Source organism: Vibrio qingdaonensis (genome assembly GCF_026191675.1).
Classification (GTDB): domain Bacteria; phylum Pseudomonadota; class Gammaproteobacteria; order Enterobacterales; family Vibrionaceae; genus Vibrio; species Vibrio qingdaonensis.
On record NZ_JAKRRY010000024.1, the window covers coordinates 1 to 57671 of the forward strand.

General features: G+C 46.2%; 53 protein-coding genes (1 of these 53 running past the window's edge). 6 read left to right on the plus strand and 47 right to left on the minus strand.

What is annotated here, in order from left to right:
- Window positions 1-83 precede the first annotated feature (83 nt).
- From fusA to prmB, 3 genes are all read right to left on the minus strand, one after another.
- Window positions 84-2099: an elongation factor G gene (gene fusA, locus MD535_RS16530; protein WP_265676135.1), complete on the minus strand. Its 2016-nt coding sequence runs from the start codon at window positions 2097-2099 to the stop codon at window positions 84-86.
- 285 nt (window positions 2100-2384) lie between these two features.
- Window positions 2385-3470 (minus strand): chorismate synthase, encoded by a 1086-nt coding sequence (gene aroC / locus MD535_RS16535; RefSeq protein WP_265676136.1) that lies wholly within the window; start codon window positions 3468-3470, stop codon window positions 2385-2387.
- Window positions 3471-3649: 179 nt separating this feature from the next.
- Window positions 3650-4582, minus strand: coding sequence for a 50S ribosomal protein L3 N(5)-glutamine methyltransferase (prmB, locus tag MD535_RS16540; protein WP_265676137.1), 933 nt, complete (start codon window positions 4580-4582; stop codon window positions 3650-3652).
- A 63-nt stretch (window positions 4583-4645) separates the two neighbouring features.
- On the opposite strand from prmB, the gene smrB reads away from it, so the two are divergent.
- Window positions 4646-5176, plus strand: coding sequence for an endonuclease SmrB (smrB, locus tag MD535_RS16545; RefSeq protein WP_265676138.1), 531 nt, complete (start codon window positions 4646-4648; stop codon window positions 5174-5176).
- Window positions 5177-5185: 9 nt separating this feature from the next.
- Here smrB and sixA read toward each other — a convergent pair whose 3' ends face one another.
- Window positions 5186-5650: a phosphohistidine phosphatase SixA gene (sixA, locus tag MD535_RS16550; RefSeq protein WP_265676139.1), complete on the minus strand. Its 465-nt coding sequence runs from the start codon at window positions 5648-5650 to the stop codon at window positions 5186-5188.
- Between the two features lie 379 nt (window positions 5651-6029).
- On the opposite strand from sixA, the gene MD535_RS16555 reads away from it, so the two are divergent.
- Entirely contained in the window at window positions 6030-8831 is a 2802-nt protein-coding gene (locus tag MD535_RS16555; RefSeq protein WP_265676140.1) for an insulinase family protein, read from the plus strand.
- Window positions 8832-8938: 107 nt separating this feature from the next.
- Here the strand turns inward: MD535_RS16555 and fadJ are convergent, their stop codons facing one another.
- A complete protein-coding gene (gene fadJ, locus MD535_RS16560) occupies window positions 8939-11053 on the minus strand; it encodes a fatty acid oxidation complex subunit alpha FadJ (protein WP_265676141.1) in 2115 nt (704 codons plus the stop codon).
- On the minus strand, window positions 11053-12375 hold the full coding sequence (fadI, locus tag MD535_RS16565) for an acetyl-CoA C-acyltransferase FadI (protein ID WP_265676142.1): 1323 nt from the start codon (window positions 12373-12375) through the stop codon (window positions 11053-11055). The genes fadJ and fadI overlap by 1 nt, the downstream gene beginning before the upstream one ends.
- Window positions 12376-12967: 592 nt before the next feature.
- Between fadI and MD535_RS16570 the strand changes: the two genes are divergently transcribed.
- The 4 genes from MD535_RS16570 to MD535_RS16585 all read left to right on the plus strand — a co-directional run bounded on the left by MD535_RS16570 (window position 12968) and on the right by MD535_RS16585 (window position 17427).
- Entirely contained in the window at window positions 12968-13474 is a 507-nt protein-coding gene (locus tag MD535_RS16570) for a sigma-70 family RNA polymerase sigma factor (RefSeq protein WP_265676143.1), read from the plus strand.
- Window positions 13467-14186, plus strand: a complete 720-nt coding sequence (locus tag MD535_RS16575; RefSeq protein ID WP_265676144.1) for a DUF3379 domain-containing protein — start codon at window positions 13467-13469, stop codon at window positions 14184-14186. The genes MD535_RS16570 and MD535_RS16575 overlap by 8 nt, the downstream gene beginning before the upstream one ends.
- Before the next feature lie 333 nt (window positions 14187-14519).
- Complete coding sequence (locus tag MD535_RS16580; protein WP_265676145.1) at window positions 14520-15797, plus strand: outer membrane protein transport protein; 1278 nt, start codon at window positions 14520-14522, stop codon at window positions 15795-15797.
- A 340-nt stretch (window positions 15798-16137) separates the two neighbouring features.
- Window positions 16138-17427, plus strand: coding sequence for an outer membrane protein transport protein (locus MD535_RS16585; RefSeq protein WP_265676146.1), 1290 nt, complete (start codon window positions 16138-16140; stop codon window positions 17425-17427).
- Window positions 17428-17515: 88 nt separating this feature from the next.
- Here MD535_RS16585 and MD535_RS16590 read toward each other — a convergent pair whose 3' ends face one another.
- The 41 genes from MD535_RS16590 to fliS all read right to left on the minus strand — a co-directional run.
- Window positions 17516-18433, minus strand: coding sequence for an MlaA family lipoprotein (locus MD535_RS16590; protein ID WP_265676147.1), 918 nt, complete (start codon window positions 18431-18433; stop codon window positions 17516-17518).
- 246 nt (window positions 18434-18679) lie between these two features.
- Window positions 18680-19909 carry a c-type cytochrome biogenesis protein CcmI gene (gene ccmI / locus MD535_RS16595; RefSeq protein ID WP_265676148.1) on the minus strand — a complete coding sequence of 410 codons (1230 nt, stop codon included), beginning with the start codon at window positions 19907-19909 and terminating at the stop codon, window positions 18680-18682.
- Window positions 19909-20391 (minus strand): cytochrome c-type biogenesis protein, encoded by a 483-nt coding sequence (locus MD535_RS16600; RefSeq protein ID WP_265676149.1) that lies wholly within the window; start codon window positions 20389-20391, stop codon window positions 19909-19911. The genes ccmI and MD535_RS16600 overlap by 1 nt, the downstream gene beginning before the upstream one ends.
- The gene (locus MD535_RS16605; RefSeq protein ID WP_265676150.1) at window positions 20388-20942 is read right to left on the minus strand and encodes a DsbE family thiol:disulfide interchange protein; all 555 of its coding nucleotides are present in this window, start codon (window positions 20940-20942) and stop codon (window positions 20388-20390) included. Before MD535_RS16605 ends, MD535_RS16600 begins: the two co-directional genes overlap by 4 nt.
- Window positions 20942-22903 carry a heme lyase CcmF/NrfE family subunit gene (locus tag MD535_RS16610; RefSeq protein ID WP_265676151.1) on the minus strand — a complete coding sequence of 654 codons (1962 nt, stop codon included), beginning with the start codon at window positions 22901-22903 and terminating at the stop codon, window positions 20942-20944. Before MD535_RS16610 ends, MD535_RS16605 begins: the two co-directional genes overlap by 1 nt.
- Window positions 22900-23385, minus strand: coding sequence for a cytochrome c maturation protein CcmE (gene ccmE / locus MD535_RS16615; protein ID WP_265676152.1), 486 nt, complete (start codon window positions 23383-23385; stop codon window positions 22900-22902). The genes MD535_RS16610 and ccmE overlap by 4 nt, the downstream gene beginning before the upstream one ends.
- The gene (ccmD, locus tag MD535_RS16620; RefSeq protein ID WP_250616872.1) at window positions 23382-23588 is read right to left on the minus strand and encodes a heme exporter protein CcmD; all 207 of its coding nucleotides are present in this window, start codon (window positions 23586-23588) and stop codon (window positions 23382-23384) included. Before ccmD ends, ccmE begins: the two co-directional genes overlap by 4 nt.
- Window positions 23589-23592: 4 nt before the next feature.
- Window positions 23593-24345, minus strand: a complete 753-nt coding sequence (locus MD535_RS16625; RefSeq protein ID WP_265676153.1) for a heme ABC transporter permease — start codon at window positions 24343-24345, stop codon at window positions 23593-23595.
- 87 nt (window positions 24346-24432) lie between these two features.
- On the minus strand, window positions 24433-25101 hold the full coding sequence (ccmB, locus tag MD535_RS16630; RefSeq protein WP_265676154.1) for a heme exporter protein CcmB: 669 nt from the start codon (window positions 25099-25101) through the stop codon (window positions 24433-24435).
- Window position 25102: 1 nt separating this feature from the next.
- Window positions 25103-25720 (minus strand): cytochrome c biogenesis heme-transporting ATPase CcmA, encoded by a 618-nt coding sequence (ccmA, locus tag MD535_RS16635; protein WP_265676155.1) that lies wholly within the window; start codon window positions 25718-25720, stop codon window positions 25103-25105.
- A gap of 287 nt (window positions 25721-26007) precedes the next feature.
- Window positions 26008-26511, minus strand: coding sequence for a DUF2802 domain-containing protein (locus tag MD535_RS16640; RefSeq protein ID WP_265676156.1), 504 nt, complete (start codon window positions 26509-26511; stop codon window positions 26008-26010).
- Entirely contained in the window at window positions 26511-27005 is a 495-nt protein-coding gene (locus MD535_RS16645) for a chemotaxis protein CheW (RefSeq protein WP_250616867.1), read from the minus strand. Before MD535_RS16645 ends, MD535_RS16640 begins: the two co-directional genes overlap by 1 nt.
- Before the next feature lie 55 nt (window positions 27006-27060).
- Window positions 27061-28266: a chemotaxis protein CheW gene (locus MD535_RS16650; protein ID WP_265676157.1), complete on the minus strand. Its 1206-nt coding sequence runs from the start codon at window positions 28264-28266 to the stop codon at window positions 27061-27063.
- Window positions 28253-29035 carry a ParA family protein gene (locus MD535_RS16655; RefSeq protein WP_265676158.1) on the minus strand — a complete coding sequence of 261 codons (783 nt, stop codon included), beginning with the start codon at window positions 29033-29035 and terminating at the stop codon, window positions 28253-28255. Before MD535_RS16655 ends, MD535_RS16650 begins: the two co-directional genes overlap by 14 nt.
- Before the next feature lies 1 nt (window position 29036).
- Entirely contained in the window at window positions 29037-30248 is a 1212-nt protein-coding gene (locus MD535_RS16660) for a protein-glutamate methylesterase/protein-glutamine glutaminase (RefSeq protein WP_265676159.1), read from the minus strand.
- Window positions 30249-30259: 11 nt separating this feature from the next.
- Complete coding sequence (locus MD535_RS16665) at window positions 30260-32536, minus strand: chemotaxis protein CheA (RefSeq protein WP_265676161.1); 2277 nt, start codon at window positions 32534-32536, stop codon at window positions 30260-30262.
- Between the two features lie 9 nt (window positions 32537-32545).
- Window positions 32546-33262, minus strand: coding sequence for a protein phosphatase CheZ (locus tag MD535_RS16670; protein WP_265676162.1), 717 nt, complete (start codon window positions 33260-33262; stop codon window positions 32546-32548).
- A 31-nt stretch (window positions 33263-33293) separates the two neighbouring features.
- Window positions 33294-33662 (minus strand): chemotaxis response regulator CheY, encoded by a 369-nt coding sequence (cheY, locus tag MD535_RS16675; protein WP_096995504.1) that lies wholly within the window; start codon window positions 33660-33662, stop codon window positions 33294-33296.
- A gap of 45 nt (window positions 33663-33707) precedes the next feature.
- A complete protein-coding gene (locus MD535_RS16680) occupies window positions 33708-34442 on the minus strand; it encodes an RNA polymerase sigma factor FliA (RefSeq protein WP_265676164.1) in 735 nt (244 codons plus the stop codon).
- Window positions 34435-35322, minus strand: coding sequence for a MinD/ParA family protein (locus MD535_RS16685; RefSeq protein ID WP_265676165.1), 888 nt, complete (start codon window positions 35320-35322; stop codon window positions 34435-34437). The genes MD535_RS16680 and MD535_RS16685 overlap by 8 nt, the downstream gene beginning before the upstream one ends.
- A 12-nt stretch (window positions 35323-35334) precedes the next feature.
- A complete protein-coding gene (gene flhF / locus MD535_RS16690; protein WP_265676166.1) occupies window positions 35335-36948 on the minus strand; it encodes a flagellar biosynthesis protein FlhF in 1614 nt (537 codons plus the stop codon).
- Window positions 36949-37074: 126 nt separating this feature from the next.
- Window positions 37075-39174, minus strand: a complete 2100-nt coding sequence (gene flhA / locus MD535_RS16695) for a flagellar biosynthesis protein FlhA (RefSeq protein WP_265676167.1) — start codon at window positions 39172-39174, stop codon at window positions 37075-37077.
- Window positions 39175-39312: 138 nt separating this feature from the next.
- Window positions 39313-40443 carry a flagellar biosynthesis protein FlhB gene (flhB, locus tag MD535_RS16700; RefSeq protein WP_265676168.1) on the minus strand — a complete coding sequence of 377 codons (1131 nt, stop codon included), beginning with the start codon at window positions 40441-40443 and terminating at the stop codon, window positions 39313-39315.
- A gap of 81 nt (window positions 40444-40524) precedes the next feature.
- Window positions 40525-41307, minus strand: a complete 783-nt coding sequence (gene fliR / locus MD535_RS16705) for a flagellar biosynthetic protein FliR (RefSeq protein WP_265676169.1) — start codon at window positions 41305-41307, stop codon at window positions 40525-40527.
- A gap of 8 nt (window positions 41308-41315) precedes the next feature.
- Window positions 41316-41585: a flagellar biosynthesis protein FliQ gene (gene fliQ, locus MD535_RS16710; protein ID WP_250616851.1), complete on the minus strand. Its 270-nt coding sequence runs from the start codon at window positions 41583-41585 to the stop codon at window positions 41316-41318.
- A 14-nt stretch (window positions 41586-41599) separates the two neighbouring features.
- A complete protein-coding gene (gene fliP, locus MD535_RS16715) occupies window positions 41600-42463 on the minus strand; it encodes a flagellar type III secretion system pore protein FliP (protein ID WP_265676170.1) in 864 nt (287 codons plus the stop codon).
- 1 nt (window position 42464) lies between these two features.
- On the minus strand, window positions 42465-42875 hold the full coding sequence (gene fliO, locus MD535_RS16720; RefSeq protein ID WP_265676171.1) for a flagellar biosynthetic protein FliO: 411 nt from the start codon (window positions 42873-42875) through the stop codon (window positions 42465-42467).
- A gap of 2 nt (window positions 42876-42877) precedes the next feature.
- Complete coding sequence (gene fliN / locus MD535_RS16725; RefSeq protein ID WP_265676172.1) at window positions 42878-43288, minus strand: flagellar motor switch protein FliN; 411 nt, start codon at window positions 43286-43288, stop codon at window positions 42878-42880.
- Window positions 43289-43304: 16 nt separating this feature from the next.
- Window positions 43305-44351: a flagellar motor switch protein FliM gene (fliM, locus tag MD535_RS16730; protein WP_265676173.1), complete on the minus strand. Its 1047-nt coding sequence runs from the start codon at window positions 44349-44351 to the stop codon at window positions 43305-43307.
- 7 nt (window positions 44352-44358) lie between these two features.
- Window positions 44359-44853: a flagellar basal body-associated protein FliL gene (gene fliL, locus MD535_RS16735; protein WP_265676174.1), complete on the minus strand. Its 495-nt coding sequence runs from the start codon at window positions 44851-44853 to the stop codon at window positions 44359-44361.
- Window positions 44854-44977: 124 nt separating this feature from the next.
- Complete coding sequence (locus MD535_RS16740; protein WP_265676175.1) at window positions 44978-46846, minus strand: flagellar hook-length control protein FliK; 1869 nt, start codon at window positions 46844-46846, stop codon at window positions 44978-44980.
- A gap of 261 nt (window positions 46847-47107) precedes the next feature.
- A complete protein-coding gene (gene fliJ, locus MD535_RS16745; protein ID WP_265676176.1) occupies window positions 47108-47551 on the minus strand; it encodes a flagellar export protein FliJ in 444 nt (147 codons plus the stop codon).
- Between the two features lie 9 nt (window positions 47552-47560).
- Complete coding sequence (gene fliI / locus MD535_RS16750) at window positions 47561-48883, minus strand: flagellar protein export ATPase FliI (protein ID WP_265676177.1); 1323 nt, start codon at window positions 48881-48883, stop codon at window positions 47561-47563.
- Entirely contained in the window at window positions 48883-49683 is an 801-nt protein-coding gene (gene fliH / locus MD535_RS16755) for a flagellar assembly protein FliH (protein WP_265676178.1), read from the minus strand. Before fliH ends, fliI begins: the two co-directional genes overlap by 1 nt.
- Window positions 49684-49702: 19 nt before the next feature.
- Window positions 49703-50755 (minus strand): flagellar motor switch protein FliG, encoded by a 1053-nt coding sequence (gene fliG / locus MD535_RS16760; RefSeq protein WP_265676179.1) that lies wholly within the window; start codon window positions 50753-50755, stop codon window positions 49703-49705.
- Complete coding sequence (gene fliF / locus MD535_RS16765) at window positions 50755-52464, minus strand: flagellar basal-body MS-ring/collar protein FliF (protein ID WP_279348310.1); 1710 nt, start codon at window positions 52462-52464, stop codon at window positions 50755-50757. The genes fliG and fliF overlap by 1 nt, the downstream gene beginning before the upstream one ends.
- 91 nt (window positions 52465-52555) lie before the next feature.
- The gene (gene fliE, locus MD535_RS16770; protein ID WP_265676181.1) at window positions 52556-52867 is read right to left on the minus strand and encodes a flagellar hook-basal body complex protein FliE; all 312 of its coding nucleotides are present in this window, start codon (window positions 52865-52867) and stop codon (window positions 52556-52558) included.
- A 137-nt stretch (window positions 52868-53004) separates the two neighbouring features.
- Window positions 53005-54459 carry a sigma-54-dependent transcriptional regulator gene (locus MD535_RS16775; RefSeq protein WP_265676182.1) on the minus strand — a complete coding sequence of 485 codons (1455 nt, stop codon included), beginning with the start codon at window positions 54457-54459 and terminating at the stop codon, window positions 53005-53007.
- The gene (locus tag MD535_RS16780; RefSeq protein ID WP_265676183.1) at window positions 54459-55538 is read right to left on the minus strand and encodes a sensor histidine kinase; all 1080 of its coding nucleotides are present in this window, start codon (window positions 55536-55538) and stop codon (window positions 54459-54461) included. Before MD535_RS16780 ends, MD535_RS16775 begins: the two co-directional genes overlap by 1 nt.
- Before the next feature lie 180 nt (window positions 55539-55718).
- Window positions 55719-57179 carry a sigma-54 dependent transcriptional regulator gene (locus tag MD535_RS16785; RefSeq protein ID WP_265676184.1) on the minus strand — a complete coding sequence of 487 codons (1461 nt, stop codon included), beginning with the start codon at window positions 57177-57179 and terminating at the stop codon, window positions 55719-55721.
- A gap of 228 nt (window positions 57180-57407) precedes the next feature.
- Window positions 57408-57671, minus strand: the 3' portion of a protein-coding gene (fliS, locus tag MD535_RS16790) for a flagellar export chaperone FliS (RefSeq protein ID WP_265676185.1). Its footprint extends 147 nt past the window's final position; the window shows 264 of its 411 coding nt (coding positions 148-411); its start codon lies off the right edge, out of view — the gene reads right to left on this strand; the stop codon is at window positions 57408-57410.

The following is a 57671-nucleotide window of genomic DNA, read 5'->3' on the forward strand; positions in this document are numbered from 1 at the left end:
ATTCGTGACTAGGGCTTTTTCGTTGTAAGCTTTACGTATTAATGATGATCAACGTGTTACGTTTATCATTTCTATACCAATAGCTAGTCAGCCTGAGAGCACACCTCATTTTGAACCGCACTCGGCGCCGGTTCATAGTGGCTCAATGTCATGCTAAATCGCCCTTCCCCCCCCGTCAGCGCTTTCAAACGACGCGAGTAATCCTGAAGTTCATTAATAGGAGACTTTGCTTGTAACCTTGTCGTGGTAAATCCTCCTTGTTCACTGCCTACGATGAGCCCTCGATTCCCAGAAAGATCCCCAGTCACATCCCCTACTGTAGACATCGGTATTTCAAGTGCTAAGTCAACAATCGGCTCTAAGACAATCGGCCCTGCCGCTCGCACCGCTTCCAAGAATGCTTTTTTTCCGGCAATAACAAAGGCTATTTCTTTTGAATCCACCGAATGGTGCTTACCTTCAAGTACGGTCACTTCAATATCTTTGATCGGATTACCAGAAATCGCGCCTTCCTCTAAAGCTTGGCGAACGCCTTTTTCAACAGCCGGAATTAACGAAGTCGGTATTGATCCACCCACCACTTTATTCACAAATGAGAACCCTGTGCCTCTCTCGAGTGGTCTCACCGATAAGTGCACTTCACCAAACTGCCCTGCGCCACCACTTTGTTTTTTATGTCGATATTGCGCCTGCGCCTCACGGGTAATGGTTTCAAAATACTCGACACTTGGTTGATGCGTATCGACTTTTAGCTTATAAACCGTCGCCATTTTTTCAAGGGCGATTGTCAAATGAAACTCACCTTGACCACTGAGTACTGTTTCGTTGGTTGCCGCTCGGTGCTCGAGCTTCAAAGATGGGTCTTCTGCCAAAATTTTGGTCAGTACGTCCGACAGTTTTTGTTCATCACCACGCTTTTTCGGAGTCAACGCTAAGCTATACATGGATTCTGGAAACTGTAGCGTTTTAAATGTGATGCCATCTTCGTCATGAGAGTCATGGATGAGTGAATCAAAAGCCAGCTCATCCACCTTCACCAACACACAAAGGTCCCCGGCTTTACAAGAAGCAATTTCATGGCGCTTTTTGCCTTGTAAATTATACAGGTGCCCGACTTTAAACGCTTTGCTGCTTTCCCCAACATACAATTGACTACCCGTGGTTATTTCACCTTGGAATACCCGGACGTAAGCAATTTTACCGAGGTAAGGGTCAACACTAATTTTATAAACATGCGCAACGGTATGATCGCGTTGGTCACAGTTAATGGCGACCTGCTTACCGTGTTTTTCAAGTAACGGAGGATTGCCTTCATCAGGCATAGGCATAATTTCTGCTAAAGTTTTTAACAATAATTCACAGCCAGCCCCCGTGTCGGATGACACAAAACACACCGGAATCACGTGCCCGGTTCGCAGCGCCTCTTCAAACGCATCATGTAATTGTTCAGCGCTTAATTCTGAGCCTTGCTCAAGGTACAGCTCCATCAATGACTCATCGACTTCAACTACCTGATCCACTAAAAGCTCATGGGATTCATCCACACTGCTAAACAAGGTTTTCTGCTCAATATTGGCGGCAAAGTAGCAGTCAACGACCTCGGCAGGCTTTTGTGAAGGAAGGTTTATCGGCAAGCATTGAGCACCAAAGCGTTGCTCTATTTCTTCGAGAAATGGCAACAAACGCTCTGGATGTGCGTCAATTTTATTAATCACTATCATTTGGCATTTCTTTTGCGCCTTGGCAAAAGCAAACAACTGTTCTGATACCTGATTAATAGAAGTACTGGCATCGAGCACCAATGCGGTCGCTTCTACTGCTGGAAAAACACTCAGTGTGCGTCCCAAGAGCTCGACTTGCCCCGGAGTATCGATAAGGTTGATGTGGTGACCATCCCAGTTTAATGAGATAGGAGTGGCTTCAACACTATGCTGATAGTGAATTGACTGATCGTCAAAATCGGTGATGGTATCACCGTCCTCAACATGACCAAGGTGATTGCTAGAGTGTGACTCAAAAAGTAAGCGTTCAATTAAGCTGGTTTTACCCGTTCCTGTTTGTCCAACAACGGCGATATTTCTGACTTCGTATTTTGACATTAGTGACTCCTTAAATGATTGAAAGCGTGGTCAAGCTCCGAGTCGGCGGTTTCCCGCCTGCTCGTCTTCCAAGTCATTTTTTGGATTCCTCTATTCAAAAAGTACCTCCTTGTCACCGGAGTAAACAGTGTGAACCTATAGCCTTACTTTTTATGTGACTAATTTCATGTCGACAGACATTGAGCCATTTTATTCACCGTTTCGTGATTAGGCACAAAAAAACGCCCTTAGATCATCTCCAAGGGCGTTCTGTACACAATTAAACGAATTTAAATTGAGATAACGTTAAATAATCGGTGTTTCCGTCGTCACTCCGTGGTTTTGTCCACGATGGCGCAATAGGTGATCCATTAACACAATAGCCAACATTGCTTCGGCGATAGGCACCGCTCGGATTCCCACACACGGATCATGGCGGCCTTTGGTAATCAACTGCGTCGCTTCGCCACTACGAGTAATCGTGTCGCCCGGCACAGTAATGCTCGACGTCGGTTTCAAGGCAATACTAGCAACAATATCTTGACCCGTTGAAATACCACCTAAAATACCACCAGCATGATTACTGCTAAAGCCTTGCGGCGTGAGTGGGTCACGGTGTTCACTGCCTTTTTGGCCGACAACATCAAAACCATCGCCAATCTCAACGCCTTTCACCGCATTAATACTCATGAGAGCGTGAGCAATATCGGCATCTAATCGGTCGAAAATAGGCTCACCTAAACCAACAGGAATGTTGGTTGCTACGACTTGCAGCTTCGCACCAATTGAGTCACCTTGCTTTAACAGCGCACGGATCAGTTGGTCAAAATCATCCACCTTATCGGCGTCTGGACAAAAGAACGCATTGTTCTCAATTTCGTTCCAGTCCACTTTATCAATGCTGATGTCGCCCATTTGTGACAAATACGCACGCACTTCAACACCAAATTCTTTCTTTAGATATTGCTTGGCAATCGCACCTGCGGCAACACGCATCGCCGTTTCACGTGCAGAAGAACGACCGCCACCACGATAATCACGTACGCCGTATTTCTGATGGTAAGTATAATCGGCATGACCTGGACGAAATTTATCTTTAATTTCTGAGTAATCTTTAGAGCGTTGGTCGGTATTTTCAATCAGTAACCCAATTGACGTCCCTGTAGTTTGGCCTTCAAACACACCAGACAGAATCTTAACTTCATCCGCTTCACGTCGTTGAGTGGTATAACGTGATGTGCCTGGACGACGGCGATCTAAATCAACCTGAAGGTCAGCTTCTGAAATTTCCAACCCTGGAGGGCATCCATCAACGATACAACCTAGCGCGATACCATGGCTCTCTCCGAATGTTGTCACTCGAAAGTGTTGTCCGATACTATTTCCTGCCATTACTTCCTCTGTTTTCTAGAACAAGCCCGCCTCAATACAATAGCTTGTTCTTCTGCCTGTCTGTTCTTCGTGATTTCATAGTGACGACAAAGCCAGACGTTGTAAACCCCCAAACAAAAAAACGCCGCAATATTCATCGCGGCGTTTTCTAATAAGGCTTGGTTACCATTCAGACTCGTTTAGTCTTTGTAAATAGCAAACTCATCAGCACAAGCAACTAATTGCTCACGAGTTATCATGAACACGCCATGACCACCGTTGGCAAACTCAATCCACGTAAACGGAATTTCAGGATACTGCTCCATCATGTGGACCATTGAGTTGCCCACTTCACACACCAAAATACCGTCATCTGTCAGATAATCTGGTGCATTACACAAGATGCGTCGCACAAGTTTTAGACCATCGCTGCCTGCCGCAAGCCCTAACTCAGGCTCATGCGTAAACTCTTCTGGTAAGGAGTTCATGTCTTCTTCGTCCACGTAAGGTGGATTGGTCACGATAAGGTTGTACTTATCTTTAGGCAAATCACGGAACAAATCCGAACGAATAGGGAAGACTTGTTGCTCAAGACCGTGGTCTTGAACGTTCTGCTCAGCCACTTCAAGTGCGTCAGATGAAATATCAATCGCATCCACTTCGGCATTTGGGAACGCATGCGCACAAGCAATAGCAATGCAGCCACTGCCCGTACACATATCCATAATACGCGCTGGCTCTTCTGTTAACCAAGGCTGGAACTGAGATTCAATTAACTCACCAATCGGTGAGCGTGGCACGAGTACGCGCTCATCCACAAAGAACTCGAGCCCACAGAACCAAGCTTTGTTAGTCAGGTAAGCCGTTGGCGTTCTATCGTTGATGCGTCGAATTACTCTTTCAACCACGCGCAAGCGCTCGCTACTAGTGAGCCTAGAGTTCAACACATGCGGCGGGACATCAATCGGCAAATAAAGCGTTGGTAAGATAAGCTGAACGGCTTCATCCCAAGCATTGTCTGTGCCGTGTCCGTAAAAAAGACCCGCGGCATTAAAACGGCTAACGGTCCAGCGTATCAAGTCTTGAAGTGAGTGAAGCTCAGAAACGGCTTCTTCCACAAAAATCTTATCCAAAATTGCCTCCAAAAAGCGCTACAATACTTCCCAATAACGAAGTTCAATGAGTGTTTCTAAAAAATGAGCCAAAAAGACACCGACGCGGATGACGATTTCGCCCTTTTTAGGGGTGAAGTACAGGGCGTAAAAAAGTTGCAACAGGATACCATAGTCCAGCAACCAAACCGAAATAAGAAACAGAAAGAAGCGAAAAGAACCATCAGAGAAGCTTCTGACGCTGAATTTTATTTCTCAGACGAGTTTGTTCCCCACCTAAGTGAAGAGGGACCAACACGTTACGCTCGGGATGATGTATCGACCTATGAAGTGAAGCGATTACGCCGCGGTGTGTACGTGCCTGATGTGTTTTTAGATATGCACGGTATGACGCAGCAAGAAGCTAAGCGTGAACTCGGTGCTATGATCGCACATTGCGTCAAAGAAAGCATACATTGTGCCTGTGTCATGCACGGCATTGGCAAACATATACTCAAGAAAAAAGCGCCACTTTGGCTCGCACAACACCCTGATGTCATGGCATTTCACCAAGCGCCACTTGAATTTGGTGGCGATGGTGCGTTGCTCGTGCTGCTTTCTATCCCTGAAAAGTAGGCACTGTTCTTAAGGGTGAAGGTGCCACAGCAACTCGCCCTGTCTTCTTTCTACATCATACTCGACGCACACCAATCCTGATGTTGGAAACATAGGCGCGTTCATGTCACCCACTAACTCCGCGGTTAAGTATCCCACTAAAGGCAAATGTGACACCAGCAAGATTGACTCCAGGGATTCAACATTGCTCAACGCACCAATGTATTCCGCCACATCCTCAGCTTGACCATAAGGTGTGATGTCGTCACACACTGTCACCTTTTTAGCAGTAAACACCTCACTGATCCTATTCCAAGTCTGCTGAGCCCTTAGATAAGGGCTCACCAACACATGATCAAAAGATGAAAAACCTTGCTGCTTACATGCTCGTGCAACAGAAAGAGAACACAGTTCGCCATGAGGCGTTAAGGCTCTCTCTTCATCGGTAGCAGCATAATGAACTGCTTCTCCGTGACGCATTATAAAAACTTTCATACGTATACCTGTTCAAATCAGTAAGCCCCTGTGGGTATTCAGGACTCTACAAGACGGTTACTCTAAAATAAAAAAATTAATTATATCAATTGGCTTGCTAAAGGCGTCGACTTTCTTAACAATTTAATAAGTAAAATAAAAATATTTGTAACTTTATTTTTGCTTGTCTCAAATTAGACGTCATAATTATTTTACTTACTCATTATATTACCAGCTCGATAATTAATATAGTGAGTAACAAAAATGAGCCGGGTCATAACTTAGTCACTAAAAGATAAAAATCACGTAATTCAGGCTATTATGATCAATGAGACAACGCTTTCGTTGCCAGCACTTGGTAAGGTCGTCCAAGTGAAACGCGTATATCTGGAGAAGATAAGTGCACCTAAGTCCAAACGATAACCGATCCTATCGCACCCTCACCTTGGGTAATGCGATGCAAGTTCTGCTTATTGAAGATAAGCAGGCTCAAAAGTCGGCGGTAGCGCTTGCCGTGAATGTGGGTCACTTCGATGATCCTAATGATCGCGAGGGTCTCGCCCATTATTTGGAGCATATGTTATTTCTAGGAACAGAAAAATACCCAAAAGTTGGTGAGTTTCAATCCTTTGTTAACCAGCATGGGGGCACGAACAATGCGTGGACAGGCACTGAGCACTCCTGTTTTTTCTTCGATATCTATCCCAATGCCTTCGAGCGTGGGCTTGACCGTTTTAGTCAATTTTTTTCTGCTCCGCTGTTCAATGAAGAAGCACTAGATAAAGAACGCCAAGCCGTTGATTCCGAATATAAACTGAAATTACATGATGATGGGCGACGCCTGTATCAAGTCCAAAAAGAAACCATTAATCCTGCGCATCCATTTGCGAAGTTTTCCGTGGGTAATCTCGATACCCTGAGCGACCGCAACGGACAGTCAATACGCGATGAAATTCTGCATTTCCACCAGCAGCAATACTCCGCCGATCTCATGACATTAGCCCTTATTGGTCCCCACCCGCTGGATGAATTACAGCAATGGGTCGAAAGTAAATTCAACACGATAAAAAACCAACACCGTCAAGATAAGCGAGTAGATATCCCGTTTATGACGGCGGAAGAAACGCAAAAGATCATTCGTGTTGAACCGATAAAAGAAATCCGTCGACTCATATTGGCATTCCCAATGCCAGCAACCAACCAATATTATCACAACAAACCCCTCTCCTACTTTGCCAACTTGCTTGGCCATGAAGGGGAGGGCAGCTTAATGTTGTATCTAAAAAACAAAGGCTGGATCACGTCCCTATCTGCGGGAGGGGGCGCTTCAGGGAGTAACTTTCGAGAGTTTTCTGTCAGCATGACCTTAACGCCGCAAGGCCTTGAGCATTCCGATGACATCATAGCGTCCGTCTTCCAGTTTATTGCGCTAATTAAGACGCAAGGCATGCAGGAGTGGCGTCACCTTGAAAAGCGCGCCGTGATGGAGTCTGCGTTCCAGTTTCAAGAACCCGCTAGGCCATTAGATCTTGTCAGTCACCTCGTCATGAACATGCAAAACTATCAGGTCGATGACATCATGTATGGTGACTACAAAATGGCGGATTATGATGAGTCCCTTCTTCGTGAGTGTGGCGACTACCTGACGGCTAGTAACCTCAAAGTCACCGTCGTTGCGAAAGAGCAGACCTTTGATAAGTCGGCAAAGTGGTACTTTACGCCCTACTCAGTGGCACCTTTTACCGATAAGCAGCAAGTCATGTTTGCTGGCGCTGAACGCGCAACGCCTGCCGAAGACTTACCCAACCTGCCGTTTTCTTTACCAAAGAAAAACCCTTTTATTATTTATGATCTAACCAGTTACCCAGCGGAATCTAATCACGAATTTCCGGTGTTACTAGAAGATCTCGATGGCTTTAGGTTATGGCACCTACAAGATCATGAGTTCAACGTACCAAAGGGCGTAGTATTTATTGCCATAGATAGTCCGCATTCTGTCAGCACGCCTAGAAACATTGTTAAGACTCGCTTATGTGTGGAAATGTTCTTAGATTCGCTGTCTGAAGAAACCTATGAAGCGGAAGTCGCAGGTTTGAATTACGATATGTACGCACACCAAGGGGGCGTCACATTATCCATTTCTGGCTTCAGTAAGAAACAGCCACAGCTGTTGAATATGATTTTGCAGCGCTTTGCCAGCCGTGAATTTAACCAAGCCCGCTATGAAAGCATCAAAGCTCAGTTATTGCGCAGCTGGAACAACGCATCCAAAGATCGCCCTATCTCGCAACTGTTCAATCAAATGAGTGGCATACTGCAACCGAATAATCCACCCTACCCAGTGTTAATAGAAGCACTAGAAACCATTGATGTCGATGAACTTCCCGCCTTCGTGCAATCTATTTTGTCAGAGCTTCACATCGATATGTTTGTTTACGGCGATTGGCAGCGACAAGGTGCCATTGATATCGCCACGACACTCAAAGATGCGCTTCGTCTTGCTAACCAAAAATACGAAGAAAGTCTGCGTCCATTGGTCATGCTTGGCAAAAATGGCAGCTTCCAACGTGAAATGTTCTGTGATCAAGAAGACTCTGCGATTGTGGTTTATCACCAATGTGATGATGTTTCCCCTCGCAGCATCGCCTTGTACACGCTGGCGAATCACTTGATGTCTGCGACGTTTTTCCACGAGATCAGAACCAAGCAGCAACTTGGCTATATGGTGGGCACTGGTAACATGCCGCTCAATCGTCATCCAGGTATTGTGTTGTATGTGCAATCACCCAAAGCCGCGCCGAGCGAGCTTATTCGCTCTATTGATGAATTTCTAAATGCCTTTTACATGGTGTTATTCGAACTCGATGACTACCAATGGCACAGCAGTAAGAAAGGGCTTTGGAATCAAATTTCCACGCCAGACACGACGCTTCGCGGGCGGGCTCAACGTCTTTGGGTCGCCATAGGCAATAAAGATACCGAATTTAATCAACGAGAAAAGGTATTGGAGGAGTTAAAGACGCTGACACGAGCCGACATGATTCGCTTTGTTGTCAATGAACTCAAACCGAGAACCGCCAATCGCTTAATCATGCACAGCTTAGGTAAAGCCCACATGGACGCACCACGCCTCAATGTCGGCTTAGAAATTGGTTCTATTGACGAATTCCAACTCAGACCAAAAGATACCGATTTAGGATAACTGTCCAAGCACTAAAATAACCCAAGCTCTAAAATAACAAGCTACACGTTAACAATAACAAAGCCATCATTATTGATGGCTTTGTTTAGTGGCAGCAACAGATGCTCTTAATAGAAAGTTTCGTTCAAACCCGCACGAGTTAACAAGCCATCACAAGGCGCAAATCGATCGCCATGCTTCTGAGCATGGTCATTCATCATCTCAACCACCTTAGTGATACCCAGTGCATCCATATAGCGGAACGGACCACCAAGGAAAGGTGGGAAACCGATACCGAAAATCGCACCAATGTCACCGTCTCTCGGGCTTTCAATAATGCCTTCATCCAAGCACCGCACCGCTTCATTCAGCATCGGTAGCACACAGCGCATGGCAATTTCATTCTCTGACAATTTCGCCTCTGGTTTTAATCCTAAGACACTGTAAACCGACGTATCCACTGACTTTTTCTTGCCCTTGTAAGTATAAAAGCCTTTACCTGATTTTCTGCCTTTACGACCATCGTTTAAGAGTTGGTCAAACACATCTGGACCTTGGAATCTTTGACCCAGTTCTGCCACCAAGATCGGCATAATCTTAGCGCCGATATCGACACCCACCTCATCCAGTAACGTAATCGGCCCGACCGGGAAACCAAAGTTAAGTAGGGCGTTATCTAAAACTTCAATTGGTTCGTTCGCAAGCAAGACATTGGCAGACTCATTCATATAAGGTGCCAAGATACGGTTCACATAGAAGCCCGCTTGGTCTTTCACCACAATCGGTGTTTTACCTTGCTTCTTAGCGAAGCTCACTGCGGTGGCTACCGCCTCATCAGAGGTCGTCTCATGAGGGATCACTTCCACTAGTGGCATTTTGTCAGCTGGACTAAAATAATGTAAGCCCACCACATTTTCTGGTCTAGCCGCTTGTTCTGCGATTTGTCTGATAGGTAACGAAGACGTATTCGTAGCGAAAATGGTGTCTGGTCGTGCATGCGTTTCAACATCTTTGACCATCTGCTGTTTCAGCGCTAAATCTTCAAATACCGCTTCCACCACAATGTCGGCTTTATCAAAACCAGTGAAGTCCGTTCCGCCTGCCATTTGTAGCATTTGCGACTGTAATTCAGCCTTAGAAATAATGCGGCGCTTACGTTTTTTCTCCAACAACTTGTAGTTGTAATTCAGGGCATTGAGTATCCCTTCATTGGCCACATCCTTAATTCGTACGGACGCTTTTGCCTTACTAACCGAAACATGGGTAATGCCCGCGCCCATCAAACCACCACCAAGTACCACCGCTCGCGTTACCGATTTTGGTATTGCATCACGACCACGTTCTTTTTTCATTTCTGTCGTAGCAAAGAAAATAGACCGTAACGCATTCGATTCTGAGGTCATGACAAGTTCACCAAAGCGTTTCGCTTCGTACTCTAGCCCTTTCTCCATGCCTTTTTCTAAGCCAAATTTAATCACGTCTAAAATGGCGTCGGCGGCAGGGTAATTGCCGCGTGTTTTGGCGTGCGTTTTCTTTGTGGCTTGATCAAAGATGACCTTGCGACCAAGTCCGGTACCCGCCATTACCACTTCTTTGTTCGACAGCTTTTTCGCTTTACGCTTTTTGCCTTTCTCTAATAACTGTTTTGCCACGTCCAATAAAATGGTTTCTGGCACCATGGCGTCGACGACGCCCAGTTTCTTGGCTTTTTTGGCTCGTAACTGCTTTCCGGTCAAAATAAGGTCGAGCGAAGGAAGTAATCCAATTAACCTTGGTAAGCGTTGCGTACCACCCGAGCCGGGCAATAAGCCTAACTGCACTTCTGGTAAACCAAGCTTAGTGATTGGCGCATCCGTACACACGCGATAGTCACACGCTAATGCCAGCTCCAATCCTCCGCCTAAACAAGGCCCGTGAATCGCCGCAACCACAGGAAATGGCATTGCCGCTAATTGCCCAAACATCTCTTGCCCTTTCGCAGCCAAGCTCTGAGCTTCTTCCGCTGAAGTGCAGGCGGCCAGCATACGAACATCCGCGCCGGCGACAAAATTATCCGGCTTTAATGAATGCAGAATGAGTCCTTTTAGCGTGGATTTTTTCTCTTCTAACTGCACAAACACATCGGCCATCTCATCAGCAAATGCCGCTTGCAGTGTGTTCATTTTTTCGTTAGGAACATCAATGCTCAGCCAGGCTACATTTTGTTCGTCTATCGTTAGTTGAAATGCTTTTTGATCACTCATTATTCCACCTCCAAAATCATCGCTGCACCAAGACCACCCGCTGCACATGCCGTATTCAACGCCAATCCGCCGCCTCTTCGCTGTAGCTCATTTAAGGTCTGAGTAATCATTCTTGCCCCCGTTGCTGCAAACGGGTGACCATAGGCGATCGAACCGCCTAATACATTAAACTTATCCATGTCAATGTCACCAATCGCTTGACCACGGCCTAACTTTTCCTTGGCAAACTTCTCACTGGCAAACATCTTCACATTTGATAGCGCTTGCGCAGCAAACGCCTCATGCATGTCTATTAGTGTTAAGTCAGACAACTTGATTCCGGCTCTATCTAGCGCCATCGGTGTGGCATAAGACGGCCCCATCAACATGTCTTGTTGCACTCCTATCGCAGAAAACGCGTAAGAGCGAATGTAACCTTTAATTTCGAGGCCGAGCTCTTTGGCACGCCCTTCGCGCATCATCATGATCGCCGCTGCACCATCCGTTAACGGAGTGCTGTTTGCCGCCGTCACCGTGCCGTATTGTCGGTCAAAAGCCGGACGCAGTTTGGCGTAGCCCTCAAGCGTCGAATCATGGCGAATGTTATTGTCTTCATCTAAATATTTTCTATACGGCTCAGGAAACGCCGTCATGACTTCGTCACGCACCTTGCCTTCTTTCCATGCTTGAGACGCTAAAGAATGCGAGCGATGCGCTAATTCATCTTGCTCTAGGCGAGAGATACCATGAGATTTCGCCATTTGTTCAGCGGTTTGCCCCATCGAGATCCCGGTTGAATACTCGGCGACCGCTGGCGGAACTGGCATTAGATCCTTGAAAGACAACTTTTTGAGAATACTGAGCTTTTGCCCCACCGTCTTGGTTTTACTAAGTGCAAGTAAGTTTGCCGCCAGGGTTTTCGACACTCCAATAGGCAAAACGGAAGATGAGTCTGCACCTCCAGCAATCCCCACATCGATGGTGCCAGACATAATGCTTTCACATACATTGGCCGCTGCTTGGAAGCTGGTCGCACAAGCGCGAGTGACACTATAAGCGTCGGTGTGGATATCCATCCCGGTACCTAATACGATCTCACGAGCGATATTCGGTGCTTCTGGCATCTGCACCACTTGACCAAACACCACTTGCTGCACCAATTTGGGGTCGATATCCGTTCTCGCCATCATTTCAGCGACCACCATCTTGCCGAGATCGACAGCTGGAACCTGACCAAATTCTGTGCTTTGTTTTGCGAAGGGAGTACGAAGCCCTGCAACAATCGCGATTCTTTCGCCATTGCGAGTCGTAAGGTCGAGCTTCCTCACATCCTGATTGCTCATAGTTTATCCTTTCAATAAGAGGTCTGACCACACCATTGTAACGAAGATGTTAAGAATTTAAAACATTCGTTTAATAAAACTTCAAGTCTTTATTGTATTACGTGATATGGTCGACCAAAATTGAATATGAAAATTCAAACACTTGAGTAAAAATAACGACGTGTTCGAGCAACAAGACATAGGATGACAAAAGTAACGGTTGAAAACGGTTAAAGAAGTGGATAACAGTAAGTAAACATCGCGTGGTAAAAAACAAGCAAAAAAAAACCACACAATAGTTGTGTGGTCGGAATGTATAAAGCAATTAACTTACGCCAATTGAAAATAATCAGTTTCCTGATTAGGAGAAAGTAAAGTCAGCCTTCAAAAGGAAGTGTCATCTTGCTCAACATGTCGGTTTCGAAAAACCAACGAGATGACAAGAGCTAATATAACGGCTTCACCATTCGAAAGTTTGCAGTAGATCAATTTTGAGTGGATTTACTGGCTTTATGTAACAAAAAATTCCAATCACAGAGCAAAAACGGGGGCTCCTGTGTCAGTGATAAAAAAAATTCGAAATAAATTTTCGAATAGTCCGGTCAACTTGAATATGGACAAACAAAGAAAATACGAAGCACTTGTACGTGCCTATCATCGTGATCTATTCCGCTATGCTTATTGGCTTTGCAAAGACAAAAGCATTGCTGAAGATTTGGTTCAAGAAACCTGTCTTCGAGCTTGGAAGTCATTAGATAGTCTTCAGGACGAAAAAGCCGCTAAATCGTGGCTTATCACCATATTGAGACGAGAAAACGCCAGGCGCTTTGAGCGTAAGCAATTTGATTTAGTTGATATTGATGATTTCGGTAATGAAGCAAAGGTCAGCGACGATCCGCATCACCAGCAAGAATGGCTTCAGGCACAGATTATGAAACTCGATGTTGAGTACCGAGAGCCTCTCTTTCTGCAGGTCGTTGGTGGCTTTAGTGGCGAAGAGATTGGCGATATACTCGACTTAAACAAAAATACCGTCATGACCCGACTGTTTAGAGCCCGCAATCAGCTCAAAGATATGATGGAGTCTAGCGCATCACCAAGGGGGCAACAAAATGGATGAATTAGAATTCCGTCGTCGCATTATGTCCGAACCGAAGGCAAGAGATCCTGAGTTGTTAAAAGCGATGCAGGACAATGACGCCAACGCCAAGTTTATGGACGATATTTTTTCGATGGATGCGCGTATTGAACAGGCGATGAAAGTCGATGTCCCCGATGACCTAGCAGACAAGATATTGTTCAATCAGTCCAGCAGCAACGTTGTGAAGGTGAACTTTGGTAAGCGAGCACTATCTCTAGCGGCATCCATTGCCTTTGCGTTTGGGTTATTGGTGGGTCAAGTTAATTGGGGAAGCGTCGCGGTGTCCACAGCGCATGCGTCACTCTCTGAAACCGCTGTTCAGCATGTGCATGATGAAATGGGCTTTATCGACCCTTTGGATGAAAAAGTATCAGAAGCGCAGATCAATGCAAAATTACTGCCTTTTGCCTACCAAATTGGCCAACAATTCCCTTATCACGTCTACTACCTAAACCACTGTGGCTTTGGTGATGCCAATGCGATGCACATGGTGTTTCAGGGCGAGAAAGGCAAAGTGACGCTTTTCGTTACCAAGATCCCCACAGAGCAGGCAAAGCTCTTCCAAAAAGATGGCATGTCGGGGCTGGTCGAGCCAATGGGTGACGCGAGCTTCATTTTAGTCGGCGAAAAAGGGGAAGACTTCACTAAAATCGGTGAAAACCTGAAAAATATACTGAACCCTGCAGCATAATTCAGAAAATAAACCTCTACCCTCACATAACAAGCCTTATTTAACAGTAAGGCTTGTTTTGCGAGTGAATTCCCACGAAATCATGTAATTTTCTAGAGTACAAACTCTAAATATAAGCATTTTCGATGCATTTCATGTCAGATACACATCATTTATATACTTTTTAGCCATTTTTCCTTACTGGTCTGATTTCTATTACCTATACTAGCGATTAGGATCAGCCCCAAAATTGAGTATTAACTCAATTCAATAACGCCCATAGAGGCGATTACATAAAGGATGTATATAAATGACAACTTCGCGTCTGTATAAAAAACGCTCTTAGCAGTGGCCGTGTCATCGCTCACGCTTGCTTCACACCAAGTGGCAGCTGCTGGCTTCCAACTAAACGCTCAATCTGCAACCGGTCTAGGCCGTGCTTTTGCTGGTGATGCGGTTATCGCGGATAACGCATCAGTTATGGCTCGTAATGCGGCAGCAATGACTCTATTTGATTCGCATCAATTTTCTGGTGGTGTGAATGTTATTGCTTCTAGTATTGATATTAAGGATATAGGTGGTGCAGGATCTGCTGGTATACAAGAGCAAAATGCAAACAACAGCGCAACTTCAATAGTCCCTAATATTTATTACATCCATCGCCTAAATGATAAATGGGCTGTTGGTGCTGGTATTTACTCTAACTTTGGTACAACTAACAACTTTGATGATTCATTTGGTAACAATAATTTTGCCAAAGTCTATGGTGGTACCACTGAAATCACTAGTATTAATTACACCCTAAATGCAGCATATCGAATCAATGAACAATGGAGCATTGGTGGCGGTCTTGATATTGTTCAAGGCTCAGGAAAATTAAAGCGAGAAACATCGCCAAATACACCTGGAACTGATATTCCTGTTCCGGGTGTTGGTCTCGTACCGTCTGACCCAATTGGTCAGCAAGCTGTCGTTGATATCGATGCTTCTGGTGTTGGGGTAGGCTTTAACTTAGGTACTGTGTTCGAGCTAGATGAAAACAACCGCTTTGGCCTTGCATACCACTATAGTCCAACCGTCGAAGCAAAAGGTGACGTTAAGTTTGGTCCAAATATTTCAATTGGCGGCACGCCAGCAGTTAGTCAAAATTCTTATGATAGCATTGACTTAAATCTCCCTAGTATGCTTGAGTTTAGTGGCTATCACAAAATCGCTCAAAGTAAGTTTGCAGTCCACTATAGCTTGCAATGGATTGGTTGGAGTGTATTTGACAAGGTAGCGACGAATACTGGTCAAACCATCAAAGATTATGAGTGGAAAGATGGATATCACGCAGCTCTTGGTGGCACTTACTACCTTAGTAACGAGTGGACTCTGCGCGCAGGCTACATGTACGATACGGCGGCTCAAGACAAGTTAACGTCAATTTCAGTTCCTGATTCGGATCGTCAGTGGTTCTCGTTTGGTGCTGGTTATCACTTCAAGAAACATCACACTGTCGACCTGGGTGTAACTTATTTAATGGGTAAAGACGTCTCAGTTACTGAATCAAACCCTCTAGCGCCTGACTTGACAGCAACAACTCATGCGAATGCCTGGTTAGCCGGTATCCAATACAGCTACAGCTTCTAATTAGCTACCTAAGTTAACCATTCAACGTTAACAAGCTAGTAACAGAGAGGGTCGGTCATTCCGACCCTTTTTTACATCTATATACTGCGTCCTCGCCTGTATTAACAACCCTTCCAGCCCTAATTCTCATCACAACTGGTCCTACCTTAGGTTCACATTATCTTACAAGTGTACGCTGAGATTTTGAAACAAGCCCTTAACAACCAGAATATTCACCATGACTATGTAATATTTACGACATATAACTTCAAAAAGCGTATTTTTACGATAAATGTGTTTTAAAGCATTTACTCTAAAAATACAATCGCCGCTCAAAATAGAAAACATTGAGCGAACAATAATGACAATATCAGCACGTACTCCCCTTTCCATGGCAGTGGTTCTAGGTTTACTTTCTTCAACTCAAGTTTCCGCTGCTGGCTTCCAGCTTGCAGAATACTCGGGCACAGGCTTAGGCCGCGCATACGCTGGCGAAGCGGCTATGGCCGACAACGCCAGTGCACAATGGCGTAACCCAGCCATGTTGACGTACCTAGAAGGCACTCAGATTTCAGGTGGCGTGTTGTATGTTGAGCCGAATATTGATGTAAAAGGAACATCTTCAATCGCTGGCTATACTGAATCCAATGATATTGCTAACAGCGCTCCAGTTCCTAACTTATATATATCGCACCAGCTAAACGATAAATACACCTTAGGTCTTGCCCTAGGATCGAATTATGGTATGGAAACCGATCTAGGGCGTGATTTTAAAGCTTCCCAATATGGTAACGAAGCTAAAATAATGACCGTCGAAGCCGTAGCAAGCTTAGCTTACAAGCTCAATGATCAATTTAGCTTCGGTGGTGGGGTCCGGTTCGTGACTGGTGAAGGTAAGATTGGCGCAACTGTACCTTTCGATACCACTATTCCAGTCGCTCCTAACGTCAATATCCCTGTTTCGAAAGGGGATTACCTAAAGTATGTAGAAGGCACTGATTCGTCATGGGGCTATGTACTTGGTGCAGCATGGCAAATAAACGATCACAACCGTCTTGGTTTTGCATACAAATCTGAAGTAATGATGGATTTTGAAGGACATGGTGAAGGTATTGGGTTTGGGTTTGCTGGTAAGAAAGACGGAAAGTTAAGTGTTGCATTACCAGCGACTGCAGAAGTTTCAACTTATCACCAAATCACTTCACAATGGGCATTACATTCGAGTATAAACTGGACTCAATGGAGTAGCTTTGAAGAACTTAAAGTTAAATTTAATGACGGAACTAATAGCCATATAAAACAAGAGAACTGGAAAGATAGTTATCGTTTCGCCGTTGGTACAACGTATGCGTTAAATCAAAAACTAACACTTCGTGGTGGCATCGCTTACGATATGTCGGCTGTTGGTGATAAATACCGTACCACCACCATCCCAGAAACCGACCGTACATGGCTAAGTGCCGGTGCGAGCTACGCTTTCAGCAAACAATTCACACTTGATGGAGGTCTTACCTATATCATGGCTCGAACAGCTTCAATAACAGAGCCTCGTGACCATTCAGATGATCAAGCAGCTCAGTTTGGGAACTTCACAGGCGAAATCTCCGGAGATGTTTGGATCGCAGGTATCCAAGCAAACTACCGCTTCTAGTCTCCATCTCAATCATAAAACGCCACTCTACGAGTGGCGTTTTTTAATGCATCAACCGATAGATCGATGTTGAGGATCGTGCGCTGCGCTACTCGAAATCATCTAAGTAGTCATCGATATACGCTTCTTGCTCTTCATCAACCTCTTCGTCGGCCACTTCAGCATTATAGTCCTGACGCTGAATATAAATATCACGCGTCAAAGCATAAGGATCTGGCGATTGCTCCAGCGTGGCTTCTTGTGATACCAACAGCGCACGCTTCTCCATCCCTTCCAATGCCCACTTACCAAAGCTCGCCCAGAAATTTAGATACGAGATAGGCGGATAAAAACCATCAACCGTATCTGCAAACGAGCGTACTGTCGTTGGTCCATAACCTGGCACCATAATGTAAGGACCATGGCCCACACCATAGTGACCAATGGCATCGCCAAACTCTTTTTTGTTGCGCTTTTCAATTCCAGCCGCGGACGCGATATCAATAAAGCCCAGTAAACCTAAGGTACTGTTAATCCAAAAACGATTAAAGTGATCAAGCGCTTTGCCCCCATTCCCCATTACCGCATTGTTAACGGCGCTGAAAGGTTCATCTAAATTGGCGAGAAAATTTCGTACGCCAAGACGAACGGGATCGGGGGTGTAGTTCACATAGGCTAGCGATACGGGGCGTACAAAGTAAGGGTCGAGATAATCGTAGTTGATATCCCACATAATACGGTTAAACCCTTCTATAGGGTCATAGACGTCGGAATCCGCCTCGGGTTCACTGAGTACTTCACCGGAGTCCGAATCTTGGTCGGCTACCGCTATTACTTCAGGCGAGTCGATAGTTTCAGGCTGAGCAGTAACACTGCTCTCTGATGGTGGGGTGTTCTGTATTGACGTTTCTTCAGCGTTGACGGATTGCTCCGCTTCACTGGGTGCTGAACTGCATCCCGCTAGAAATACGCTAGAAACAAAAACGGCAAAAAGTGTCACCTTTTTGCCGGTTAATGCTGATTGCATAACCTCTTCCATAAGACGTTGCAACCTGAGCTATTTTGTTTTTTTATTCTATAACCATATGATTTATAGAAGAACTGCTCTAGATTGCCACTGTTACCACTTTGAATGAGTATACATCCTAGTATACGAGCATTCTAGGTTTAGTGACAACCAAGATGCAATTTCATAACAATCACGGCACAAATTTCGACGCTTATTCCGTAGTAATGAAACAAGACCGCCATTGTTTATTGCTGCTGCAACTTATCAGTACTGCTGGTTAATATTCACTTCAATCGTGTCACCCAGCTTACCGGGTTGGCTTTCACCATACCAATCGCCTTCACGGGTCGACACATTACCGTCACTATCAATACGAGCGCGTATCATCAAGCCATCAAGGTCAGATAACTTACGCCCTTCCATCATGCTGTCTTTATCATCTAATACAACGGTTCGAGGGAAGGTGCCAACAGGGTATCTCGCCGCAGCCACTGGCATTGGTGCGCCGTCAGCCGTATGAGCAGAAACAATCAAAAATGAGGTCGGATTTGCCGCCATTTCTGGTGAAACCGTAATACTCACGGCAACAGCATTATCACTAATCTGACCCATTTTTTTACTCGTTTCACCGAGGCGAGCTTCTGCACTCTCGATGCTTCGCGTTAACATTTCGTAGCGACTGTCATCTGGGCCAATTAGGCGCTGCATAATGCCCCAGTATCTCGCTGCGCCAGCAAAGTCTTCACGTTCAAACGCATCAAACGCTAACAAAGAAAACACGCGCAAATCAACATAATCTTCTTTAATCAGGCCGGTAAGTAAACCGCGAGCTCGGTTTTGATCCATCTCGTCTGGAGACATCATCAATGCTTGCGCAAAACCAAGTTGTACGTCGGTGTTGCTTGGCTCTAATCGATAGGCATTTTCCATCGCATCAGTCGCCGTCGTGACATCACGATTGGCCAATGCGATACGACCGAGTAACAACCAACCTGTCGAATCGTCCGGCTGATAATGAAGACGAGTACGAAGGGCAAGAGTCAGATCCTGCATTTCGTCTTCTGTCATTGGTTCAGCCGAACCCGCCATGAGCTTTTTCGATAGTTCAGGCAAATTAGCAGAGACTTCCTGCCAATTTTTCACTTTGTCCGTCGCACCAAAAGTAACGTACATACCATAGCTCAAACCCACAATCAAAATTGCTGACGGAATGAACACGGCCATAGGAGACACATGACTTTGCGCCTGTTTCTCCTGCTTTGGAATGTCATCAAGCAACGACTGCTTTAGGTCAGAAACCAAATCTTGTTGGTTCTCAACCAAGCCTTCATCATCCTCGATCGCCAATTCGGACAAACGGTCTTTATATAAGGCTTTGTTCAAGTCGTCACGCAACTGCGCGTCAATATTGGCCTTCTTGCTTCGCAAGGGAATTGCCAACATTAAGCAAGCAACAACGACCAATGCGACAGTCGATATCCAAAATAATGTCATTATTGCTTATCCTCAGTCTTTTTTTCGTCCAGCAAAGCGTTGAGTTCCGCTTCCTTTTCTTCGCTCCACTGCGCTGCAGGTTGCTCAACCTTCGCTTTGGTTTTTCTACTTCTTAGAAAAATCATACCAAAACCAATTAACACCACAGACAAAGGTCCTGCCCATAAAATAGCCGTACCTAGTGTAAATGGCGGGTTGTAAGTAACGAAATTACCGTAACGAGCAATCATGTAATCCACTATCTCTGACTTTGACTTGCCTTCTTTTGTCATCTCATACACTTTTTGGCGCAAGTCCTGCGCCAATTCGGCGTTGGAGTCGCCAATCGTGTTGTTCTGACACTTTGGACAACGCAGCGTATTGCTCAGCTCTTTGAACTGTAGCTCTTGCTCCATTGAATCAAATTCATGAATTTCAATCGTTGCGTGAACCGAAAAAGCTAAGATCAACGCAGACATGCCAGCGATTAACCACTTTTTCATTGTTTCGCCTCCTCAAGCATCTCTTGATACATCGGTTGAAGTTTTTCACTCCAGTTACGCGCGTTCACATCACCGACATGACGATAACGAATCACGCCATCAGCATCAATAAGGAAGGTTTCCGGAGCGCCGTAAACCCCTAGGTCTAAACCGAGCATTCCGTCTCCATCAAACAAGCTAATTAAGTATGGGTTACCCAGCTCGTCTAGCCATTGCACCGCTTTATTGCGCTGATCTTTATAGTTCAGACCAATAATCTTAACGCCATCAGCCGCAAGTTCATTGAGATATTGATGCTCTGCATAACAAGTTGGACACCATGTCGCCCACACGTTAAGAAGCAGTGGCTCGCCTTTAAAGATGGACTGATCGTAGAGTTTGCCTGGCTCAACTAGGTCTTCCAAACGAAACTCTGGTACTTGTTTACCTAGTAATACCGACTCAAGCTTCGTTGGATCATCACCTGCCGAGTTGCGGCCCAATTGAACCGCAAAAACCGTCACTAGAATCAAGAAGAACACTAAAGGAATAAACAGAATCTTCTTATTCATTACGCCGCCTCCTCTTGCGAACCTGGCTTACGGAAGCGGTAACGCTTGTCACTGATGGCTAAGATGCCACCAATCGACATGAATATCGCACCCAGCCAAATCCAACGAACAAACGGTTTATGGTAAATACGGATCGCCCAAGAACGACCATCATCTAGCTGCTCACCCATGGCAATATAGAGGTCACGAGTAACGCCGCGATCAATGGCGGCTTCCGTCATCATCGATTTAGCCGTACGATAGAAGCGCTTTTCAGCATGCAGTGTATTGACGTAGTTACCATCTTTGGTAATTTCAAAATCAGCAATATAGCCATCGTAGTTAGGGCCGTCGTGGTCACGTAAGCCTTTGAAGTAGAAATCGTAATCATTGATTTGGTAATGCTCACCCGGCGCCAGACGTACATCACGCTCAACACTGTAGTTTTGCACCATAGCAATACCGATCACCGTCACCGCAAGACCTAAGTGACCCATGATCATCGCCCAGTGGCTGCGAGGCAGTTTCTTCACCCCTTCAACAAAGCTGTGACGGTGCGTCGCACGCTGGTGAAGCTCAAAGCCATGCATGGTAATGATCCACATCGCCATGACCCAACCTAAGAACGCAAGACCGGTGAAGAACTCAGCCAGTAATACCACCATCAAGGCCGAGAACGCCAAGGAGATCACACCCGAGATGATCATAGGTTTAACCAGCTTAGACAAGTTGTCACGCTTCCAGCGAACCAAAGGGCCAATACCGAGCAAGAACGCAAACGGTACCATCAACCAAGTGAACAACATGTTGAAGAATGGCGCGCCAATCGACACGGAACCCAAACCGATTTGTTTATGAACCAGTGGTAGCAGTGTACCAATAAGAACGACCACTAACGCAGCAATCAATAAGATATTATTACCGAGTAAAGCGTTTTCACGAGAGACAAGATCAAAGTTACCACGAACACGCACCGATGCGCCTTTCAACGCGAACAGCAATAAGGAGCCGCCGATAACAAAGACTAGGAAGCCTAAAATGAACATGCCTCGTGATGGATCGGAAGCAAAGGCATGCACCGAAACCAAAATACCAGAACGCACTAAGAAGGTTCCGAGCAGACTCAATGAGAATGCTGAAATCGCGAGTAATACTGTCCAAGCTTTAAATGTGCCGCGTTTTTCTGTTACCGCTAATGAGTGCATTAACGCGGTACCCGCCAACCAAGGCATGAATGACGCATTCTCTACTGGATCCCAGAACCACCAGCCACCCCAGCCAAGTTCATAGTAAGCCCACCATGAACCTAGAGCGATACCCAATGTTAGAAATACCCACGCGGCGGTTGTCCAAGGGCGAGACCATCTTGCCCATGCCGTATCCAAACGACCAGTCATTAACGACGCAATCGCGAATGAAAACGCAACCGAGAAACCCACATAACCCATATAGAGCATTGGCGGATGGATAATCAAACCGGGATCTTGCAGTAATGGGTTTAAGTCACGACCATCCACTGGGAAGAAAGGTAAAGTACGCAAGAAAGGATTCGAGGTAACGATAATAAACAGCAAGAAACCGACAGTAATCATACCCATCACGGCTAACACGCGAGCAACCGACTCTTGCGGCATACCACGGCTAAACGTCGCAACCGCCACTGTCCAACCAGCTTGGATCAATACCCAAAGCAGCAGTGAGCCCTCATGAGCACCCCATACCGCCGTTAACCGGTAATACCAAGGCAACATGGTATTAGAGTTACTGGCCACATAGGTGAGCGTAAAGTCGTTACTGTAAAACGCCCATAATAAAATGGCGAAAGACATGAGTAGCATTAAGAACATCCCCCAAGACAGCGGTCTTGCGGTGTTCATCAGCATAGTGCTGTTTCTTGAGGCGCCGATTAGCGGCAAGATACTGAGCAGAACCGAAAGGCTCAGCGACAGTATCAGGGCAAAATGCCCAATTTCAGCAATCATTGACCGCTTCCTTGTTTTTGTTCAGAAGAGTATTCCAGTGGCGCGTGGGTCTTTTTCATCGCTTCTGCAACTTCAGGTGGCATGTATTCTTCATCATGCTTTGCCAGTACCTCAAACGCTTCGATGGTCGTCGCATCCACAAGAACACCTTGCGCGACAATGCCCTGACCCTCTCGGAACAGATCAGGCAAAATACCATCATAGACGACCGTCACTTTCGGACCCACATCAGCAAGATCAAAACTCACGCGGAGTGATTCATTATCACGCCTAACCGATCCTTCCACGACCATTCCACCAATGCGTAGTCGCTGACCCACTTCTGGCTTGGAGCCGTCTGGTTTGCCATTAACAAGCTCTGTTGGGGTATAGAACAGATCCATATTCTGGTTTAACGCATAAAGAATGAGTCCCACGGTAGCACTGATACCAATAAAAATAGCCAAGATGATGCCAAGCCTTTTCTTGCGCCTAGGGGTCATAGTGTATTCTCCATATTCTTCGCCGCGTCAATACGCGATTGTCGATCTACTTTGGCTTGCACCTCTTTAAGAAGCGTCTTGCCACGAGACAAACTGGTTAAAAGCAAAATAATAAGTGATAGAAAAGTAATGCCGAATGCGCTCCAAACGTAGCCTGCATATCCGCCCATCGCGAAAAAGTCGCCGATTGAATCAAAATGCATGGTGTTAACCTCTTGATTTAAGCTGATGGTTGGCAAGTGCGATCACCCACGGGCGGTGACCTTCTTTGCTGATAATTTCATTTCGAAGTCGAATTAGCGTCAAGGTGCCAAAAAAGAACGCAAAGCCCAAAATGTTCAATAATAATGGCCATAGCATGTCACTTGAAATCGACGGTTTGGCAAATTTAGTAATGGACGCCCCTTGATGAAGGGTGTTCCACCATTCAACAGAGAAGTGAATAATTGGCAAGTTCACCACGCCAACAATCGCTAAGATACCCGCCGCTTTCGCCGCTGTTTTCTGATCATCGAAAGCGTGATAAAGCGCGATAACACCAAGGTAAAGGAAAAGTAGAATAAGCTCTGACGTAAGACGCGCATCCCATACCCACCATGCACCCCACATGGGTTTACCCCATACGGCTCCTGTCAGAAGTGCAATAAAGGTAAATACCGCACCAATCGGAGCCATCGCGAGTGCTGCCATGCTGGACAGTTTCACTTGCCAAACCAAACCAATAAAGGCGGCAATTGCCATTGACATGTAGACACCCATCGACCAAATTGCCGACGGCACATGGATATAGATAATCCTAAAACTGTCGCCTTGTTGGTAGTCCGAAGGTGCAAACGCGAGCCCCCAAACCGTACCAACTGATAAGCACACCAACGCGAGTGTGGCAAACCACGGTAATAAACGACCACATAATTGATAGGTGGTTTCAGATTTGGCATAAGGATGAAGCCATTTCCACATATTGTTTCTCACTCTTTAAAACGACATTACCGACATCACTTCTACGTGGCGACGCCTGTGTGATAGTTATTATATTCCAGTGGTGCTCTAGTTAACGCTCACTCTCAATGCCGCGCTTATGGCGAATGGTGTTAACGTCATCGCACCCGCTAGCATCGCAGCAAGTAGCGCAAGTTGACCATTATACGCAACACCTAGTGATGCCGCATCAATCGCCGAGGTAGCAAATATTAGAATAGGGATATAAAGTGGTAACACGAGTAAACTTAACAGTACACCACCTTTTTGCAGTCCAACGGTGAGAGCAACACCAATGGCGCCAATAAAGCTCAATGTGGGCGTACCCACTAACAAGGTCAATACCACCGCTAACCACGTGTCAAAGTCCAACGACAATAAAATAGACAACAGCGGACTTATTAATATAAGCGGCAAGCCCGTAAGTAACCAGTGCGCAACTATTTTTGCCATCACCACCAAAGGTAGTGGGATGGGCATCAGCATCATCTGCTCTAATGCCCCATCTTGAAAGTCGTCTTTAAACAGGCGCTCTAATGATAGCAACGCGGCAAGTAATGCGGCCACCCACACAATCCCTGCGGCAATGCGCGCTAAGAGATTCGGTTCAGGTCCAATACTCAGCGGAAACAAGGTAATAACGATAATAAAAAACCATAACGGGTTGAAAATATCGGCCTGACGTCGGAAAGCAATCAGCAGCTCTCGACGGACAATTTTCATCGTAGAAGCCAGCATACTACTCTCCAAGCTTAATTTTCTTAAGTTTAGGGTTGTCATTAAACATGTCTTGGTGAGTCGTTAGCATGACAATTCCGCCCTTATTCGCATGCGCTAAAAACAAATCTTCCAATACCTTAACACCTTGCTTATCAATCGCGGTTAATGGTTCATCCAAGATCCATAGTGGTTGTTCACTCAACCACAAACGCGCTAGCGCCACTCGACGCTGTTGTCCAGCAGAGAGCTGCGCAACAGGGACATCTTCCCTACCAGCAAGCCCCACCTGCATTAACGCATGGAATATTTGATCCGGTGTCGTAGTAGGAGCGTGAATTGACTGATAAAACTTCAGGTTTTCAAAGGCGGTTAACTCTCGTTTAACACCGGTTTGATGCCCAAGAAACAATAGGTCTTGGTGATACTCTTCTCGGTTTGATTCGATGGTTTCACCATTCCAGCGAATTTCACCGTCTTCTCGATCACCTAATCCCGCCACTATACGCAGTAAGGTCGTTTTTCCGGTTCCATTTCGACCTTCAATTTGCACTAGGTCTCCGGTTTGTAACGAAAATGATAAATTTTCGAACAATACGCGTTCATCTCGAATCGCGGTTAAATTTATGACTTCTAACATTCGTTTTTAGGCTGGGACGACAAGGCGTTCATCTTACCATAGCTGTATTATGACAATAGGATAATGATCAAACTCGCTTCACGAAACTTAAGCTCAAACACTAAACCTCTGTTATTTCTACCCTTAACTACCACCAAAGTAGTATTAGAATCCAACCCTTACATTAAACTGACGAATAGAATAGCAGACCGCATCTTAACTACGAATGTGAAAACGTAAGAATTTATTAAGAATATAAAAAGAAATGAACAAGTGTATCTCTTTAATATCAATACACTTGTTAACAATTAGCGTGAGCGTTTAGCAGGTTGGTAACCCATCATTTGAGATCGAGTCGACTGGGCTCTAGACTTGTTAAGTGGCGGCACTTTTTCTTTTCCTGCAATCTTATTTTGCAGTGACATCATCAACTCAGCTTCCGCTTTTGGAAGTTCGCACTCTTCAATCAACTCGTTAATATCAGCGCCAAGCTTGACCATTTTATTGGCGCGCGTATACAAGCGCCCGTCGCTATCAATGTTTTCTAACTCAACAACGCGTTCGGTCAAATGACGAATAATATCTTCTTGCTCGGAAATCTTTTGTCCCAAACCTACCAGCACAGAACGAACTTCTAACAGTTGCTTATTGCATTTATCCAGCTCTTTGTCAGCATGACGGATCTGCTGACGACTGGTATTCTTATGCACACTCAACTGACGATGAAGTTTCACTAGCCAGATAAGGATTACAACAAAAGCCACCACCCCTACCCAAAGTAGAGGTGATTGAAATGGGAAAGACTCAAGCATTATAGGTAAGCCATGTCATCCCACTCATCTTCAGAGAGCAGCTTATTCAAGTCAACTAGGATCAACAGTTTACCCTCACGATTACTGACACCTTGGATAAACTTAGCACTTTCATCGGTGCCAACACTTGGTGTGGTATCAATTTCTGAAGAACGCAAGTACACCACTTCCGCTACGCTGTCGACAAGAATACCAATAACTTGGCGCTCAGATTCGATCACAATAATACGAGTATTGTCAGTGATTTCACCTTGCATTAGACCAAATCTTGCACGCGTATCAATGACGGTGACAACGTTGCCACGCAGGTTAATAATACCCAATACGTAATCTGGCGCACCCGGAACCGGCGCAATCTCAGTATAACGAAGTACTTCACGTACTTGCATTACATTGATGCCATACGTTTCTTCTTCTAACTGGAAGGTTACCCACTGCAACACTTCATCATTAGCTTGGTCTTTTCTTAGTTCTACATCCATCGTCTGAGACATAATTTTCCTCTCAATATGTAAACTGCGGCATTAACCGCAATTGCATCAATTCTTGTTATTGTACTGAATTAACATCTAATCCAGCATTTAGCATTCCAATTAGCTCCGACACATGAACTAGCGCACACATTTGCTCTTTCACCATGCCCGCTAACCAAGGACGCTTGCCTGATTGTTCTCGCCACCTTACGGCTTCTGGCCGCAGTTGTTCGGTGCCTTTAAGCTCTGTCGATGCCAAGCCCCAATTACTTTCGCCTAACATGACAATGTACTCATATTGCGATTTGTACTCATCGTCGGTCAAGACATCGGGCATCACCCACTTCGCGGTATCCACCACATCGAGCTGACTATCTCTACTCGACTGTAAGCCGAGATACCAAGCTGGACGACCAATTAAGTGGCTTAACTCGCCCATTTTATGAATACCACCTAGCTCATCTAGCGGCACCGCAAACGTCATGCCATTAACGGCAAAGTACAATACTTGGAAATTTTCACTGCGCTCGGTGCTTTGCCACACCGTGGCATCTCCGCCACCAAAACTGGCTTGGTGAGGATCAAGCACATTCTCTGTTGTGATTGTTTGCTCTGGTTCAGAAACCGCGAGATCGCTATCGGTTTCACTAGTGACATCATCAACATCACTTGTCGCCTCAGGCACATGATCTGTTTCTGGTAATACCCAGTGTTGGATTTCTGACTCCGGCTGTATTAACTCAGGTTGCACAAGTTCAGACTGCTCTAGCTGCGGTTGCTCTAGATCCGGCTGCTCTAGCTCTGACTGCAATAAAGGCTGAAGCACTTCAGGTGTATCAACTTCTGCCTGTGAACGCATACCATCAAACAACTTTTCAAGCTGTTGCAAATTAGGCGGTTCATCATAATCAACATCACGTCCATAATGCACGGAAGGTTCAATATGCATGCTAGGTTGAGCCTGAAACTCCATTTTGTCTATTGCTGCTGCTTCAACACAGGTTTCTTCTTTGGCACTATCATAATGTACGGTATCAAGCACTGGTGCCTGACACTCAGCTGAATTTGTATCAGCATGGCACTCCGTCAAATCGGCACTCGACTCTGAATCGGCCGCGTTGTCAGTACACGCTATTTCAACGGAAGCGTTCTCGCTTGAACTCGTGCCACTTTGGGTATGGCATTCACTCTCGTCTTCAGAAAAGTCACCCATGCCAAGTAACGAGTTAAAGTAATCATCAAGCGCTTGTTCGCTGGATAGCGGTGCTTCATCCATTGCCATCAATCGCTAGCCTCTCTAAATAGATGAGTAGTTGTTTATACGCAAACACACCGCGACTACCAGCAGCAAAGTGCGATGCTGGTAAATGCTTAAGGCTGGCATCTCGAAATTTGGTATCAATAGGGACCGCCGAGCTCCAGACTTGGTCCGGGTAGTCTTGCTTTAATTGTGTCAACGTCTGCAGTGAGGCGCGTGTTCGCTTATCGTACATGGTTGGCACAATGGTCACTTTAAACGGGCGCTGGCGAGACTTTTGCATAATGGCCAAGGTTCTGACCATCCTTTCTAACCCTTTCATGGCTAAAAATTCCGTTTGAACCGGGATCAATATTCTATCGCTCGCCGCCAACGCATTCACCATCATGACACCAAGTATTGGTGGACAATCGATTAATACGTAGTCGTAGTGATCGCGCAGCGTCAACAGGGCTCGCTTAAGAATTAACCCCATGCCACTACGATTTCCCATGACTCTGTCAAGGGTTGCGAGCGACATGTGCGCAGGAATCACATCAATATTGTCGATATTCGTTTCATGAACCAGAGCTTTTACTCGCGTCTCGGTAAACTCTTTCAACTGGAACAAGTCGAATAGACTTCGCGGTAGCGTATCGGAGTCCATCCCTAAGTACGTGGTAAGCGAAGCATGTGGATCGGTATCAATCAACAGCACTCGGTGACCTTTTTGCGCGAGTAAACCCGCCAACGTCACCGTGCTGGTTGTTTTTCCAACGCCACCTTTTTGGTTAGCAACACTCCATACAATCATGTTACTGCCTCTTTAGCTCAACAAGAATACGCTCAGCTACTCGCTCCAAAGGCAGGTTTTCTGTCGAAATTCCCGCTTTAGCAACGGCTTGAGGCATACCATAAACCACGCAACTTTCTTCATCTTGTGCCCACACCGTAGAGCCGGCATTTTTTAACATACGCGCTCCCTCACGACCATCAGCGCCCATTCCGGTTAAAATGACCGACAGCACTTTATCGTGATAAATCTTAGCGGCAGAACCGAATGTCACGTCTACACACGGCTTATAGTTCATCCGTTCTCCACCATCAATGATGCGTAATTTGGCACTTGACGGACGTCCTTCTAGCATCATTTGCATGCCACCAGGCGCAAGGTATGCAACACCCGGTTGCAATACATCACCATCGGCTGCTTCTTTTACCGTGATTTGGCACAGCGAATTGAGCCGCGCTGCGAATGCTGCGGTAAACGTTGCAGGCATATGTTGAACCAACAAAATAGGATGCGGATAGTTTCTAGGAAACTGCGTTAAAATCCGTTGCAATGCAACAGGCCCGCCAGTGGAAGTACCAATAGCCGTCAACTGATACGTCTTACCCGACGCGCGAAAGCGTGCTTGCAATGGCGTTTGAGCAGCAGCGCTGCTTGTTCTCGCTATTGCAGAGTCAGCAGGCTTATTTGATGCCATACGAGCGGAAGTATTCAGCGATGACGCACCTAACGTGCTAGAAGCCGTAGATGTAGATGTAGATGTAGATGTAGATGTAGATGCAGAGCTTGGTAACATTCTTGGTGAACGCGAAACCAGTGGTGTGCGGCGCATCATAGTCCGACGGCTAGCAATCTGCTGCACGCGTTGTTGCAACAACGCGACCGCCTCATCTTTATTTCGTGCGATGTCTTCGAATTTCTTAGGGAGAAAGTCTAACGCTCCCGCCTCTAATGCATCTAACGTCGCTTTCGCACCATCATGCGTCAGCGATGAAAACATTAGTATGGGCGTCGGCTGTTTCGCCATGATTTCACGCACTGCTGAAATGCCATCCATCACCGGCATTTCAATGTCCATAGTAATAACGTCTGGCTTGAGAGAAAGCGCTTTTTCAAGCGCTTCTTTGCCATTGACCGCCACATCGATTACTTCTAATCGGGGGGCGGCATTAATGATATCACTGACTCGACGACGAAAAAAACTTGAATCGTCTACTACTAACACTTTGATCGACATAGATTTCCTTATCAGATACGCGATGCTGCGGCGTACTGTTTAAGTAAATCAGGCACGTCCAAAATTAAAGCAATATGGCCATCACTGGTAATCGTTGCGCCCGCCATACCAGGCGTACCCTGCAATAACTTATCAAGCGGTTTAATCACCACTTCTTCTTGGCCAATGAGGGTATCAACAACAAAACCGACACGTTGACTACCGATTTGAACAATCACCACATGACCATGGCCTGTGCGTTGTTCCGCACGACCCGCATGGGAAGCTAGCCAGTTTTGTAAATAGAATAGCGGAATCGATTTGTCGCGAACGATAATCGTCAATTGCCCATCAACGACGTTAGTGCGACTTAAATCAAGGTGGAAGATCTCATTAACGCTCGCAAGCGGCAGTGCAAATGGATTGCCGCCAACGCCTACCATCAAGGTGGGTAGAATCGCTAGAGTCAGCGGAACTTTGATGGTGATTTTAGTCCCCGTACCGAGCTCTGAATCAATATCAATAGAACCGTTTAGGGTATTAATCGCGGTTTTTACCACATCCATCCCTACGCCGCGTCCAGAAATATCGGAGATTTTTTCCTTACTGGAAAAGCCCGGCATGAATATCAGATTAAAACACTCTTTGTTGGTCAGACGCGAAGCCGCATCTTCATCCATCATGCCACGTTTAACCGCAATTGCTCGCAGCTTATCCGGATCCATGCCACCGCCATCATCGACGATAGCCAGTTCAATATGGTCACCTTCTTGTGACGCAGACAAGGTAACGGTACCTGTGCGTGATTTGCCCGACTGCTCGCGCACATCTGGCATTTCAATCCCATGGTCAACCGAATTTCGAACCAAGTGAATCAGCGGATCCGCTAACGCTTCAACCAAATTTTTATCTAGATCCGTTTCTTCACCTTGCATCACCAACACGATGTCTTTGTTCAGACTACGAGCGAGGTCGCGAATCACGCGAGGAAAACGTCCAAAGACCTTCTTGATGGGCTGCATGCGGGTTTTCATTACCGCGCCTTGCAAGTCTGCTGTTACAACATCAAGATTAGAGACCGCTTTTGACATCTCTTCATCGTTGCTATTAAGGCCGAGGCTAACCAATCGGTTTCGAACCAACACCAACTCACCCACCATATTCATGATGGTATCGAGTGTAGACGTGTCCACGCGCACGCTGGCTTCTGCCTGTGGTTTTTTCACAGGCGTTGCTTTCGTTTCGCTATTTGCAGGCAGCTTCTTCTCTTGCATCGCTGGCGCTGAAATCGGCGCTGGATGAGAAGCAGGAGCCACACTGACTGCACGTTCAGTGCTCGATACCCCAGCTGGAGTGAGTTCAGCGGTAGACGCGTTAGACTCTTGTAACACGGAGACAGGTTTCGTCGCGGCTTCTAGCTCTTCTGGTGAAGGACCATTGCCCACACCATGCAGTTCATCCAGTAGCTTTTCAAACTCTTCGTCCGTCATCAAATCCCCACCTGAAGGCGGCGAAGCTGGAGAAGGGGTTGGTGTCGCAGTCGGGAGGACAGCAGGTTGAGACGAAGCATCACCTAATGATGGGCCTTTGCCGACACCATGAAGTTCATCCAACAGCTTTTCAAATTCATCATCGGTAATATCAGAAGAACTGGCGTTAGCCGCTTGCGGCGTTTTATCTACCGAAGTAACGGCGGCCGAAACTGGCTGAGAAGGCACGTTTTTTTTCTGGTTAGGCGCAGCGCCTTTGCCGTGTAGTTCATCTAAAAGACGTTCGAATTCATCTTGAGTAATATCATCGATTGAGCCGCCTTGAGCATCAATCGACGTTGATTCAACAGCAGCAGGCTCACTAATAGCCTCAACAATCGGTGCCACTGGCGCGGCGGGTTGAGGCACCTCGATAGGTTCGTTGCTGGTCGCTGGTGAGCTAAGACAATGTAACGCTTCTAAAAGACCAGGATCGGCAGGCGTGATAGATTCAGAGTTTTGTACCGACTGAAACTGATGATTAATGGTATCCAATGCTTTAAGCATGGTATCCATTAGGTTTGCGTCAACGCCTCTTTGGCCATTTCGCAAAATATCAAACACATTCTCCGCACCATGGCAGGTATCCACAAGTTCGGTCAACGCTAAAAACCCTGCGCCACCTTTAACAGTATGAAAGCCTCTAAATATTGCATTGAGCAGATCTTTATCTTCAGGGTTATTCTCTAGCTCAACCAGTTGCTCGGACAACAGTTCAAGAATTTCACCCGCTTCCACTAGAAAGTCCTGAAGGATTTCTTCATCTAATTCGTAGCTCATAGTCCACCTCTAAAACCCAAGACTCGAAAGCAAATCATCGACTTCGTCTTGCGAGGAAACGGCATCCGTTCGCTCATGAGGGTTAATAATGGGTCCCTCAACGCCAACTGGTGCCTGCTTTGGTTTTGTAGTTATTGATTGTTGTTCGTCACTGAACACTTTCAAAATTTCCACAAGCCTTGTTTCCACTTCACTCACTAATGTGATAACTCGGCGTATGATTTGTCCAGTAAGGTCTTGAAAGTCCTGCGCCATGAGGATATTAGTTAGCTGCGTTCGAAGTTCAGTGCTATCGCCCTCAACCTGAGTCAGTAAGTCATCAATCCGGTGACACAAATCTTTAAATGTTTGTAGCTCAACGCGTCCATGCATGAGTTCATTCCATTGTGGACGAACTTGTAGCAAGCACCCATGAAGGTTATCGGCCATTGGCAAGCAATGCTCAACCGCATCCATGGTCGTATTCGCTGAAACTTCGGTTTTATTAATCACGTATTCAAGACGATCGCGCGCTTCAGGAATTTCGTCATTGGCGATCTCGTTTAATCGAGTATCGATACTAAATTCGCTTAATGCGTCGTGTAGATCTCGCGTCAATGCTCCAACTTCTTGGAGCACCCGACTTTCACTACTGCCTTGAATCATCATGACTAGCTCATCCGCCTCTTGCTGCTTTTGCTCTTCAAGGAGCACAACAAGTTGCTTAGCTTGTTCCAATGAAATCATTCTGAAATAGCCACTTTGCTATGGGAGCGCGTTATAAACGCTCAAAAATTTTGTCTAATTTTTCTTTTAATGTTGCAGCAGTAAATGGTTTAACAATGTAGCCATTGACACCTGCTTGTGCCGCTTCAATGATCTGCTCGCGTTTTGCTTCTGCAGTGATCATTAGGACAGGTAAATGTTTTAACTCGTCATCTGCTCGAATGTGGCGAAGAAGATCGATACCTTGCATGCCTGGCATATTCCAGTCAGTCACCACAAAGTCGAAGTCGCCTTTTTTGAGCATAGGTAACGCTGTTAAACCATCATCAGCTTCAAGCGTGTTGCTAAAGCCCAAGTCGCGTAGAAGGTTTTTGACAATACGTCGCATTGTTGAAAAGTCGTCAACAATAAGGATTTTCATGTTTTTATTCAAAATTGCCTCCACTGAAAGCAAGATCAGTGATTATTAATTATTATCAGTCCAAGCGCTGAGCTTGGTTCGAAGACGCTGCATCGTTTGACTAAGTATTTGGCTAACGCGCGATTCGCTGACGCCTAATACTTCACCTATCTCCTTCAAATTCAACTCTTCGTCATAATACAGGGATAACGTTAAGGCTTCACGCTCAGGGAGCGTTTTTATCGATTCAATTAACGCTTCGCGAAATGCATCATCCGCGACGCCCTGAAATGGCGAATTGTCTTCATCGTCTGTTGCAACAGAAACAGAGTCCTCTGAAACGCCTAAATCTTCAATACCTACCAAACGAGAACAGCTTATATCTGTTAATGCACGATGGTATTGTGTCAAACTCATGCCTAAATGCTGGGCAACCTCTGCATCCGTAGGCTCTCGATTAAGCTCAACTTTTAGCAATGAGATGGCTTGCGAAATATCGCGACTGTTCTTGTGTACCGACCTAGGCACCCAATCACCACGACGAATATCATCCAACATGGCACCACGTATACGGATTCCTGCATACGTTTCAAAACTTGCACCCTTACTACCGTCGTAGTTTTTTTGTGCTTCAATCAAGCCGATCATGCCGGCTTGAATCAAATCTTCCACCAATACATTCGGCGGCAGTCGCCCAATTAAGTGGTGCGCAATTCGCTTCACTAATACTGAGTATTTCTCTAAGAAAGCTTGCTGACCGCTTAAATTGGCATGCTGGTCATAGGTCAAAGCTTTATTCACTAAACGGTTCCTCTAGTGCTGCAGGTCGATTTAGCAAGCGCTCGACGAAAAATTCTAGATGCCCACTAGGGACTTTAGGAATCGGCCAAGTTAGCGCTTTGTTTGCTAAAGAATTTAAAGCTAACGCAGCAGGCGAGCGCGGAAACGCATCCACAACAATCTTCTGCCTTTTCACTGCTTGTCGCACTTTATCATCTAACGGGATACAAGCGACTAACTCAAGGCTCACATTGAGGAATCTCTCTGTGACTAGTGTCAATTTTGCGAATAATTCTCGGCCTTCTCGGTAGCTACGCACCATATTCGCCACAACTTTAAAGCGTTGAACCTGATGCTCTCGGCTCAATAACTTAATCAACGCATAGGCATCAGTAATCGATGTTGGTTCATCACACACCACCACAACCACATCTTGTGCCGCGCGAGAAAAACTCACCACCATGTCTGAAATACCGGCAGCAGTATCTACTAGCAGGACATCCATCTCATCTTCTAACGTACCAAAGGCACGAATCAAACCGATATGTTGTGCATGGCTTAATTCTGTCATGCTTTGCGTGCCTGAGGTGGCAGGAATAATACGGATGCCGTGTGGACCTTCCACAATCGCATCTTGTAAATCGCATTCACCCGCTAGAACATGCCCTAAGTTTCTCTTAGCGCGAATTCCAAGCATTACGTCGACATTGGCCAGACCTAAGTCCGCATCCAAAACCATGACTTTTTTGCCCTGACGAGCCATACAAATCGCAAGCCCAAGTGTTACGTTAGACTTGCCCACACCACCTTTACCACCAGTAACCGAAATTACCTTTGTGTACGTTGGCTGAGTCAAACGTCTCAGTCCACTAGCTTGGTCATGTATCATGTTATTTGTCATATTCGCTTGCACCTAAACCCCCTCCATATCGCTGTTCCAGAAGTGGGGTTCATTCTCTGTCGACTTTTCAAGTAATTCGTTCGCTTTAGCGACCATGTATTTTGGCTGAGCGATAACAATATCTTCCGGGACTCGTTGCCCATTAGCGATATACGTTACTGGCAGCGCATTTTGCACTACAACACTGATAAACTCACCCAAACTCAATGATTCATCGAGCTTGGTCATGATGCAGCCCGAGAGAGGGATGCGTCTAAAGTGGTCCAGTGTTTCTTGTAACACTTGACGTTGTGCCGTAGCCGGTAACACCAAGTAACTATTAATGATTTCACCGCTCTCTTGCATCAGAGTATCTAACTGCTCTGAAAGACGAACATCTCGTTGTCCCATACCTGCGGTATCAATTAAGACTAAGCGTCGGTTTCTCAACTGATATAATACATCGGCCAGTTCTTCAGAATCTTTAGCCACTCTTACCGGACAGCCCATAATTCTGCCATAAATGGACAATTGTTCATGAGCACCGATACGATAAGTATCCGTTGTAACAAGAGCAACATTGTCCGAGCCGTATTCCATCGCCGCTCGAGCCGCTAACTTGGCGACCGTCGTGGTTTTTCCAACACCCGTTGGTCCCAGCAAAGCAACAATGCCACCTTGGCGTAAGATATCTTGCTTACTGATCACTATCTGATCAGAGACTAGCGCAAGTAATGCCTTCCAAGCTTTTTGTGGCGGCGTATCTTCTGGAATATAGCAAGCAAGTTGATCCGCTAATTCTGGTGAAATACCCATCCGCTCTAAGCGTTTGATCAGCATGGCTCGCAGAGGCTCTCTACGTTCGACTTCTTGCCACATCAGCCCAGAGACTTGGTGCTCTAATAAACGTCGAATAGAGGACATATCTTCTTTCATCGACTCTAACTCTTCGCCAATTTTTCCGTCGCGCTTGCTCGAAGAAGAATAGTGGCTTGAAGAAGTCTGATTCGATGGCGAACGCTCTGACGAGGATTGCCCCGATGTGAAATGATTAGGCGTGTGGCGTTGCATTGCTGCACGCGGGTCGGATTCTCGCTCGCCGTAAGAGCGCGATGACGAAGAATAAGGCGCGCTTCGTTCCTCTCCCGCTCTATCACGGTTCTCGTGCGATTCACGGCGATTGTCTTGAGTATATTGGTAACGGTCGCTACTTTGGTAAGCCGAACTCATTGATTGAGTTCGCTCAGACTGTCGTTCTAGCAGGGCTGACAACGAATCAGTCGGCTTCGCAGCTTGAACTTGGGTATTAGAATCAGAACCACCACGATAGTTTTTCAGCATATTTGCAAAGCGATCGCTAACCGAAGGGGTACTGGCATTACCACGTTGATTCAAGCTGACATGATCATCTTTTAATTCACGCTCACCTGAATACCCAGATTGAGTAGACGGCGCCGGTGGTGATAATGCCTTGTTGCTCATTTGACGTGGTGCAGCTTGATTACCATCGCCATCAATCGCGGCAACGATTTCAACGCCACCCGCCACTTTTTTATTTGACATGATGACCGCCTCTGCGCCAAGTTCTTCTTTAACTTGGAGCAAGGCTTGTCGCATATCTCTGGCAAAAAATCGTTTAATTTTCAACGGTCACATCCATTTTCCATACCGGCGTTAGTGAATAGCAAGTCGCTATTCAGAGCGATTGAATACCATCGCCTATTATCTCTATCAACTAACCAATACTATCGACTAATCAATACTAACTACTCATTAATTTCCAACCGCCTGTACGATTCGTATTTGTTTTTCATCAGGTATTTCTTGGTAAGACAACACTCGTAAATTTGGAATCGTGTTTTTGACAAATTTAGCTAACGTCGAACGAAGTACGCCCGATGTGAGCAATACGGCTGCCTCACCTTTTAATTCTTGTTCTTGGGTGGCTTGTGTTAACGATGCTTGTAATCGTTCGGCTAAGCCAGGCTCAATACCCGCTGACTCACCACCCGCTGCTTGCATAGTTTGATGCAATATTTGTTCCAATTCTGGGATTAAGGTAATAACTGGCAATTCTGGCTCTATACCATTGATCTCTTGAACAATTAGTCGCTTAAGTGCAATACGCACAGCGGCAGTCAACACGTCAGGTTCTTGACTCTTTGATGAATATTCAGCCAATGTCTGGACTATGGTGCGGATATCTCGAATTGGAATCGCTTCATGAAGTAGGTTTTGCAACACCTTAACCATGGTACCCAATGGTAATTGTTCCGGCACAAAGTCTTCAACCAACTTGGGTGCACTGCGACCCAATAGCTCAAGTAAGTTTTGTACTTCTTCATGGCCCAACAGCTGCGCTGCGTTATTCGTTAACAACTGGCTCAAATGTGTGGCGAGCACTGTGGATGAATCCACAACGGTGTAACCAAGCGCTTGAGCGTGCTCTTTCTGCGCTTCTTGTATCCACACCGCTTCTAGACCAAACGCTGGATCAATGGTTGGCTCACCATCAATCAGCCCATATACCTGACCTGGGTTGATCGCCAGCTCTTGGTCTGGGCGGATTTCTGCCTCACCTACCGCCACGCCCATTAGCGTAATACGGTAGGAGTTTGGGGTCAGCTCCAAGTTGTCTCTAATGTGTACCGCGGGAATAAGGAAACCAAAGTCTTGGGAAAGCTTTTTACGTACCCCTTTGACTCGCTCCAGTAATTCGCCGCCTTGATCTCTATCGACAAGCGGGATCAAGCGGTAGCCGACCTCTAGTCCAATCACGTCAACCGGATGAACGTCATCCCACGACAGCTCTTTTGGTGGCGCTGATGGGTCTTTAGGCTGTAATTCTGCCGGCAAGTTTTTCTGCTCTTCCGCTTTCTTCTGTTTACGCGTCATCCAGTACGCCCCGCCGCCCGCTAAGACCGCTAACAGTAGAAAGGCAAAATGTGGCATGCCCGGTACAATACCCATCACAAACATAATACCAGAGGTGATCATTAGCGCTTTGGGGTTATCAAACAGTTGGAAAACAACCTGTTGCCCCATATCTTCGTCAGTATTTTGACGCGTGACCATAATTGCCGCTGCAATAGACAGTAACAGCGATGGGATTTGTGCAACCAAACCATCACCAATAGTTAAGAGCGTGTAAATTTGTAACGCTTCACCAAAACCCAGTGAATGCTGCATCATACCGATGCTCAAACCACCAACGATATTAAGAAACAGGATCAAGATACCGGCAATGGCGTCCCCTTTTACAAACTTCGAGGCACCATCCATCGAACCGTAAAAGTCCGCTTCTTTAGTCACTTCAAAGCGACGTGTGCGGGCTTGGTCTTGATCAATGAGTCCGGCGTTTAAATCCGCATCAATGGCCATTTGCTTACCGGGTAACGCATCCAAGGTAAAACGCGCGCTCACTTCTGAGATACGCCCTGCACCTTTGGTCACTACCATGAAGTTGATGATCATCAAAATCATGAAAACCACAAGACCGACGGCATAGTTACCGCCAATCACCACGTTACCGAAGGCTTCAATCACGTTACCTGCCGCGCCGCTACCTTCGTGACCATAAAGCAATACTACTCGCGTTGAGGCAACGTTAAGCGCCAAACGCAGCAATGTCGCAATCAGTAGTACAGTAGGAAACGCCGCAAAGTCCAGTGGACGACGGGTATAAACAGACACCAGCAACACCACCATCGCCAAGGCAATATTGAAGGTAAAAAAGAGATCGAGCAGCAATGCAGGGATGGGCAATATAATCATTGCCAGTGCAGCGAGAACCATAATTGGCGCGCCGACAGCAGGTAAAGCCCGATTTGGAATCGTCGGGAGTTTGTCGGCAAATGGTAAGGTTAATTTCATTACAACTACATCACTGCGGGTGGCACATAGCGCGCCATAATTAAAATATTAGATCTGTATCATGCAAGAAGCATACCTATAGACAGCCAATTTTTTGACACCCTATAAAGGCTGTACCATTGCGTCGGAAGGCAGCCATTAATATCGCATCTCTTTCGGTATCGTAATCTGGTCATTTTGCAGTGTCGGTCGCTGCCCGCCTTTTTTACGATATTGCTTTAATTGATACACGTAAGCAAGAATCTGCGCCACGGCGGCAAATAAGCTATCTGGGATCTCTTGTTCTAATTCCGATGTGTGGTACAGCGCACGAGCAAGGGGGGGAGATGGCACAATATAAATATTATGTTCACGGGCAACTTCACGTATTTTCAAGGCCATATGATCAATCCCCTTTGCGACCACAATGGGGGCTTTATCCTGACCTTGTTTATATCGAAGTGCGACAGAGAAATGTTCTGGGTTGGTAATAATAACGTCTGCCTCTGGGACTTCCGCCATCATTCTTCGTTGTGCCGCTTCACGCTGAAGCATACGAATACGGCCTTTTACTTCCGGTTTACCTTCCGTATCTTTAAACTCATCTTTGACTTCTTGCTTAGTCATTTTGAGTTGTTCGGCATGCTGCCAAATTTGAAAGGGCACATCTATCGCCACCACAATCAATAACGTGGTACTGATCAGCAATATAAAATTGAGCAGAATATCCAACGCATGGAAAATGTTTTGTGGAAAGACCTCAACACTTAGTTGAAATAAGTCAGCACGTGATGCGTTAACTAAATAAAAAGCCATCCCCGCAACCAGTGATACTTTGAGAATGGATTTAATCAGTTCGACCCAACTTTGCATGCCGACCATGCGCTTTAGACCGCTGAGTGGATTCATTTTAGACAGTTTTGGCATCGCCGCTTCTGCCGAAAAGCTAATACCGCCAACACCAGCCGCGCCTACTAATGCAGCAAGAAACAAAACAAACAAAATCAGAATTAACGGCAGAACAAGCCCAGATAACACGCCCATGATGATGTCAAATAGCACAGTGTGATCGTAAATTTCTTCCCGTGATAGGGTGAAAAATCGACTCATGGTATTAAAAAGTGCTTTGGCGAGCCCTTCACCAAACATCATCAGGGACAGAGCCCCTACCATCAGCACTGATACAGACGCCAGCTCTTTCGATCTCGCAACCTGGCCTTTTTCACGCGCCTGCTTTAACCGCTGGGGCGTGGCGTCTTCTGTGCGTTCTTGTCCATCTGACTCAGCCAAGTCTGCCCCCTTTCGTCACGAGTAAGCTCATACTAATCATCACGCCAGTGCCAATCATCACACCAGTATCAATCATCGTGTTCAACATGCTAAACGAATCAAGCGACATACTTGCCCCTCAACTTCTAGCCAGTACAGTTGATAATGGCTATACAGCCCGGCGAGCATATACCAACAAATCATCAAGCCCACTACCAGTGCAAACGTAAAGCCCAATGCAAAAATATTCAGTTGCGGGGCGGCTCTAGTCATCACACCAAACGACAAGTTAACCGTGAGTAGCGCAATAATCCCGGCAATCGCCATACTCAATGCCGTTTTGAACATTAAGCTTAGCCAGCCTGCCATCTCTCGAAAATCAACCGTAGTCAGTTGACCACTGCCAATGGGCAAAGTTTTAAAACTCATCACAACCAATTGAATCATTTTAAGATGACCATCGGTTGCCAAAAAGAACATAGTCGCCAAAAACATAAACAACTGACCTAACAGCGGTGTGCTTTGTCCATTGGCAGGATCCACCATAGAGGCAAAACCTAGACTCGATTGCATGCCGAGTATCTGCCCGAGCATAACAAAGGTCTGCACCATAAAAATGGTCACCATGCCCATCGAGATACCAATGATCATTTGCTCTGCAACAATCAAGAAGCCTTGGAATGAGAACAGCTCAATGTTTTGTGGGACCGCAGGTAATGTTGGCATCACCGCGAGAGTGAGGGCTAAACCAAGAAACAGACGAATTCTAGGTGAAACAAAATTGGCCCCTGTTACCGACATGACCATTAACATGGACGATATTCGCACATAAGGCCAAAAATAATTAGCTAGCCATTCAATCACCGTGCTCGTTGGGTATTCCATGCTCGGCGTTACCAAAGAACCTGAGGGATTCGTTCGATGATCTCATAAAAAAACTCCATCATCATTTGCGTCCCCCAATGAGCGAACCCCATCAAAACCAGTAATGTCACCACAAGCCTAGGAAGGAAACTCAACGTTTGTTCGTTGATCGAGGTAGCGGCTTGGAATATCGCCACCACTAAGCCAACCAATAAGCTTGGTACTACGATGGCGCAAACCAGTAGCAATACCATCCACAGAGCATCACGAAACAGTTCAACAAACAGCTCAGGCGTCATCTTAATTACTCCAGCTACAACGCAAAACTGCCGGCCAAGGTTGATAGAATCAAATTCCAACCATCAACTAAGACAAACAACATAAGTTTAAACGGAAGTGACACAATCATTGGCGACAACATCATCATACCCATTGCCATCAGGACCGACGCTACCACCAAGTCTATGATTAAAAATGGGAGGAACAGCATAAAGCCAATTTGGAACGCGGTTTTCAGCTCAGACGTGATGAATGCCGGAATCAAGACGGCAAGGGACACATCTTCTGGATTTTGCGCGGTGGAACCTGACATGTGTACGAAGGTTTCTAAGTCTTTAACGCGAGTTTGTTTCAGCATGAAATCCTTCATTGGACCTTGTGCTTGGTCAAAGGCTTGTTTGGCTGAAATCTCTTCATTCAAATAAGGCTGAATTGCCTCATCATTCACCTTACTCAGCACCGGCGACATAATGAATAAGGTTAAAAACATGGCGATACCAATAATCACTTGGTTAGAAGGCGTTTGCTGTAAACCCATCGCTTGTCTAAGAATCGACATGACCACAACGATACGAGTAAATGACGTCATTAAGATGACCATGGCAGGCAAGAAGCCAAGCATGGTCATCAAGGCTAGAATTTGTAAGTTTACCGAATAATCTTCGCTGCCATCCGCATTGGTCTTCATGGTGAAGGCAGGAATACCTGGCCCAGACGCAAAACCACTCGCCGTTGAGCTTCCCGCCGCCCCTTGGTCGCTCTGCATCGCCGAAACCGTTACACCACTGTCTAGTGCTACACCGCTCGTCACTGGCGTCGCTAACGCCTCTTCAGCTGCGCATATTGGTGCAAAAATAAGGAGCAGACAAAGGCACGCTCCGCGCAGTATCGTCATCATGCTAACCTTGTTTTTTCATCAATTTGGATAACTGAGCCGCAAAAGCAGGCTGGGTGCTTTCTTCCTGTGTCAGTGGCGTCTCCAGTTTAGAAATCAACTGTATGGATTGCGCGGTGATGCCAACAAGAAATTGTTCATCTCCCGCTTCCACTATCGCGATACGCTCTTTTGTCCCAACAGGGATTTGTCGCACAATTTTGAGCCCTTGCTGATTGATCATTGACGGCACTTTCATCCGTTTAAGCAACCAAGCCAGTCCCAAAATCACCATCACAACCAGTACAAGAGCCCCCAGTGTGGCGGCAAGATCAAACGGAGATTCTCCACCAGCGAGCTGAGTAGGCGCTTGCGAAGCCTGCGCAGAGGCAGACAATAGCAAGGAGGTAACCACTATCGAATTGAGTATTTTCATGCTTAACGTAACTTTTTAATGCGCTCGGTTTGGCTTATGACGTCGGTAAGACGAATACCAAATTTATCATTGACGACAACCACTTCTCCGTGGGCAATGAGAGTACCATTGACCATTACGTCCAATGACTCCCCCGCGATACGATCCAATTCAACCACCGACCCTTGGTTCAATTGCAGTAAGTTACGAATACTGATTTGCGAACGCCCTACTTCCATTGAAATAGTCACAGGAATGTCCATGATGGTATCGAGCTTGCGGCGCTCATCTTCGGAAATTGGCGTCGAGGAATCTTGCAGCTCATCCAAAGGCGCGGCAAGCACTTCATCTACGTCAATATCGGGGGCCATTGGATCTTCTCCAAGTGCGGCTGCCCATTCATCTGCTAATTTTTGGTCGTCTGTAATGCCCATAACTTTTTACACTCTCTTATTCGTTCTCATCGTCCACATGCTCGAGCTCAGCCATAATATCCTTACCAAGGAAAGCTAAATCCCTTTTTACCACATCTGGGCGTCTAATCTTCTCGGAAATTTGAACGGCAATTTTCTCTCCCGCTCTTCCCATTTTCACTCTATATGTCGGTAACTCTTCGACAAACATGGTGGCATTTTCCGGCATTTCAATCGGAATGATGTCACCCACTTGCAGCTCCATCAAGTCGCGTAGAGACACGTCTTTTTCCAACAAATTCACGCGAAAGTTAACTGGCACATCCATAATTTCTTCACGTAACGCGCTGCTCCAACGAACGTCAGTTTCCATTTTATCCGACTGCACCCCCGCATCGAGAAGCTCTCGAATAGGCTCAACCATCGAATACGGCATCACGACGTGGAAGTCGCCACCACCGCCATCAACTTCGATATGGAAAGAACTGACAACAATCACTTCCGTCGGACTAACAATGTTTGCCATGCTTGGGTTCACTTCTGAGTCCAAATATTCGAACTCTACCCCCATCACTGGCGACCATGCTTCTTTATAATCTTCAAACACGGTTTTCATCAGCAATTGAATAATACGGCGCTCGGTTGGCGTAAACTCTCGGCCTTCAATCTTGGCGTGGAAGCGACCGTCTCCACCAAAAAAGTTTTCGACGAGAATAAAGACCAGACGCGCTTCCATGGTGATTAACGCGGTACCTTTTAACGGTCTAAACCGCACCATATTCAAACTAGTTGGCACATAAAGCGTGTTTTGGTATTCGCCAAATTTCATCATTTGAACGCCGTTTATCGACACTTCTGCGGTCTTTCTTAGCATATTGAATAAGCTAATTCGCATATGTCGTGCGAAGCGTTCGTTGATGAGCTCCAGCGTTGGCATTCGACCACGAACAATGCGGTCTTGGGAAGAGAAGTCAAAATGCACCGCATCACTAGGATCCTGATCCAGTTCTTCTTCTACCTCATCAACGTCATCTACGCCATGCAGTAGTGCATCAATTTCGTCTTGGCTTAATAAGTCAGTCACACATTACCTACTGGATAACAAAATCTGTAAAGAGTACACGTTCTATCACGGGCTTTCCGACCACTTGAGACAAGCTGCTCTGTATATCGGCGGTTGCTTGATCACGTAATTCAACTCGCCCATTGGTACTTCTTAGCTGCTCAACGGACGTTGAGGCAAACGTCGACAACAACGTACTCTCAATCAATGGCGAATGATAACGAGCTAACTCTTCATTATCCAAACCGCGTACCATTAGTTGAGCTTTAATTTGAACCATACGATCACGAGATTTACCTGCCACATTAAACACAAAAGGTTGCGCGATAGTGACGTATGAAATAGGGTCGACCACCACAACAGGGGCGTTTTGCACAGACGTTGAACGGGGTTGAGGCGTACTATCGCCGCCAAAAAGCCAGTACGCCACGCCGCCAGCAATGAGTAACAGCATGAGTACTGCTACGATGATAATCAACAGCTTTTTCTTACTGTTTGGTTGTTCTTGAATATTTTCTGCCATATCAATATTTACTTTTAGTTAAGCGGCTTGAGGTTATTGAGCCGATTATACAGACAATCCTACATCTCGCGGTTTCGCTTTGAATTGATTCATTAAATAAAACGCTCAGAGCGAGATAAACTCGCTACGCATAGTAACTGATTCCGTCTTCTTTTTTCGCTATATTTAGGTTCATACTGACCCCTTCCTCTAAAGCGTCCACATCGCCATGAGACTGACCAGCGCCACTTGAACCTTGGTTATGAGCATCCGCCGATGCATGACGCTGCTGTTGACCAGAACCTTGTTGCTGTACTGAGGTATCAGCAAGTTGAATACCTTGCTGCGATAACATTTCTCGCAGCCTTGGCATTGATTGATCAACCATCTCTCGTGTTTGCTGGTTCTGAACGGTGAAATGCACGGTCGCGGTGTCACTATTGAGTGTCATGCGAATTTGCATTCGCCCTAACTCTGGCGGATCAAGGCGAATATCCACCTGCTTTAGGTTCTTCGCCATCATCATCTGAATACGTTCTGAAACTTGATCGCTGGCATTCTCTTTAGTGAGCACCATCGGTGATTGTACGTTCGTCGTCGCTTGTGGTTGCTCACCGCGTAGTGCTTGAGTGCCCAATGCTGTGCCTGCTGTCGCTGCCGGATTCAGACCGTTTAGCGGCTCATTACTCGACGCGGGACTGGGTTTCAAGCCTTTCAAGTTTGTCTGACCAACCCCCATCGCATTAGGTGGTGCGACTCCACTCGTCACTGGACTCGCTGACGGCGTTTCTTTTCCTGCTAGCATTGACGCTGCAGCTAATGTTCCTGCGGCCGGCGTTCCTGCAGCTGGCGCACTAGCACCGTCATTACTCGCCGCTGCCGTTCCGTGGTGAGCTGAATGGAAAGGCTGCGCTTGCTGTGAATTTGGTTGCGATAATGGCGTTGGTACTGCATTGAGCCCATTCGACGCTGACGCCGCTTGCTTATCTAACGTTGATTTATCCAGCGCGGCGCCTGCGGCAAGTATCGCGGCTTTTCCTTCCAACTTAGCATCACTGCTTCCATCAGTTTGCGACCAAGCAATTTGAGAATTCGCTCCGTCACTTTTTACGCTGCCGTCAGCCACTGCTAACCCTGCCACACCTGCTGACTGAGATAAGGTACTATTCGCTTGCCCTACTCCGATTGATGATGTCGATGTTGGCGGTGAGGCTGCTGTTGTAGAAAGCGCAGTTGCAGAAGCTATCGCGGTTGAGGATAACGCCTCCGCTGGTAAAGTCTGTCCAGTTGCGGATTCCACTGGCATAGATTGCCCTGATTCTACCGCGAAAGCCGCTAGCACCGCAGCATCGTCTGATGCTTGAGTCGCGTCAGTGGTCTCATTGACCTTAGCAGTCGCGACCGCCACCCCAGCAGCCGATTCTAATGGGGGCGTTTGCAGGGCTTTGTTTGACTCGTTTAAGCGATTCAGTAATTGAGAGCTTTCATCCATGGTCGCTTGTGCTGATGTGTCAGCGTGTCCTGACGACTTACCTTGTGAAGTCGCTGGCAAATTTCCAGAATTCGTTGCTGATACTCCCTCTTCCGAGGCAACAGTAGCACTCGCCAGCGCCATTTTCTTGACGTCCAAAGATGAGACTTCTTCACTTTCTGTTTGGGTCTTTACGTTTTGATTTACGCTATCAGCCGACTCACTTTTGCCGTTCGATTCGAATCCTTTATTCTCACTTGATGCTCGTGCAATCTCATCCTCACCATCCGTTACTGACTCGGAGGCATCAGAGGAAAGCGAGCCAGAATCAGCCACTGATTTTTCTGATGTTCCCTTCTTAGCACTAGAACCATCAACACTTTGTTTTTTATCTGCATTTTCACCAGATATCGCACTTTTCAGTGTATCAAAAAAGCCCGGTTCCTCTGACGTCGTAACGGCATCTTTCGCTGAAGCAGAATCGTTGCTCGATTTAAGATTCGATGATGGTGACGCATTATTGCTAGAGACAGACAGACTCATTCCATTCGGGCCTACATAGTAGTGATAACAAAATTAATAGTGATGATGACAACATTAATAGTGGTGATAACAAAAATTAGAGGCAAGTGACTGCCGCCAGTTTTATAAGCAAACATGATGCAATAATTATACCTAAGTGATAACAAGCGGCAGGATTGGATGTGCTTGGCGTGACAGAAAGCGAATAAGGTGCATCGCTGAGTAACAAGCGTAAGCTATTGATCGGTTGAAGCTAATCACATTATTCAACTAAAAATTACTTTAACGCTGAGTTTTTCGGCGAGCAAACAGCAAATTAGAGAACTCATCCATTTGTTGTTGCTCCTTTTTATCGGCAATACGCGCTTTCTCTTTGGCTTTTTTATCCATCATCCATTCATACGACCGCCGCTGCTTACGCGTGTTATGCCAAAACTCTTGGCAATCCTCAACTTGTTGCGTGAAGTGCGATTCTGCCGTTTTTTGCTTAGTCAGCGTTTCGTCCAATTGAGTCAGAAATCGGTTTAAATGTCCGTATTCACTCGCCGTCAGCCCTTCCTTTCCACGGCGCACCAATTGGTTACAGTAATCGAGTCGATACTGCTCTATCTGTCTAACTTGATTGTAGTAATCTTCGAGTTCAGAGCGCGCTTTATTCAGCGCCAGCACAGCTTGTTGCTCGTTATCTTTTGCTTGATCAAGAAGAAAGTCGAGTGCATTGTCCATAACTTACCGTCAATTAACCTGCAGCAGTTGCTTGAGCATGTTAACGCACATGTCGTAAGGCACGGTCTCTTTCATGCTTTGCTGTAAATATTGATCCAACTTCGGCTTCAGGGTAAAGGCGCTATCAATCGCAGGATCAGTCCCCGGTTTGTATGCCCCAATCGACACCAAATCTTGATTCTTGCGGCACACAGACAGCACCTGTCTCACCGCTTTGGACATCAATACATGCTGATCATCGGTTATTTGCGGCATGACACGACTCACTGATTTTTCCACATCAATCGCGGGATAGTGCCCAGCGTCTGCCATTTCGCGTGATAATACAATGTGGCCATCTAGAATCGCACGTGAGGCATCGGCGATTGGGTCTTGTAGGTCATCACCTTCGGTCAATACTGTGAAAAACGCAGTAATCGAGCCTTGATTGTCATCACCATTGCCTGCTCGCTCAACAAGCGCTGGCAGCTTGGCAAACACCGATGGCGGATAACCTTTCGTTGCAGGGGGTTCACCCACCGATAAGGCAATCTCACGCTGCGCTTGTGCAAAACGAGTTAATGAGTCCATCAATAGCAATACATCGAGCCCTTGGTCTCTAAAGTACTCAGCGATAGTCAACGCCGTTTGGCAACCTTTCAAACGCATCAAAGGCGATGAATCCGCTGGTGCAGCCACCACTACAGAGCGTTGACGTCCCGTTGTACCTAAAATCTCTTCAATAAACTCTTTAACTTCTCGTCCACGCTCACCAATTAACCCCACCACCACCACTTGCGCGGTTGTGCCACGAGTCATCATGCCCAAAGTGACCGATTTACCCACACCAGACCCAGCAAATAGGCCGATACGTTGGCCTTTGCCAACCGTTAACAAGCCATTAATGGCCTTAAGGCCAACATCTAGCGGTTCTGAAATAGGCTTTCTTGCAAGGGGATTAATAGGCTGGGCATTAAACGAGGCGCGTTTCTCAGTGTATATCTCACCAAGGCCATCCAATGGATTACCGACGCCATCAATAACACGGCCTAACAGTTCCATCCCGACCGGTAAGCCAGTTTCTGCCGTCATTGGTGTCACTCTCGCGCCGGGCAAAATGCCACTGATTTGCTCGCTTGGCATCAAAAACAGGTGTTCACCGGAAAAGCCAACCACTTCCGCTTCCATCTCACCCGTCATGGTTTCGACTTTACACAAGCTACCGATGGGCGCTTTGCAGCCCGTCGCTTCTAATGTTAATCCAACAACTCGCACCAACTTACCTGACGCGACGGCACGTGACTTGTGCCCTGATACTTTATACTGAGCGAGACGGTCAGAGAGCGCTTGCATTAATCCGAACCTTGGTGGCGATTGGTGCCACAAAAGCTTTGTAGCACGCTGTGAATTCGCTCTTCCACCTTGTAGTTCACACTGGACTCACCCGCTTCAATTTGAACATCACCACGATTGAGCGCAGGCTCTACCACGAGTTGCCAATTACGAATATCCAGCTCTTGATCACCATAGGCTGCTCGGACAATGTCCACGTCAGCAGGATGTAATTTGAGCGTAATAGCGTGTCCCACAATAGGGAGTACTTCTACCGACTGTTTAATTGTATCGAGAATAAATTGTGGGTTGGTTTGGACTTCAACATGCACGACTTCTTTGACTAACGTCAACACCATGTCGACCAGCTGCTTCTCAACTTGGCTATTCATCAGTTCAAGAGGTTGAGCAAACTGGTTTGCCATACCCATGAATATCTCAACCTGCTGCTTGATGTATTCCTCACCTGCGGCAACGCCTTCGGCCTTGCCAAGGTCAAGCCCTTCCTGATGACCCGCTTCTAATCCTTCCTGTTTACCCTTATCAAAACCTTGCTTAAACCCAGCTTCCTGGCCTTGGAACAGTCCTTCTTGATAAGCCCCCTGCTTAATCAATTCAATCTGCTCTTCCGTTAATTCAAACGGCGCATCTTCTGGCGTTGGCTCATCAAGCGGTGTCCAGCTTGGATCGTAATTTAATGCGGTTTCACGAGCGTGCTGATTGGTCTGAGACGTGTAATCGGGAAGTCCCCATGAATGTGCAGACTCCATGGTGATGTCTTCAGAAGGGCGCAAAAAGCCGCGTTTTCTATCTCCAGCCATGATTTACCTTACCCGTTGATTACAAGAACTCGTCGGCACCACCAGAGAGCATCAACTCTCCACTGTCTGCCATCTTTCTTGCTATGGTCAAAATCTCTTTTTGTGCCGATTCCACATCCGCGACACGTACAGGTGGCATCGCTTCAATATCTTCGCGCATCATATCAGCCGCACGTTTCGACATGTTATTGAAGATCTTCTCTTTAAGGCCATCATCCGCGCCTTTAAGTGCTCGTTGTAGAACATCTTGAGGGACGTCTCTAAGCAGCTTTTGAATGCCTTGATCATCAACCTCAATGAGATTTTCAAATACAAACATAAGATCTTGAATATGAGTCGCCATGTCTTCGTCTTGGTCGCGAATTTGATCCATCAGCAAACCTTCGACATTGTTGTCGAGGTAGTTCATGATCTCGGCCGCCGCCTTCAGGCCACCAATTTTCGCAGCTTGCGCACCAGCTTGACCAGCAAACTGCTTCTCCATAATCTCGTTTAGCTCTGCCAACGCTGAAGGTTGTACTTCTTCTAAATTGGCGATACGCATCATGAGATCAAGACGCACTCGCTCTGGGAATTGAGAAAGAATTTCCGCCGACTGATCGGCTTCAAGATAGGACAATACGATGGTTTGAATTTGCGGGTGCTCATTAATAATGATGCTCGCCACTTGACGAGGGTCCATCCATTTCAATGAATCAAGTCCCTTCGAGCCAGTACCGAGTAAGATCTGGTCGACCAAATTATTGGCTTTATCTTCACCAAGTGCAGCCACCAAAGTATTACGCATGAAGTCTTCACTGCCCATGCCAATATTGGTGTACTTCTGAATGTCTTCAAGAAACGCACGGTGCACGGCACCCACTTTATCTTGGCTCAAGTCGCTTGCGCGAGCCATCGCCCCACCAACACGTTGCACTTGTTTTGGCTCTAAATGGCGAATGATACTAGCGGCGTCTTGTTCATTTAAACTGAGTAAAAGAATGGCGGCTTTTTCTTCGCCACTTATGTTTGAGATATCTACGGTTGATTCAACAACCTGTCCACCATTGCTGGCTACAATTTCATTTGCCATTAGTTCTCAACCATCCAATTTTTCACCACTTGTGCGGCAAGCTCTGGCTCATTCGCCACGAGTGCTCGAACCGCCTTCAAGACGTCTTCATCTTTATGTAAGTTAGGCAGATCAATACCTGTACTAAATTCGAACAGTTCGCTGCCGTCGATATCGCTGCCGATCAAACTGGTCTCACCATCGGCACCGAGCGGTAATCCATCTGGGCCATACAATTGCTCATCGGTATCTTGCGCAGCTGGATTAAGCAATTTCTTCATTGCCGGACGAATCAACACCAATACCACGACAATGATCACCAGTGCACTGGCAAACCATCGAACCCAATCGTTGAAATTCGGGTGTTCCCACAGTGGAACATCCGCCAATTGCTCGGTTACTGGTGTTTCAAAGGTCATACTCAATACATTGAGTAAATCACCACGGCTTTCACTAAAGCCCACCGAACCGATAAGAATTTGTCGAATTGCGGCCAGTTCGGTTTCTGAACGAGGCTCATACGTTACGTCGCCAGTATCCGGGTTCACTTTCGCGCGATTCTTAATCGCTACGGCGACCGTTTGACGATTCACGACACCACTTTGCTTACGCTCGTGACTGATCGTGGTATCAAGTTCAAAGTTGCGTGTGGCTTCTTTGTGCACCGAGCCTTGCCCTAATACCGACCCGTCTTTCATTTGCGCAACGTCAGTTGGAATCGAGGCATCCGCTGGCGGTTGATTACTCAGCGCACCAGGAACCCCAGCCACAGCGTTACCGTTATTATAATCTTCTAACGTATATTCACTTCGCGTCGCTGGCGTATTAGGATCAAACTGCTTACGAGTTTGCTCCACTGCACTGAAATCTAACTCAATATCCACCTGAGCGGTGTAGTTACCAAGTCCTAAAATAGGGATTAGCACCGAATCTATTTTTTCACGCAGCGCTTGTTCTTGGTTTTGCTCAAGCTCTTGCTCTTTTCGCCTTGCTGCAGATGTCGCGTCTTGTGAGCCCGAACTGAGCAGTCGGCCATGTTGATCGGTAACAGTAATTCGCGTGGTTTTCATGCCCGGCACCGCACTTGCCACCATATCAACTACCGAGTCGACTTCCTGACGTTTCAGTACTGAACCTGTAGCCAAGGTTAAAAAGACCGATGCGGACGCTTCTTGATTATGACGAACAAAGACACTTTGCTTAGGAAGAGCCAGCAATACTCGTGCAGTACGAATTTGTTTCATTTGCTCGATGGCTTTGCCAAGTTGACGCTCACGGCTGAGTTTAAGTCGCTCTTGCTCCAAACGCTGAGATACGCCAAAACCCATATCTTGCATTAAGATATCATCGCCAGTATTGGACGCGCGGTTTAGCCCCGCACGCACCATATCTAGCTTTAGGGTATTGTACTGATTAACTGGCACGCTCAACGCATTGCCTTCAAGCTTATATTCGACTTTCTTTTGATCAAGATAGTCGAGCACTGGGATTAACTCTTCTGTTTCGTAAACGCCTAATGGACGCATTTCAGGTTCTTTAACCCAAAAGAACAGCATCACGATAAGCGCGACACAAATAGAAATGGAAAGTACTAAAACAATTTGTCTTAATAGATCGAGATCACCCACTGCTAAATCAAATTTAGAGCTACTTTTCTCGTTAATATCTGGGTTTTGACCTTCTGAAACTAAATTTGAGCTAGCGACTAAATTCGAGTCAGCGCCATCCATTACGGTTACATCTGTTGAATGATTTTCTTGAGCCACTGTCCACTACCTAAATTGACGGTCTACTACCTAAAATAACGGTCTAATACTTAGACTACACGGGCATGTTCATGAGTTCTTTGTAGGCCTCAACAAGCTTATTACGTACTTGGATGGTTGCTTCAAACGCAACACTGGATTTATTTCTGGCGATCATAACATCGGATAACGATACATCAGCATCACCGCGATCAAATCGCATTTGTAAATTACCTGACGATTTTTGCAGTCCATTCACGTTATTTACTGCTTGTGAAAGCATGTCACCAAAATCCGCCCCTACTTGCTGCGCTGTAGGCGTAGCGCGGGCGCTAGATGCTTCAAGCATCATCGCTTGCATCTCGGTATTTAATCCATCAACTCTCATGCTTTCTCACTCACTGTCATTTTATTGACAGCGTCCTTTATTTGTCAGCGCTAAATCAGAAACCAGCAAAAATTATGCCATGAAAGGCATCGGTGTGACTAGCGTCGATAGCGCGAAAACTCGATACTGCGACACGCCTAGTTTGGGATATCTATACCTGCATCACGCATTTTTGCCAATTTGTAACGTAAGGTTCTTGGACTAATGCCTAATTTCTCAGACATATCTTTACGTCGCCCTTCGCACTCTTTTAGCGTTTCTAAAATAATGGCAAACTCCTGATCCCTCAATTCCCCACCCAGTCCTTCACCAATAGACACAGGCTTTTCTAATACCGCAGTTCTATCCGCACCATGACTAGGGTCGGCAATAGGGGCAACGCAAGGCTCAGCCATCGGTAACTCATTGCTCGCATACGAGATCGGATTGGCAACAGCTTGCTGTAAACCTGCCGCATCTTGCCAATCAACGCCCTCTAGCAAGATATGCTCCGATTCAATCATAGCTTGGTCGCATAAGATGAGTGCGCGTTGCACAACATTGTCGAGTTCACGGACATTTCCGGGCCATGGGTATTGCATCAGTTTTGCCATTGCCAACTCGCTAAACTTCGGTACTGGCATGCCTAATTTCTTACAATGTCTTTCGGTTAAATGCGTGGCTAACGGTGCGATATCTCCCGTTCGCTCACGTAATGCAGGCCATGAAATTGGGAATACATTCAAACGATAATAAAGGTCTTCGCGAAAGTTACCCTCTTGGACGTACTGCTTAAGGTCTCGGTTACTCGTTGCAAGAACACGAACATCCAAGGCAATACTTTTACGGCTACCTAAACGCTCCACTTCACGCTCTTGTAACACACGCAATAACTTGGCCTGTAAATTCAGGTCCATTTCGCTGACTTCATCAAGTAAGATGGTGCCGCCCTGCGCTTGTTCAAATTTTCCCGGACACGCTTGAATCGCACCGGTAAACGCCCCTTTCTCATAACCAAACAGTGTGGCTTCCAGCATGTTGTCTGGAATGGCAGCGCAGTTAATCGCCACGAATGGCCCATCCGAGCGCAGTGATTGATTATGGATGTAACGCGACATGACTTCTTTGCCTGAACCACTCGGTCCGAGTACCATGACACTGGCATCCGTTTTGGCGACTTTATCCGCTAGCGCTAATAGTTGGATACTTTTCGGATCGGCAACAATCGCATCGCCATTACTGTCTGACTTGACGGGTGCGTAACGGCTCACCATATTCAGCAGTACTTCTGGTGCAAACGGCTTCGCCATATAGTCAATCGCGCCTTCTTTCATTGCCGCGACCGCATCTTCTATATTGGCGTACGCTGTCATCAGCAAGACGGGTAGATTTGGCCAGTGCTGCTTAATATTTCGCAGCAACGCCAAGCCGCCCATTCCGGCCATTTGCACATCGGATACGACAATATCCACAGGCTGGCTTTTTAGTTTTACTAGGGCATCTTCAGCGCAATCGGCTTCTACCCATTCATAACCCGCGAGCGCCAAGGTATCGACCAAAGCTTCACGCAATCCTTCGTCGTCTTCTACTATCAGTACTTTGCTTTGTGCCATTATTCGTGTCCTTCATTTTTTGCGTCAGAAGAGGATGTCCCTGCAAGGGGTAAGCACATGGTAAAACACGCACCGTCGCCTTCTTCCGATATCAATTCAAGTCGGCCTTCATGAGCACGACAAACCATTTGTACCACAGCAAGACCGAGTCCAGTCCCTTGCGAACGAGTGGTAAAAAAGGGTTCCATAATTCGTTGCTGAAGCTCTTTCGGGATGCCAGGTCCATTGTCCTGTATCGAGATTTTTAGTTCGTCATTCACCGGGCGAAAAAACACGTCAACTTGCGATTCTTTGCCACTAATTTGCACCGCATTTAACACTAAATTACTTAGCGCAGATGCTATTGCATTGGCATTCCCTAGTAGCTCAACGTCGTCATGTTCAACTTCAATAAAGTAATCGATATGATTACTTTTTAAGGTTGTCTCTACCATGGGCTGGTATTCTGCGACTAAGTCCTTTAAAGAAAACCTTTGTACCACTTTGTTGTCGCCACCTTTGGCAAACAACAACATGTCATTCACCTGCTTTTCTAAATCATGCAGTCGATCAACCAGCTTCATTTGAAAACGTGAGCGAGTGGCATCATTGAGATTAGGAGCCCCCAAATTTGAGGCATAGAGCATAGCGCTAGATAGCGGCGTACGAACCTGATGGGCCAATGACGCAACCATTCGACCCAGCGAGGATAAGCGCTGTAAATCACTCACCCTGGATTGTAGTAAGCGAGTTTCGGTGAGATCGGTAATGAGAATTAACTGGCCTGTTGAAGAAGCTGAAATAGCCAAACGTACCTTACGACCATTACGTAACGACACTTCATGCCCATCGTCTTCTTTGGGATCAAACACAACCTGAATAAGATGAAACCATTTTTGTCCAACTAACGGTAGCTCTAGAATTCGATGGGCTTCTGGGTTGGCTTCCCTAACCACTCCTTGCGTATCGAGCAAAATCACACCAGCAGGCATCGCTTCTATCACTTGTTGATAGCGTTCCACCTGAGATTCTAAGGAATCTAAATGCGAGGAGGACGGTGGAGTAGTCGGCTCTACGGCGTCACTAGGCGACGAGTTCATGAGTGAGGCATTCCTTTTGTTATCCCAACGACAGAGGGCAAGCGCCCTTAGAATATACAGTCCCATAAAAAACTTAAGCCCGGTAATGCAAAAAGCATACCAGGCTTAAGTTTTTGTTTTTTAACAATTTAACAGCGTCAAAAAAATGTCGCACGCCAATTTCACGTGACAGCGATCACATTAGCGATTGAGGCTGTACTTACGCATTTTTTCAACTAAAGTCGTTCGTCGCATACCCAACATATCTGCCGCTCGCGCAACAATACCATCTTGTGCATCTAACGCCTGGTTAATCATATTGACTTCCAGTTCCGCGAGCATTTCTTTCAGGTTGACGCCTTCAGGAGGCAGTGCCTGCGGGGCATTATAGTCATCAAGTTGTGGCTCATTAAGGCTAAAATTATCAGCAAAAATGCTATCCAATGCATCGCGCTCTTGTTCTTCCACCGATTTAAAGATATTCATCTCTGGCTGGAACTCAGGAATGTCACTGTAGCGATACTTCACTGGAAGATGGTTAACATCAACCAAACTATTTGGATAAAGAATAACCATTCGCTCTACCAAGTTCGCTAACTCACGAACATTGCCGGGCCAATCATGTTCCATTAGAGAGTTAACCGAACGAGGGGCAAAGCAGATGGGCTGACCACCTTCTGCTTCCAAGCGCGTAAGCAATTCTTGAAGCAATAATGGAATATCTTCTTTACGATCTTTGAGCGATGGCATTTCAATAGGAAACACATTAAGTCGGTAAAACAGATCTTCACGGAAATCGCCACGCTGAATCATACTTTCTAGGTTGCGATGCGTTGCAGCCACTATGCGAACATTGGCTTTTAGCACCGCAGTCCCACCAACACGTTCAAACACACGCTCTTGTAACACTCGCAGTAGCTTCACCTGCATCGACATCGGCATGTCGCCAATTTCGTCCAAGAATAAAGTGCCACCTTCGGCTAACTCAAAACGCCCTTTACGAGAGGTAATCGCGCCCGTAAACGCCCCTTTCTCATGACCAAACAGTTCACTTTCTAATAAATCGGGTGGAATTGCGCCACAGTTAATGGGTACAAACGGCCCACCTCGACGACTTGAGTGGTAATGAATATTGCGGGCAACCACTTCTTTGCCAGTACCTGACTCGCCTAAAATGAGAACATTAGCCTCAGAATTGGCCACTTGCTCGATAAGATGCCTCACATCTTGAATGCCTTTGCTTTGACCAACAAGGCTTCTAAAAAGTGTGTTTTTCCGAGTATTGGAAGGTACTTGTACCCCTTTGCGACCAAGGAACTCTTGGCAGTGACGCAACGCATCACTCAGCTGTGGATAGTTGAGTGGAAGTTCTAACTCACCAACATAATTAGTTAATGGTTCCACAGCCCCAGTGAATTCACTCGTCACTAACAGTGGGATATGGTTGGAATGAGACAATTGGGTGAGTAAGGCGTCAGAAAACGTAGGGTGTGCTAATGCCCCTACAATACACCCTGACCAGGCTTGCGACCAATCAACTTGCTGTATGTCACTCGAAGGAATGGTGACACAATGTTCGCCGACAAACTCTAAAATAGTATTTAGATTCGTTCGAATTTGCTCATCGTCAGCGATGACGAGTAGTTTAGCTAAGCCATGCATCTTTTGAGATTAATGCCTCGATAAAAAGTACGGCCAAAGTGACGTCAAATATCTGTCATGCTGAGCCTAGAGGACAGCACATTTTCCAGCGCTCATTTATAAATTTAATTTTATAAAATAAGTAATTAGAGACAAAAAAACGCCATCTGGCATTGGATGGCGTCTATTCTATTGACAATAACCTTATAAGGCAACTTCATCGCGGCGAGATTAAGAGGTTAATTCCGCTTAAATCCCAACTTCTTCTGCCGTTAAATTATGGAAACCTGCAGGGATTTGATCCCAAGCCGACTTAATTTCCCTGATAATGTCGATAACATCGTCGATTGGTTGAGGATTATTCTCGTGATTGGCTTCTGTGATCTGTGTGATCATAAACTCATATAATTGATCAAGATTCTTGGCAATATCTCCACCATCATCCATTGATAAGCAACTACGAAGTGCGATGATGATGTCCAAGGCTTTGCCAATACGCTCACCTTTGACAGG

Bases quoted from the DNA above. Each gene is read 5' to 3' on its own strand.
- fusA (WP_265676135.1), bottom strand. From the start codon at position 2,099: ATGTCAAAATACGAAGTCAGAAATATCGCCGTTGTTGGACAAACAGGA.
- aroC (WP_265676136.1), bottom strand. From the start codon at position 3,470: ATGGCAGGAAATAGTATCGGACAACACTTTCGAGTGACAACATTCGGA.
- smrB (WP_265676138.1), top strand. From the start codon at position 4,646: ATGAGCCAAAAAGACACCGACGCGGATGACGATTTCGCCCTTTTTAGG.
- sixA (WP_265676139.1), bottom strand. From the start codon at position 5,650: ATGAAAGTTTTTATAATGCGTCACGGAGAAGCAGTTCATTATGCTGCT.
- fadJ (WP_265676141.1), bottom strand. From the start codon at position 11,053: ATGAGTGATCAAAAAGCATTTCAACTAACGATAGACGAACAAAATGTA.
- fadI (WP_265676142.1), bottom strand. From the start codon at position 12,375: ATGAGCAATCAGGATGTGAGGAAGCTCGACCTTACGACTCGCAATGGC.
- MD535_RS16570 (WP_265676143.1), top strand. From the start codon at position 12,968: ATGGACAAACAAAGAAAATACGAAGCACTTGTACGTGCCTATCATCGT.
- MD535_RS16575 (WP_265676144.1), top strand. From the start codon at position 13,467: ATGGATGAATTAGAATTCCGTCGTCGCATTATGTCCGAACCGAAGGCA.
- MD535_RS16585 (WP_265676146.1), top strand. From the start codon at position 16,138: ATGACAATATCAGCACGTACTCCCCTTTCCATGGCAGTGGTTCTAGGT.
- MD535_RS16590 (WP_265676147.1), bottom strand. From the start codon at position 18,433: ATGCAATCAGCATTAACCGGCAAAAAGGTGACACTTTTTGCCGTTTTT.
- ccmI (WP_265676148.1), bottom strand. From the start codon at position 19,909: ATGACATTATTTTGGATATCGACTGTCGCATTGGTCGTTGTTGCTTGC.
- MD535_RS16600 (WP_265676149.1), bottom strand. From the start codon at position 20,391: ATGAAAAAGTGGTTAATCGCTGGCATGTCTGCGTTGATCTTAGCTTTT.
- MD535_RS16605 (WP_265676150.1), bottom strand. From the start codon at position 20,942: ATGAATAAGAAGATTCTGTTTATTCCTTTAGTGTTCTTCTTGATTCTA.
- MD535_RS16610 (WP_265676151.1), bottom strand. From the start codon at position 22,903: ATGATTGCTGAAATTGGGCATTTTGCCCTGATACTGTCGCTGAGCCTT.
- ccmE (WP_265676152.1), bottom strand. From the start codon at position 23,385: ATGACCCCTAGGCGCAAGAAAAGGCTTGGCATCATCTTGGCTATTTTT.
- ccmD (WP_250616872.1), bottom strand. From the start codon at position 23,588: ATGCATTTTGATTCAATCGGCGACTTTTTCGCGATGGGCGGATATGCA.
- MD535_RS16625 (WP_265676153.1), bottom strand. From the start codon at position 24,345: ATGTGGAAATGGCTTCATCCTTATGCCAAATCTGAAACCACCTATCAA.
- ccmB (WP_265676154.1), bottom strand. From the start codon at position 25,101: ATGCTGGCTTCTACGATGAAAATTGTCCGTCGAGAGCTGCTGATTGCT.
- ccmA (WP_265676155.1), bottom strand. From the start codon at position 25,720: ATGTTAGAAGTCATAAATTTAACCGCGATTCGAGATGAACGCGTATTG.
- MD535_RS16640 (WP_265676156.1), bottom strand. From the start codon at position 26,511: ATGCTTGAGTCTTTCCCATTTCAATCACCTCTACTTTGGGTAGGGGTG.
- MD535_RS16645 (WP_250616867.1), bottom strand. From the start codon at position 27,005: ATGTCTCAGACGATGGATGTAGAACTAAGAAAAGACCAAGCTAATGAT.
- MD535_RS16650 (WP_265676157.1), bottom strand. From the start codon at position 28,266: ATGGCAATGGATGAAGCACCGCTATCCAGCGAACAAGCGCTTGATGAT.
- MD535_RS16655 (WP_265676158.1), bottom strand. From the start codon at position 29,035: ATGATTGTATGGAGTGTTGCTAACCAAAAAGGTGGCGTTGGAAAAACA.
- MD535_RS16660 (WP_265676159.1), bottom strand. From the start codon at position 30,248: ATGTCGATCAAAGTGTTAGTAGTAGACGATTCAAGTTTTTTTCGTCGT.
- MD535_RS16665 (WP_265676161.1), bottom strand. From the start codon at position 32,536: ATGAGCTACGAATTAGATGAAGAAATCCTTCAGGACTTTCTAGTGGAA.
- MD535_RS16670 (WP_265676162.1), bottom strand. From the start codon at position 33,262: ATGATTTCATTGGAACAAGCTAAGCAACTTGTTGTGCTCCTTGAAGAG.
- cheY (WP_096995504.1), bottom strand. From the start codon at position 33,662: ATGAAAATCCTTATTGTTGACGACTTTTCAACAATGCGACGTATTGTC.
- MD535_RS16685 (WP_265676165.1), bottom strand. From the start codon at position 35,322: ATGACAAATAACATGATACATGACCAAGCTAGTGGACTGAGACGTTTG.
- flhA (WP_265676167.1), bottom strand. From the start codon at position 39,174: ATGAAATTAACCTTACCATTTGCCGACAAACTCCCGACGATTCCAAAT.
- fliR (WP_265676169.1), bottom strand. From the start codon at position 41,307: ATGGAATACCCAACGAGCACGGTGATTGAATGGCTAGCTAATTATTTT.
- fliQ (WP_250616851.1), bottom strand. From the start codon at position 41,585: ATGACGCCTGAGCTGTTTGTTGAACTGTTTCGTGATGCTCTGTGGATG.
- fliP (WP_265676170.1), bottom strand. From the start codon at position 42,463: ATGATGACGATACTGCGCGGAGCGTGCCTTTGTCTGCTCCTTATTTTT.
- fliO (WP_265676171.1), bottom strand. From the start codon at position 42,875: ATGAAAATACTCAATTCGATAGTGGTTACCTCCTTGCTATTGTCTGCC.
- fliN (WP_265676172.1), bottom strand. From the start codon at position 43,288: ATGGGCATTACAGACGACCAAAAATTAGCAGATGAATGGGCAGCCGCA.
- fliL (WP_265676174.1), bottom strand. From the start codon at position 44,853: ATGGCAGAAAATATTCAAGAACAACCAAACAGTAAGAAAAAGCTGTTG.
- MD535_RS16740 (WP_265676175.1), bottom strand. From the start codon at position 46,846: ATGAGTCTGTCTGTCTCTAGCAATAATGCGTCACCATCATCGAATCTT.
- fliJ (WP_265676176.1), bottom strand. From the start codon at position 47,551: ATGGACAATGCACTCGACTTTCTTCTTGATCAAGCAAAAGATAACGAG.
- fliI (WP_265676177.1), bottom strand. From the start codon at position 48,883: ATGCAAGCGCTCTCTGACCGTCTCGCTCAGTATAAAGTATCAGGGCAC.
- fliH (WP_265676178.1), bottom strand. From the start codon at position 49,683: ATGGCTGGAGATAGAAAACGCGGCTTTTTGCGCCCTTCTGAAGACATC.
- fliG (WP_265676179.1), bottom strand. From the start codon at position 50,755: ATGGCAAATGAAATTGTAGCCAGCAATGGTGGACAGGTTGTTGAATCA.
- fliF (WP_279348310.1), bottom strand. From the start codon at position 52,464: ATGGATGGCGCTGACTCGAATTTAGTCGCTAGCTCAAATTTAGTTTCA.
- fliE (WP_265676181.1), bottom strand. From the start codon at position 52,867: ATGAGAGTTGATGGATTAAATACCGAGATGCAAGCGATGATGCTTGAA.
- MD535_RS16775 (WP_265676182.1), bottom strand. From the start codon at position 54,459: ATGGCACAAAGCAAAGTACTGATAGTAGAAGACGACGAAGGATTGCGT.
- MD535_RS16780 (WP_265676183.1), bottom strand. From the start codon at position 55,538: ATGAACTCGTCGCCTAGTGACGCCGTAGAGCCGACTACTCCACCGTCC.
- MD535_RS16785 (WP_265676184.1), bottom strand. From the start codon at position 57,179: ATGCATGGCTTAGCTAAACTACTCGTCATCGCTGACGATGAGCAAATT.